This window comes from Isoptericola sp. NPDC055063 (assembly GCF_053608125.1).
Genome location: NZ_JBSGUW010000010.1, coordinates 1 through 56,711, shown reverse-complemented (window position 1 = coordinate 56,711; position 56,711 = coordinate 1). Strand labels below are relative to the sequence as shown.

49 protein-coding genes (1 of these 49 running past the window's edge) are annotated in these 56,711 nt (G+C 73.1%); 6 read left to right on the top strand and 43 right to left on the bottom strand.

Features of this window, described 5'->3' with window-relative positions; genetic code table 11:
- The 4 genes from ACWF41_RS13415 to ACWF41_RS13400 form a co-directional block, all read right to left on the bottom strand.
- Positions 1 to 805 carry the 5' portion of a carbohydrate ABC transporter permease gene (locus ACWF41_RS13415; protein ID WP_380324710.1) on the bottom strand. Its footprint begins 23 nt before the window's first position, so 805 of the gene's 828 nt are visible here — the first part of the coding sequence; it begins with the start codon at positions 803 to 805; its stop codon lies beyond the left edge, outside the window.
- A complete protein-coding gene (locus ACWF41_RS13410) occupies positions 802 to 1,773 on the bottom strand; it encodes a carbohydrate ABC transporter permease (RefSeq protein WP_452182678.1) in 972 nt (323 codons plus the stop codon). The genes ACWF41_RS13415 and ACWF41_RS13410 overlap by 4 nt, the downstream gene beginning before the upstream one ends.
- Before the next feature lie 3 nt (positions 1,774 to 1,776).
- On the bottom strand, positions 1,777 to 3,054 hold the full coding sequence (locus ACWF41_RS13405; RefSeq protein ID WP_452182676.1) for a sugar ABC transporter substrate-binding protein: 1,278 nt from the start codon (positions 3,052 to 3,054) through the stop codon (positions 1,777 to 1,779).
- 364 nt (positions 3,055 to 3,418) lie between these two features.
- Entirely contained in the window at positions 3,419 to 4,495 is a 1,077-nt protein-coding gene (locus tag ACWF41_RS13400) for a lipoyl protein ligase domain-containing protein (protein ID WP_380323661.1), read from the bottom strand.
- Between the two features lie 122 nt (positions 4,496 to 4,617).
- Between ACWF41_RS13400 and ACWF41_RS13395 the strand changes: the two genes are divergently transcribed.
- Positions 4,618 to 5,709 carry an N-acetylglucosamine kinase gene (locus tag ACWF41_RS13395; protein ID WP_380323658.1) on the top strand — a complete coding sequence of 364 codons (1,092 nt, stop codon included), beginning with the start codon at positions 4,618 to 4,620 and terminating at the stop codon, positions 5,707 to 5,709.
- Positions 5,706 to 6,587 (top strand): MurR/RpiR family transcriptional regulator, encoded by an 882-nt coding sequence (locus ACWF41_RS13390; RefSeq protein ID WP_380323655.1) that lies wholly within the window; start codon positions 5,706 to 5,708, stop codon positions 6,585 to 6,587. The genes ACWF41_RS13395 and ACWF41_RS13390 overlap by 4 nt, the downstream gene beginning before the upstream one ends.
- A 6-nt stretch (positions 6,588 to 6,593) precedes the next feature.
- On the opposite strand, the gene cimA is transcribed toward ACWF41_RS13390, so the two are convergent.
- From cimA to ACWF41_RS13365, 5 genes are all read right to left on the bottom strand, one after another.
- Entirely contained in the window at positions 6,594 to 8,243 is a 1,650-nt protein-coding gene (gene cimA, locus ACWF41_RS13385; protein WP_380323652.1) for a citramalate synthase, read from the bottom strand.
- Positions 8,244 to 8,452: 209 nt separating this feature from the next.
- Entirely contained in the window at positions 8,453 to 9,601 is a 1,149-nt protein-coding gene (locus ACWF41_RS13380) for a winged helix DNA-binding domain-containing protein (protein ID WP_380323649.1), read from the bottom strand.
- Between the two features lie 39 nt (positions 9,602 to 9,640).
- Entirely contained in the window at positions 9,641 to 10,813 is a 1,173-nt protein-coding gene (locus ACWF41_RS13375; RefSeq protein ID WP_380323646.1) for a branched-chain amino acid aminotransferase, read from the bottom strand.
- 220 nt (positions 10,814 to 11,033) lie between these two features.
- On the bottom strand, positions 11,034 to 12,077 hold the full coding sequence (locus ACWF41_RS13370; RefSeq protein WP_380323643.1) for a 3-isopropylmalate dehydrogenase: 1,044 nt from the start codon (positions 12,075 to 12,077) through the stop codon (positions 11,034 to 11,036).
- 493 nt (positions 12,078 to 12,570) lie between these two features.
- Positions 12,571 to 13,071 (bottom strand): GNAT family N-acetyltransferase, encoded by a 501-nt coding sequence (locus ACWF41_RS13365; RefSeq protein WP_380323640.1) that lies wholly within the window; start codon positions 13,069 to 13,071, stop codon positions 12,571 to 12,573.
- Between the two features lie 141 nt (positions 13,072 to 13,212).
- On the opposite strand from ACWF41_RS13365, the gene ACWF41_RS13360 reads away from it, so the two are divergent.
- Positions 13,213 to 15,099, top strand: coding sequence for an HNH endonuclease signature motif containing protein (locus ACWF41_RS13360; protein ID WP_380323637.1), 1,887 nt, complete (start codon positions 13,213 to 13,215; stop codon positions 15,097 to 15,099).
- A gap of 117 nt (positions 15,100 to 15,216) precedes the next feature.
- Here ACWF41_RS13360 and ACWF41_RS13355 read toward each other — a convergent pair whose 3' ends face one another.
- A complete protein-coding gene (locus tag ACWF41_RS13355; protein ID WP_380323634.1) occupies positions 15,217 to 15,747 on the bottom strand; it encodes an ASCH domain-containing protein in 531 nt (176 codons plus the stop codon).
- Between the two features lie 59 nt (positions 15,748 to 15,806).
- Between ACWF41_RS13355 and ACWF41_RS13350 the strand changes: the two genes are divergently transcribed.
- Positions 15,807 to 16,241 carry an NUDIX hydrolase gene (locus ACWF41_RS13350; protein ID WP_380323631.1) on the top strand — a complete coding sequence of 145 codons (435 nt, stop codon included), beginning with the start codon at positions 15,807 to 15,809 and terminating at the stop codon, positions 16,239 to 16,241.
- Positions 16,242 to 16,329: 88 nt separating this feature from the next.
- Here ACWF41_RS13350 and ilvC read toward each other — a convergent pair whose 3' ends face one another.
- From ilvC to ilvD (ACWF41_RS13280), 14 genes are all read right to left on the bottom strand, one after another.
- A complete protein-coding gene (gene ilvC, locus ACWF41_RS13345; protein WP_380322274.1) occupies positions 16,330 to 17,358 on the bottom strand; it encodes a ketol-acid reductoisomerase in 1,029 nt (342 codons plus the stop codon).
- A 63-nt stretch (positions 17,359 to 17,421) separates the two neighbouring features.
- Positions 17,422 to 17,943 (bottom strand): acetolactate synthase small subunit, encoded by a 522-nt coding sequence (gene ilvN / locus ACWF41_RS13340; RefSeq protein WP_380322271.1) that lies wholly within the window; start codon positions 17,941 to 17,943, stop codon positions 17,422 to 17,424.
- A gap of 5 nt (positions 17,944 to 17,948) precedes the next feature.
- Positions 17,949 to 19,772 (bottom strand): acetolactate synthase large subunit, encoded by a 1,824-nt coding sequence (locus ACWF41_RS13335; protein WP_380322268.1) that lies wholly within the window; start codon positions 19,770 to 19,772, stop codon positions 17,949 to 17,951.
- Between the two features lie 284 nt (positions 19,773 to 20,056).
- A complete protein-coding gene (locus ACWF41_RS13330) occupies positions 20,057 to 21,151 on the bottom strand; it encodes an ABC transporter permease subunit (RefSeq protein ID WP_380322266.1) in 1,095 nt (364 codons plus the stop codon).
- On the bottom strand, positions 21,148 to 22,134 hold the full coding sequence (locus ACWF41_RS13325) for an ABC transporter ATP-binding protein (protein ID WP_380322263.1): 987 nt from the start codon (positions 22,132 to 22,134) through the stop codon (positions 21,148 to 21,150). The genes ACWF41_RS13330 and ACWF41_RS13325 overlap by 4 nt, the downstream gene beginning before the upstream one ends.
- Positions 22,135 to 22,294: 160 nt before the next feature.
- Positions 22,295 to 23,614 (bottom strand): VOC family protein, encoded by a 1,320-nt coding sequence (locus tag ACWF41_RS13320; RefSeq protein ID WP_380322260.1) that lies wholly within the window; start codon positions 23,612 to 23,614, stop codon positions 22,295 to 22,297.
- Positions 23,611 to 23,940, bottom strand: coding sequence for a 4a-hydroxytetrahydrobiopterin dehydratase (locus tag ACWF41_RS13315; RefSeq protein WP_380322258.1), 330 nt, complete (start codon positions 23,938 to 23,940; stop codon positions 23,611 to 23,613). The genes ACWF41_RS13320 and ACWF41_RS13315 overlap by 4 nt, the downstream gene beginning before the upstream one ends.
- 32 nt (positions 23,941 to 23,972) lie before the next feature.
- Entirely contained in the window at positions 23,973 to 24,557 is a 585-nt protein-coding gene (locus ACWF41_RS13310; protein WP_380322255.1) for a pyridoxamine 5'-phosphate oxidase family protein, read from the bottom strand.
- Between the two features lie 32 nt (positions 24,558 to 24,589).
- Complete coding sequence (ilvD, locus tag ACWF41_RS13305; protein ID WP_380322252.1) at positions 24,590 to 26,278, bottom strand: dihydroxy-acid dehydratase; 1,689 nt, start codon at positions 26,276 to 26,278, stop codon at positions 24,590 to 24,592.
- A complete protein-coding gene (locus ACWF41_RS13300) occupies positions 26,275 to 27,111 on the bottom strand; it encodes a PaaX family transcriptional regulator (RefSeq protein WP_380322249.1) in 837 nt (278 codons plus the stop codon). Before ACWF41_RS13300 ends, ilvD (ACWF41_RS13305) begins: the two co-directional genes overlap by 4 nt.
- The gene (locus ACWF41_RS13295; RefSeq protein ID WP_380322246.1) at positions 27,108 to 28,370 is read right to left on the bottom strand and encodes a kynureninase; all 1,263 of its coding nucleotides are present in this window, start codon (positions 28,368 to 28,370) and stop codon (positions 27,108 to 27,110) included. The genes ACWF41_RS13300 and ACWF41_RS13295 overlap by 4 nt, the downstream gene beginning before the upstream one ends.
- Positions 28,367 to 29,425, bottom strand: coding sequence for a hypothetical protein (locus tag ACWF41_RS13290; protein ID WP_380322243.1), 1,059 nt, complete (start codon positions 29,423 to 29,425; stop codon positions 28,367 to 28,369). The genes ACWF41_RS13295 and ACWF41_RS13290 overlap by 4 nt, the downstream gene beginning before the upstream one ends.
- Positions 29,422 to 30,330 carry a tryptophan 2,3-dioxygenase gene (locus tag ACWF41_RS13285; protein ID WP_380322240.1) on the bottom strand — a complete coding sequence of 303 codons (909 nt, stop codon included), beginning with the start codon at positions 30,328 to 30,330 and terminating at the stop codon, positions 29,422 to 29,424. Before ACWF41_RS13285 ends, ACWF41_RS13290 begins: the two co-directional genes overlap by 4 nt.
- Positions 30,331 to 30,373: 43 nt before the next feature.
- Positions 30,374 to 32,236 carry a dihydroxy-acid dehydratase gene (ilvD, locus tag ACWF41_RS13280; RefSeq protein WP_380322237.1) on the bottom strand — a complete coding sequence of 621 codons (1,863 nt, stop codon included), beginning with the start codon at positions 32,234 to 32,236 and terminating at the stop codon, positions 30,374 to 30,376.
- Between the two features lie 241 nt (positions 32,237 to 32,477).
- Between ilvD (ACWF41_RS13280) and ACWF41_RS13275 the strand changes: the two genes are divergently transcribed.
- Positions 32,478 to 33,053, top strand: coding sequence for a DoxX family protein (locus ACWF41_RS13275; RefSeq protein ID WP_380322234.1), 576 nt, complete (start codon positions 32,478 to 32,480; stop codon positions 33,051 to 33,053).
- A 49-nt stretch (positions 33,054 to 33,102) separates the two neighbouring features.
- On the opposite strand, the gene ACWF41_RS13270 is transcribed toward ACWF41_RS13275, so the two are convergent.
- The 15 genes from ACWF41_RS13270 to ACWF41_RS13200 all read right to left on the bottom strand — a co-directional run bounded on the left by ACWF41_RS13270 (position 33,103) and on the right by ACWF41_RS13200 (position 51,169).
- On the bottom strand, positions 33,103 to 34,623 hold the full coding sequence (locus ACWF41_RS13270) for a peptide MFS transporter (RefSeq protein WP_380322231.1): 1,521 nt from the start codon (positions 34,621 to 34,623) through the stop codon (positions 33,103 to 33,105).
- A gap of 105 nt (positions 34,624 to 34,728) precedes the next feature.
- Positions 34,729 to 35,556: a bifunctional allantoicase/(S)-ureidoglycine aminohydrolase gene (locus ACWF41_RS13265; protein WP_380323974.1), complete on the bottom strand. Its 828-nt coding sequence runs from the start codon at positions 35,554 to 35,556 to the stop codon at positions 34,729 to 34,731.
- Positions 35,557 to 35,742: 186 nt separating this feature from the next.
- The gene (locus tag ACWF41_RS13260) at positions 35,743 to 36,324 is read right to left on the bottom strand and encodes a GNAT family N-acetyltransferase (protein ID WP_380323977.1); all 582 of its coding nucleotides are present in this window, start codon (positions 36,322 to 36,324) and stop codon (positions 35,743 to 35,745) included.
- Positions 36,324 to 37,829 (bottom strand): Asp-tRNA(Asn)/Glu-tRNA(Gln) amidotransferase subunit GatB, encoded by a 1,506-nt coding sequence (gene gatB / locus ACWF41_RS13255; RefSeq protein ID WP_380323980.1) that lies wholly within the window; start codon positions 37,827 to 37,829, stop codon positions 36,324 to 36,326. The genes ACWF41_RS13260 and gatB overlap by 1 nt, the downstream gene beginning before the upstream one ends.
- A 25-nt stretch (positions 37,830 to 37,854) precedes the next feature.
- Entirely contained in the window at positions 37,855 to 39,360 is a 1,506-nt protein-coding gene (gene gatA, locus ACWF41_RS13250) for an Asp-tRNA(Asn)/Glu-tRNA(Gln) amidotransferase subunit GatA (protein ID WP_380323983.1), read from the bottom strand.
- 1 nt (position 39,361) lies between these two features.
- A complete protein-coding gene (gene gatC / locus ACWF41_RS13245) occupies positions 39,362 to 39,658 on the bottom strand; it encodes an Asp-tRNA(Asn)/Glu-tRNA(Gln) amidotransferase subunit GatC (protein ID WP_380323985.1) in 297 nt (98 codons plus the stop codon).
- A 171-nt stretch (positions 39,659 to 39,829) separates the two neighbouring features.
- Positions 39,830 to 41,416: a malate synthase A gene (gene aceB, locus ACWF41_RS13240; protein WP_380323988.1), complete on the bottom strand. Its 1,587-nt coding sequence runs from the start codon at positions 41,414 to 41,416 to the stop codon at positions 39,830 to 39,832.
- Positions 41,417 to 41,533: 117 nt separating this feature from the next.
- Entirely contained in the window at positions 41,534 to 42,010 is a 477-nt protein-coding gene (gene bcp, locus ACWF41_RS13235) for a thioredoxin-dependent thiol peroxidase (RefSeq protein WP_380323991.1), read from the bottom strand.
- A 63-nt stretch (positions 42,011 to 42,073) separates the two neighbouring features.
- On the bottom strand, positions 42,074 to 43,414 hold the full coding sequence (gene allB / locus ACWF41_RS13230; RefSeq protein WP_380323994.1) for an allantoinase AllB: 1,341 nt from the start codon (positions 43,412 to 43,414) through the stop codon (positions 42,074 to 42,076).
- Positions 43,411 to 44,598: a glycerate kinase gene (locus ACWF41_RS13225; protein WP_380323997.1), complete on the bottom strand. Its 1,188-nt coding sequence runs from the start codon at positions 44,596 to 44,598 to the stop codon at positions 43,411 to 43,413. The genes allB and ACWF41_RS13225 overlap by 4 nt, the downstream gene beginning before the upstream one ends.
- A gap of 87 nt (positions 44,599 to 44,685) precedes the next feature.
- Positions 44,686 to 46,473, bottom strand: coding sequence for a glyoxylate carboligase (gene gcl / locus ACWF41_RS13220; RefSeq protein WP_380323999.1), 1,788 nt, complete (start codon positions 46,471 to 46,473; stop codon positions 44,686 to 44,688).
- A gap of 39 nt (positions 46,474 to 46,512) precedes the next feature.
- Positions 46,513 to 47,439: a 2-hydroxy-3-oxopropionate reductase gene (locus tag ACWF41_RS13215; RefSeq protein ID WP_380347067.1), complete on the bottom strand. Its 927-nt coding sequence runs from the start codon at positions 47,437 to 47,439 to the stop codon at positions 46,513 to 46,515.
- Positions 47,436 to 48,239, bottom strand: coding sequence for a hydroxypyruvate isomerase family protein (locus ACWF41_RS13210; RefSeq protein ID WP_380324005.1), 804 nt, complete (start codon positions 48,237 to 48,239; stop codon positions 47,436 to 47,438). Before ACWF41_RS13210 ends, ACWF41_RS13215 begins: the two co-directional genes overlap by 4 nt.
- A 201-nt stretch (positions 48,240 to 48,440) precedes the next feature.
- Positions 48,441 to 49,697, bottom strand: a complete 1,257-nt coding sequence (locus tag ACWF41_RS13205; RefSeq protein WP_380325628.1) for a DUF6986 family protein — start codon at positions 49,695 to 49,697, stop codon at positions 48,441 to 48,443.
- Positions 49,694 to 51,169 carry an NAD-dependent malic enzyme gene (locus ACWF41_RS13200; RefSeq protein ID WP_380325631.1) on the bottom strand — a complete coding sequence of 492 codons (1,476 nt, stop codon included), beginning with the start codon at positions 51,167 to 51,169 and terminating at the stop codon, positions 49,694 to 49,696. Before ACWF41_RS13200 ends, ACWF41_RS13205 begins: the two co-directional genes overlap by 4 nt.
- Before the next feature lie 124 nt (positions 51,170 to 51,293).
- Between ACWF41_RS13200 and ACWF41_RS13195 the strand changes: the two genes are divergently transcribed.
- Complete coding sequence (locus ACWF41_RS13195; protein WP_380325634.1) at positions 51,294 to 52,043, top strand: IclR family transcriptional regulator; 750 nt, start codon at positions 51,294 to 51,296, stop codon at positions 52,041 to 52,043.
- Between the two features lie 23 nt (positions 52,044 to 52,066).
- On the opposite strand, the gene ACWF41_RS13190 is transcribed toward ACWF41_RS13195, so the two are convergent.
- The 4 genes from ACWF41_RS13190 to uraD all read right to left on the bottom strand — a co-directional run bounded on the left by ACWF41_RS13190 (position 52,067) and on the right by uraD (position 55,717).
- Positions 52,067 to 53,743, bottom strand: a complete 1,677-nt coding sequence (locus ACWF41_RS13190; RefSeq protein ID WP_380325637.1) for a nucleobase:cation symporter-2 family protein — start codon at positions 53,741 to 53,743, stop codon at positions 52,067 to 52,069.
- Between the two features lie 55 nt (positions 53,744 to 53,798).
- Positions 53,799 to 54,749 (bottom strand): factor-independent urate hydroxylase, encoded by a 951-nt coding sequence (pucL, locus tag ACWF41_RS13185; protein ID WP_380325640.1) that lies wholly within the window; start codon positions 54,747 to 54,749, stop codon positions 53,799 to 53,801.
- 129 nt (positions 54,750 to 54,878) lie between these two features.
- Complete coding sequence (uraH, locus tag ACWF41_RS13180; protein ID WP_380325643.1) at positions 54,879 to 55,217, bottom strand: hydroxyisourate hydrolase; 339 nt, start codon at positions 55,215 to 55,217, stop codon at positions 54,879 to 54,881.
- The gene (gene uraD / locus ACWF41_RS13175) at positions 55,214 to 55,717 is read right to left on the bottom strand and encodes a 2-oxo-4-hydroxy-4-carboxy-5-ureidoimidazoline decarboxylase (protein ID WP_380325646.1); all 504 of its coding nucleotides are present in this window, start codon (positions 55,715 to 55,717) and stop codon (positions 55,214 to 55,216) included. The genes uraH and uraD overlap by 4 nt, the downstream gene beginning before the upstream one ends.
- Positions 55,718 to 56,711: the final 994 nt, after the last annotated feature.

Sequence of the window (56,711 nt, the reverse complement as noted above, 5' to 3'; positions counted from 1 at the left end):
TCAGGCCGGAGGCGAGCCGCCGCTGGACCAGGATGAAGAAGATCATCACGGGCACGGTGATGATGGTCGAGGCCGCCATGATCGAGCCCCAGTCGTTGGAGTGCTGCCCGAAGAACGACCGCAGCCCGATCGCCACCGTGTAGTTCTGGGTCTCGCCGCCGAGCAGCGTCATGGCGAAGACGAACTCGTTCCACGCCGTGATGAAGCTGAAGATGCTGGTGGCCACCAGCCCCGGCGCGACGAGCGGCAGCAGGATCGAGCGGAACATCCGACCCCAGGTGGCGCCGTCGAGGTAGGCGGCCTCCTCGAGCTCCACCGGCACGGCGGCGACGAAGCCGCGCAGCATCCAGATGCCGAACGGCAGCGCCAGCGCGACGTACACGACGACCAGGCCGGTGAGCGTGCCCAGCAGGTGCAGGTTGCGCACCTGCACGAACAGCGGGATGACGAGCGCCTCGAGCGGCACCATCTGGATCACGAGCACGAGCATGAGCACCTGCGTGCGCAGCCGGAACCGGAACCGCGCGACGGCGACCGACGCCAGCAGGGCGAGCAGCGACGACGCGAGCACCGTCAGGAGCGCGACGAGCAGCGAGTTGCGCAGGAAGACGTCGAAGCCGCCGTCGGTGAGCACGAACTCGAAGTGCTCGAGGGTGGGCTCCGCGGGCACGAACGACGAGCCGCGGCCCGCCTTGCCGTCGAAGGCGCTGACGAGCATCCAGTACGCCGGGAACAGCGTGAAGACGAGCAGCAGCGCGACGGCCACGCCCTTGCCCACCTGCGTGGCGGTCCTCGGCCGGCTCACAGCTCGTCCTCCTTCAGGATGGTGCGCACGTACGCGACGGTGATGCCGAGCAGCAGCAGGGTGAGCAGCACCGCGATCGCGGCGCCGAAGCCGTACCGGTTCTGCCCGAACGACTCGGTGTACGACCAGACGCCGAGATTGAGCACGTCGCGGTTGCTGCCCGCGCCGCCGGGCATGAGGTAGACCTGCGCGAAGACCTTGAAGTCCCAGATGGTCGACAGGATGATCACGACGGCGAAGATCTGCTTGAGCTGCGGCACGATCACCGAGAAGAAGCGGCGCCACGGCCCGGCCCCGTCGATCTGGGCGGCCTCCAGCAGCTCCTTCGGCACGCCGAGCAGGCCGGCGAGCACGGTGATCGCCACGAACGGGAAGCCGTGGTGCACCACGTTCAGCAGCACGATGGCGTAGAACGACCACCGGTCGGTGAACCAGTTCACGGGCGCGTCCTGCAGCCCGAGGCCCTGCAGCACGTGGTTGAACACGCCGCGGTCGGCGTCGAAGATCCAGATCCACACGTACGTGCCGGTGACGGCGGGCATCGCCCACGCCGCCATGATCGCGCTGGAGACGATGGTGCGCCAGACACGTCCCAGCGAGGCGAGCAGCACCGCCACCGCGGTGCCGAAGACCACCGTGCAGGACACCGACAGGACCGCGAACACCACGGTGTTCGGCAGCACCACGGCCCACAGCTGCTCCGAGGTGAAGACCTCGGTGAAGTTGTCGAGGCCGATCCAGTTCGGCTCGCCGGAGACGATCTCCTTGAGCCCGTAGTCCTGCAGGGAGAACAGCACGACGCGCACCAGCGGCCACAGGAGCAGCACGGCGAGCACGAGCAGCGCGGGCGTCAGGAGCATCCACGGCCGGGTGCGCGCCAGGAGCGACCGGCCGGGCGGGCGGCCCCCCCCGGGCCCGGGCTGCTGCCCGGGCCCGGCGGGGACCGCGACGGGAAGAGTGCTCGTCATCCGTCAGCTGCCGCCGTTGAGCAGCGACGTCATCTCCTTGGCCGCCTTCTCGGAGGCGGTCGGGACGTCCTCGCTCCCGGACAGGATCGACTGCATCATCGTGCTGGTCGTGAGCTTGGCCTGCACGGCGCCGAAGTTCGGCGACACCGGCACGGACGCGCCGCCCTCGACGAACTGCTTCGCGAACGGCGCCACCAGCGGGTCGGTGCTCTTCAGCGTCTCGTCGAGCAGCGACTTCTGGCCCGGGAAGTACCCGGCCTGCTCGCCCCACTTCGTGGCGAACTCGCCCGTGGTCATCATCTTGATGAACGCGAACGCGAGGTCCTGGTCGTCGGCCGTGGAGAACATGCTCAGGTGCGAGCCGCCGAGCACCGACGGCGACATGCCGCCGTCCTTGCCCGGGATCGGCACGGCGGCGAACTTGCCGTCCATGTCCTTGTTCGCCTCGACGATGGCGCCCGGGGTCCAGGAGCCCATGATCGCCATGCCGACGTCGCCCTGGGCGAACGCGTCGAGCACGTCGGTCTCGCGCCAGGTCGTGGCGCCCGCCGACGAGTAGCCGTCCTTGGCCAGGCCGGTCCAGAAGCTCAGGCCCTCCTGCGCCTCGGGGCTGTCGAGGCCCGAGGTCCAGGTGTCGCCGTCGAGCGTCGCGACCTCGCCGCCCGCGCCCCAGACCCACGGGTACACCGTGAACTCGGCGTCGCCGGGCACCGCGACCGCGGTCTTGTCCGGGAACTTCGCCTTGATCGCCTTCGCGGCCGACTCGATCTCCGCCCAGGTGGTGGGCGGCTCCACGCCGGCCTGCTCGAGGATGTCCTTGTTGTAGACGAGGGAGCGGACGCCGGCGTACCAGGGCATCCCGTACAGCTTCCCGTCGTACGTCCCGGCCTCGACGAGGCCGTCCACCAGGTCGTCGCCCAGCCCGGCGTCCGCGATGTAGTCGTCGAGCGGCGCGAGCGCCCCCGCGTCCGCGAACTCCGGCGTCCACGTGGTGCCCGTCTCCGCGACGTCCGGCGTCGTGCCGCCCGCGATCGCGGTGACGAACCGGTCGTGCGCGTCCGCCCACTCGACGAACTCGACGTTCAGCGTGGCCCCACCGGTCTCCTCGGTGAAGGCCTTGCCGACCTCGTCGAAGAACGCGTCGGCGCTGGGGTTGGTGCCCTGCATGATCCACACGTCGAGGGTCTTGCCCTCGCCGTCGACGGTGCCGTCCCCGTCGCCCGAGCCGCCGCCGCTGCTGCAGGCGCTGACACCGAGCGCCACGAGCGCCGCGGTCGCCACGGCCCCCAGCCTCGTGCGGGTCCACATGTCTCGACGCATCCCTGTTCCTCCCCTGGCGGCCCCGACGGGCCGTCTCCGTGGTGGGCAGCGCCGCCGTCCTCACGGTCGCGCGCCGCCCTCGCGGTCATGTCCTGCCGACGTCGTCGTCGTGCTGCGTGACGTCGTCGTCTCGCTCTCGTGCCGATCGCCGTGCTGATCGCAGTCGCGCGCGGCAGCACCCGGCCCCTGAAAGGAAGTTCCGAGGTGCTGCTCGTGAAGGAAGATTACTGACCGTTCGGGGATATGGAAAGCCACCGCACCAACCCGTGTCGCGTCGGTGGTCCCGACGGCGCGTCGCGGGTGGGTGCGGTGGCTCCCGGCGAGGTCAGGGGACCCGGTTGATCCAGGTCGGGTTGCCGAACTTGGTGCGCACCAGGTCCTGCGCGCGGGCGAGCTCGTCCGCGCGCAGCTCGGAGTCGACGGTGCGGTAGCGCGCCTTGAAGTGCGCCTCGAAGGCGTCGACGATCTCGTCGCGGGCCATGCCGGTCTGCGAGCGCAGCGGGTCCACCCGCTTGTTGGCGCTGGTCGTGCCCTTGTCGGAGAGCTTCTCGCGGCCGATGCGCAGCACCTCGAGCATCTTCGCGTTGTCGATGTCGTACGCCATCGTCATGTGGTGCAGCACGGCCCCGCCCGCGAGGCGCTTCTGTGCCGACCCCGCGAGCTTCCCGGCCGGCGACGAGACGTCGTTCATGCCGGAGAAGTAGGCCTCGACCCCGACGTCCTCCAGGGCGCCGAGCACCCAGGAGTCGAGGAAGGCGTACGACTGCTCGAAGGACATGCCGTCCACGAGCGAGGCGGGGACGACGAGGGAGAACGTCACGCAGTTGCCGGCCTCCATGAACATGGCGCCGCCGCCGGAGATGCGCCGCACCACGGTGACGTCGTGCTTGCGCACGCCCTCGGGGTCCACCTCGTTGCGCAGCGACTGGAACGACCCGATGAACACCGCGCGCTCGGTCCAGTCCCAGAACCGCAGCGTGGGCCCGCGCCGTCCCTCCGCCAGCTCCTCGGTGAGCACCTGGTCCAGCGCCGCGAGGGTGGCCGGCGCCAGCGGGCCCGGGCGCAGCACCTCGAAGGTGTGGTCGTCCCAGGTGGTGGCCAGCCCCAGCGCGCGGCGCACCGCGACGGCGACCGACCAGGCGTCGAAGCCGACCATCGTCACCTCACCCGCCACGCGGCCGTCCTGCTCGGCGCGCCGCAGCCCGTCGTCGACGGCGCGGGCCAGCTCGCTCGTGGACGCCTCGCGCGGCTGCCCCGTGAGGGCGGCGTCGATCGCCTCGAGCGCCTCGTCGGGCTCGAGGAAGAAGTCGCCGCTGAGCCTGACGTCGGCGAGCAGCCCGTCACGCACGTCGAGGTCGACCGTCACGAGCTTGCCACCGGGAACCTTGTACTCACCATGCACGTCACCACGGTAGCCGCGTGGCGCCCGGAAGGGGCGCGGCGTCGGTCACACCCCGCCCCGTGCCGGCGAGATTCGTTTCGTTAGCCGCCCTTCGCGAGAAAATGACTGCCACACTGTTCCCCGTGACCGGCACGGACGCCCCGCCCCCCACCCTCGAGCGCGTCGTCGCCGTCGACGTCGGCGGCAGCGGCGCGCGCCTGGTCGCCGTGCCGCCGTTCCTGGCGCCCGGCGCCTCGGGCGGCGCCGACGCCGGACCCATCACCCTCGCCGGGCGGCCCGTGCGCATCACGCCCGCCGGGAGCGACGCGGCCGACGTCGTCGCCGAGCTCGTCGCCGCCCTGCAGCGCCGCCTCCCCGGTGTGCGCATCGCCGCCGCCGCGGCGTCGGTGACCGGCCTGCCGTCCCTCGTGCCCGACCCGGGCGCCCTGCACGACGTGCTGCACGCGGCCGGCGCCCCCGCCACGGCGGTCGCCGCCGACGCGCTCGCCGCCCACCTCGGGGCCCTCGGCGGACGGCCGGGCGCCGTGGCCGCCGTCGGCACGGGAGCGATCGTGCTGGCCACCGACCTGCGCCACCGCTGGCACCGCGCGGACGGCTGGGGCCACCTGCTCGGCGACCTCGGCTCCGGGTCGTGGATCGGCGCGCACGGCCTGCGCGCCGCGGTCGCCACGCACGACGGCCGCCCCGGCCCGGCCTCCCCCACCCTGCTCGCGGCGGCGACCGAGCGCTTCGGCCCCGTCGAGGGCTGGCCGGCCGCGCTCTACGGCCGCGACGACCGCGCCCACCTGCTCGCGTCCTTCACGCCCGCGGTCGCCGACGCCGCCCGGGCCGGCGACCAGGTGGCCCAGCGCATCCTGCACGACGCCGGCACCCACCTCGCGGAGACGCTCGCCGCCGCGCTGCGGCCGGGCATCCCGCCCCTGGCCGCCGTGACCGGCGGCGTCCTGCAGGTCGGGGACGCCGTGACCACGCCGCTGCGGGCGCGCCTGTCCGCCCTGCGCCCCGACGTCCGGCTCGTCCCTGCGGACGGCAGCCCGCTCGACGGCGCGCTGCGCCTCGCCCGCTCCCTCGCCGACGACCGCGACGGCTCGCTCGTCGAGCCCACCGACCCCTGGCTCACCGTGCGCCGCACTCCGCGGGGCGCCGTGTCGCCCGCACCACCCCACCACCCGTCCGACGCCGGCTCCCGCCGGGAAGGAGAACCCCGCGCATGAACGGTGACGTCCTCGTCCGGCTCCGCCAGACGCTGCCCACGCTGCGCCCCGCCGAGGCGCGGATCGCGTCGGTCGTGCTCGACGACCCGCCCGGCGTCGTCGGCGCCACCATCACCGAGCTCGCTGCGCGCGCCGGCACGTCCCAGGCGACCGTCGTGCGGTTCTGCCGCGCCGTGGGGTACGCCGGCTACCCGGAGTTCCGGATCGACCTCGCGCAGGCCACGAGCCGCCGCGCCGTGGAGCTCGAGCGCTCCGGCATCGCGGAGGGCGAGATCAACCGGACCGACACCGCCACCGACGTCGTGTCCAAGATCGCGTTCCACGAGGCCCGGACCATCGAGGAGACGGCGCGGATGCTCGACCTGGACGCGCTCGAGCGCGCGGTCGACGCCGTGGCTGCCGCCCCCCGCGTCGACGTCTACGGGTCCGGCTCCAGCGGCCTCACCGGGCAGGACCTGTCGCAGAAGCTCTCGCGCATCGGCATCGTGTGCTTCGCGCCCGTGGACCTGCACGGCCAGCTCCAGTCCGCCGCCCTGCTCGGCGCAGGCTGCGTCGCCGTCGCCGTCTCGCACACGGGGACCACCGTGGAGACGATCCAGGCACTCACGCTCGCCCGGGAGGCCGGCGCCACGACCGTCGCCGTCACCAACTTCCCGTCGTCCCCGTTGGCCGAGCTCGCCGACGTCGTGCTCTCCACGACCGCCCGCGAGACGCAGTTCCGCTCCGGGGCGATGTCGAGCCGGATCGCGCAGCTCGCCATCGTGGACTTCCTGTTCGTGCGCGTCGCCCAGCGCCGCTACGACCAGACCACCGCCGCGCTCAAGGCCACCTACGAGGCCGTCCAGCCCCACCGCCTGCACGCCCGCTCGCAGAAGTAGCGCGGACTACCTCGGCTCGACGCCGGCGTGCAGCAGCCCGTAGACGTACGCGTCGATGAGCGACTCCCACGCCGCCTCGATGACGTTCGGCCCCACACCCACGGTGGACCACGAGTGCTGCCCATCCGTGGTCTCGACCAGCACACGCGTGGTGGCGTCGGTGCCCTGCTGGGCGTCGAGGATGCGCACCTTGAAGTCGATGAGCTCGAACTTCGCGATCTGCGGGTAGACGCGCGTGAGCGCGCTGCGCAGCGCCTGGTCGAGGGCGTTCACGGGGCCGTTGCCCTCACCGGTCGCGACGACGCGCTCGCCGCCGGCGTGCAGCTTCACGGTCGCCTCGGCGACGGCGTCCGCGTCCCGGCTCGCGGCGTCGTGCCCCGCCCCGCCCACGACGGTCTCGACGATCGTGCGCCAGCTCTCCACGCGGAAGTACGACTGCCGGGTGCCGGTGAGCTCCTCGCGCAGCAGCAGCTCGAACGACGCGTCGGCGGCGTCGAACGTGTATCCCTGCGCCTCGGTGTCCTTGACCCGGGTCGTGACGCGGGTGAGCAGCTCCCCCTGGCCGCTGAGGTCGTAGCCCAGCTCGCGCCCCTTGAGCTCGATCGACGCGCGCCCCGCCATGTCGGACACGAGCATGCGCATGTCGTTGCCGACGGCGGTGGGGTCGATGTGCTGGTAGAGGTCCGGGTCCACCTTGATGGCGCTGGCGTGCAAGCCGGCCTTGTGGGCGAACGCGCTGGCGCCCACGTACGGCTGGCGCGCGTACGGGGAGATGTTGGTGATCTCGGCGACGGCATGGGCGATGCGGGTCGACTCCTCCAGCCCGCCGCCGACGAGCGTGCGCAGGCCGTGCTTGAGCTCGAGGTTCGCGACGACGGTCACGAGGTCCACGTTGCCCGTGCGCTCGCCGTACCCGTTGACCGTGCCCTGCACGTGCCAGGCGCCCGCGGCGACCGCGGCCAGCGTGTTCGCGACGGCGCAGCCGGAGTCGTTGTGCGCGTGCATCCCCAGCACCGGGTCGCCCGCCGTGGCGTCGCGGCCGTGCGGCACGCCGAGCGACTCCCGCACCTCGGTCACGACGTCCGTCACCCAGTGGGGCAGCATGCCGCCGTTGGTGTCGCAGAGCGTGACGACCTCCGCGCCCGCGGCGAACGCCGCCTCGGCCGCGGCCTTCGCGTACGCGGCGTCGAAGCGGTAGCCGTCGAAGAAGTGCTCGGCGTCGACCACAACGCGGCGGCCCTCGCCGACGAGGAACGCCACCGTGTCGGTGATCATCGCCAGGCCCTCGTCCGGCGTGGTGCGCAGCGCGCGCTCCACGTGCCGCACGTCGAACTTGGACACGAGGGTGACCACGGGGGCGTCGGAGTCGAGCAGCGCGCGCACCTGGGGGTCGTCCCAGGCGCGGGTGCCCGCCTTGCGGGTGGAGCCGAACGCGGCGAGCACGGCGTTCTCCAGGCGCAGCTCCTTCGCTGCGCGGCGGAAGAACTCGGTGTCCTTGGGGATCGCCCCGGGCCAGCCGCCCTCGATGAATCCGACGCCCAGCTCGTCCAGCAGCGGCGCGATGGCCAGCTTGTCCGCCACGGAGAGGTTCATGCCCTCCTGCTGCGCGCCGTCGCGCAGGGTGGTGTCGTACACGTGGAACGGGGTGGCGGTCATGCGGGACTCCCCAACGTCGTGGAGCTCTGGGCGATCAGGTCAACAAAAAAGACCCTCCGGGGTACGGAAGGTCTGCGCGTCCGGCGGGTGTGCCGGACGCGCTACCGAATGATGAGGGAGCGACGCTGGTGCGCGAGGCGTGTCATGGGCCACATGGTGCCATACCCACACGCCGCCCCGACAGGGCGTCCACGCCCCGGGCGACCGGCTCAGGCGGGCAGCGACCACGCGACGGACCTCTCGGCGGCGTCGGGCTCGAGGTAGGCGAGGAGCGCCGCCGCCTCCGCCTCGGCCTCCTCCCGCACCGCGGGCGCGACCTGCTCCAGCTCGACGACGCGCAGCGTGGCCCGCTCGCCGTCGCGCTCGGTGGACCACGTGCCGGCCACCCGCCCGTCGACGAGCAGCGTCGGCAGCACGTCCGCGTTGCGGCGGTACACCTGCGGGGCCACCGCCGGCGGGACGAGGCGGTCGCGCACGTCGTGCGCCACGAGCAGCTGGTCCCACCGGGCCAGGAACCGCGGCGGGGCGGCGGCGTCCTCCGGGGCGAGGTCCGCCCCCGCGAGGTCGAGCAGCTCCCGCCCGTCCGGCGCCTCGTAGGCGCGCAGCTCCAGCAGCGCGAGCGCCCGCTTCAGCGCCCCGATCCCCCGGATCCCCACGCCGCGCGCGACGTCTCGGGCCGACGCCGGCCCGAAGGCGGCCAGGTAGCGCCCGACGACGCGGGCCCGGGCCTCGTCCGGCGCGACCTCCGGCAGCGGGTGCGGCAGCCGGTCGGCCAGCCAGCGGGCGCCGTCCTGGTAGCGCACCGCCACGTGGGACGCCCACAGCCCGCTCGGGGGCACGTGCACGAGGCCGCCGCCCGCGCTCGCGAGGCGCCACCACGCCCGGCTGACGCCGCCGGGGATCGCCGCGACGGCGTCCACCCCGGGGTACTGCTCGGCGGCGAACGCCTCCACCTCGTCGAGGGTGCGCGGCTCGGCGCAGTACGCCCGCACGGCCGCGTTGAGGCCGAGCAGGTCGACGCCCGCCCGCCGCGCGCTCGCGCGCCAGGCGGCGAGCCGCTGCTCCGCCGAGACGGCGTCGAGCAGGGGCCACTCGCCGGCGGGCACCAGGTGCAGGGTGGACCGCATGACGGTCGCCTTGACCACGGCGGCGTCGGTCAGGGCCTCCTCGAGCGCCCCGACCGTCTGCCCAGCACGCCGCGACCAGAGCGCCACGTACGGCATGTCAGCGTGCTGCGCCTGCAGGCCGCCCACCCGCCCGACGACGGCGGGGACGTCGTCGTCGGAGCGGGTGAGCAGCTGCTGGCGCGCGAGGGTGGTGCGGCTCAGCGCGCCCGCCGTGATCGGGGTGGTGGGCATCGCGCGGCGGACCTCCCGTGCTGGGTCAGGCGGGTCTGGTCAGGCGAGCCGGCGCATCCAGCCGTGCCGGTCCGCGGCCCGACCGTACTGGATGTCGGTGAGCTCCCCGCGGATCGCCATGGTGAGCTCGCCGGGTTCGCCGCCCGAGACCACCTCGTCGAACGAGTCGCCGGCCAGACGCCCGACCGGCGTGATGACGGCGGCCGTGCCGCACGCGAACACCTCGCGCACGGTGCCGTCGCGCAGCCCGGCGACGACCTCGGCGAGCGGGATGCGCCGCTCCACGGCCTCGTGCCCGCGGTCCGCCGCGAGCCGCAGGATGGACGAGCGCGTGACGCCCTCGAGGAAGGAGCCCGTGAGCTCGGGCGTGTGCACCGACCCGTCCGCCATGACGACGAAGACGTTCATCCCGCCGAGCTCCTCGAGGAAGGAGTTCGTGGGCGCGTCCAGGTAGCAGGCCTGGTCGAAGCCCTTCTCCGCCGCGAGCCGCTGCGGCAGCAGGCTGGCCGCGTAGTTGCCGCCGTACTTCGCGTCGCCGGTCCCGCCGGGGCCGGAGCGGTGATAGTGCTCCTCGATCCAGATCGAGACCGGCTTCACGCCGCCCGCGAAGTACGGGCCGACGGGCGAGGCGATGACGAGGTACTCCGCCTCGGCGGTGGGGCGCACGCCCAGGAACGCCTCGGACGCGAACATGAACGGGCGCAGGTAGAGGCTGAAGTCCTCTCCCGTCGGCACCCAGTCGATGTCGGTGCGCACCAGGGCGGCGATGGAGCCGAGGAAGTCGTCCACGCTCAGCGCGGGGAGCGCCAGCCGGTGCGCCGACCGCGCGAACCGGGCCGCGTTCGCGTCCGGCCGGAACGTCCAGACCGAGCCGTCGTCGTGACGGTAGGCCTTCATGCCCTCGAAGATCTCCTGCGCGTAGTGCAGGACGGCGGTCGCCGGGTCGAGCTGCAGCGGGCCGTACTTCTCGATGCGGCGGTCGAGCCAGCCGTCGCCCTCGCGCCAGCTGATGCGCGCCATGTGGTCGGAGAAGACGGTCCCGAACTTGGGCGCCTCGAGCGCGGCCTTGCGCTCGGCGTCGGGCGTCGGGCTGTCCGTCTCGCGCACGTCGAAGAGGGCGACGAGGTCCTCGAGCTCGGCCGGGAGGATGCCCGGCGCGCTGCTGCTCGAGGTGGTGCTGGCGGCGGACGGGGTGGTGCTGGATGTGGTCATGATCGGGGGCCCTTTCACCGGGTGACCCCTGTAGTTTTCCACGACCACGCACCCTGCGGGCACCCGCGTCGCTCCGACCACAGCGGCCACCCGGGCACGGAGGAGATGTCGGGTGATCGACAGGGGGATGACGGCCGGGGCGGGCGGTGGCTCGGACGACTCGTCCGACGGCGCGGCGCGGGTGGCGCCGCGCCGTCCGGTGACGACGGTGAGGCTGTCGTCAGCCGTTGACGCGAGCGGCGAGGTCGCGCCCGACCTCGGCCGTCGTGCGTACTCGGTCGCCGCGCTCCGCGAGGTCGGCGGCGACAGCCGCCTCCACGCGGGCGGCCTCCTCGGTGAGGCCGAGGTGGTCGAGCAGGAGCGACACGGACAGCACGGTGGCGGTCGGGTCGGCCTTGCCCTGCCCGGCGATGTCCGGGGCGGAGCCGTGCACCGGCTCGAACATCGAGGGCGCGGTGCGGTCCGGGTTGATGTTCGCCGACGCGGCGAGGCCGATGCCGCCGGTGATCGCGGCGGCCTGGTCCGTGAGGATGTCGCCGAACAGGTTGTCGGTGACGATCACGTCGAACCGCGACGGGTTGGTCGTGAGGAAGATCGTGGCGGCGTCGACGTGCAGGTAGTCCGTCGTGACGTCGGGGAACTCCGCGTTGACGGCCTCGACCGTGCGGCGCCACAGGTGCCCGGCGTGCACGAGCACGTTGTGCTTGTGCACCAGCGTCAGGTGCTTGCGGGGGCGGGCCTGGGCGCGGGCGAAGGCGTCGCGCACGACGCGCTCGACGCCGAACGCGGTGTTCACGGACACCTCGGTCGCGATCTCGTGCGGGGTGCCGACGCGCAGCGCGCCGCCGTTGCCCACGTAGGGGCCCTCGGTGCCCTCGCGCACGACGACGAAGTCCACCTCGCCGGGGTTCGCCAGCGGGCTGGTCACCCCCGGGTACAGCTTGCCGGGGCGCAGGTTCACGTAGTGGTCCAGCGAGAAGCGGAGCTTGAGCAGCAGACCGCGCTCGAGGACGCCCGACGGCACGCTCGGGTCGCCGATGGCGCCCAGCAGGATCGCGTCGTGGCCCTTGATGGCCTCGAGATCGGCGTCCGTCAGGGTCTCGCCGGTCGCGTGCCACCGGCGCGCGCCCAGGTCGAACTCAGTAGTGGAGACCTTGACGTCGGCCCCGGAGACCGCCGCCTCGAGGACCGCGAGGCCCTGCTCCACGACTTCGGTCCCGATGCCGTCGCCGGCCACCACTGCCAGGTCGATGCTCCGCGTCATGGGGCCGAGCCTAAGCCCGCCGAATCATGATGCGGACAGAAATCTCACTCCTCGGACGGTCGAGGTCGTGACCTCGCAGGTCACGAACGGCGGTCGACAAATCTCTTGGCCCGCACGCCCGAGCCGCCCACGATCGCCGCATGACCTCGGACGACGACCTCCGGCCGTACTTCGACGCGGCTGCCGCGAACGTGACGCGGGCGACCTCGACCGCGCGGGGGACCTTCGCCGACCTGCCGGGCCTGGCTGGGCTGGCGCGCGCCGCCACCGACGCCGGGTTCCGGGTGCTGCACGCCGCCACGTCCACCGTCGCGGAGTGGGCGACTTCGAGTCCGACTGGCGCGCCGGCATCGAACGCCTCCGCACGCCCGGCTCCCGCGCCTTCGCCGCCCCGCGGCGCGAGGAGCACCTGGGCGGCTACCGCGGCGTGGTCGGCTTCGCCTGGCTGATCCTCACCCCGGCGTCACCGTCCTCGCTCCCACGTGTGCGCCGGTCAGCGGACGTGCCGGACCTCGGCGAGACCCAGCCGCTCGTCGACGAACCGCGCGCCGTCGGGCACGAACCCGTTGCGTTCGTAGAACCGCCGCGCCCGCGGGTTCTGCTCCGCGACCCAGAGCTGCGCGGGCACCCCGGGCGGCACGACGGCGTCCAGCAGCGCCTGGCCGGCGCCCGTCCCGTGATGCTCGCCGAGGACGTAGAGCGACCACAGCTCGCGACCCCGGACGGGCTGGTGGGTTCCCACCTCTCTCGCGGCGCCCGCGATGGCGAACCCCACGACGCGCCCACCGGACTCCGCCACGGTCACGGGCATCTCGCCGATCCGTCGCGGCCAGGACGCCATCCGCCGTTCCAAGGTGTCGGCTTCCCAGTGCTCCGCCGGGAGCAGGCCGCTGTACGTCTCCACCCATGACGCGTGATGGACGAACGCGCACCCTGACGCGTCGCCGGGGGTGGCCTGGCGGAGGACGACGGGCGTCGGCGATGCGGCGGGCATCGCCCCATCCTGCCCCCTGGGCGGGCACCATTCTGCCGACCTGCCAGCACCAACCCGCTCGCGTCGTGTCGGCGGCCTCGGTTGTCCACAGATTGCAGGGAAGGTCTAGAACAGGTGTTCGAACGTCGCTAGGCTGAGGGCATGACGACGACGCTCCCCGACTCCGCGACCGGCACCTCCGCCGGCACGCCTGCGGGTCGTGCGAGCGAGCCGGTGGACCTGAACGCGGCGGCGGAGCGGCTCGCCGCGATGCCACGGTCGTGGACCCCGTCGATCAGCGAGCTACTCGAGGAAGAAGCACCACCCCAGCAAGCAACAGCGCCGTCGCACCACCCGACCCTGGCGGACCTGGACCGGGTGCTCGACCAGCTCGCCGAGAACGACGCCGAGATCGCGACCCTGCACGCCGAGCGCGCAGTCCTGCTCGCACAAGCCATGAGCCTGGCCGAGGCCCTGGAGTCCGACCTTCTGGACCCCGCCGACCCCACCGCCCGCCGGGCCCCCTCCGCCCGGCGGCTCGAGCTCGCCAGACGCGCCGTCACCACCGAGATCGCCACCACCCTGCACCAGGGAGAACACGCCACCGGCACGCTGGTCGACCACGCCGTGACCTTGACCGTCAAGGCCCCCGCGACCCTGACCGCCCTGCACCAGGGCCGCCTGTCCTGGGCGCACGCCACCGCCATCACCAAGCACGTCGCCGACCTCGATCCCAGTGCCGCCGCACACGTCGAGCACGCCGTCCTGACAGCCGTGATCAAGCCCGACGACGCCCCCGGCACCACCACGGGCACGGTCACCTGCACGCCCACCCAGGTCGCCCGCCGCGCCCGCCGAGCCCGCGAGACCGCCCACCCCACCCCGCTCGACGTCCGCCACCACGAGGCCGCCCAACACCGCACCGTCTTCCTCGACGACGACCACGACGGCATGTCCTGGCTCGTCGCCCACCTCCCCGCACCCCTCGCGCACGCCGCCTACGACCGCCTCACCCGCACCGCCCGCCACCTCATCACCAACAACGCCACCAGCAGCGACGCCGGCCGAGCCGGTGGCACAAGCGGCGCAGGCAGCACGGGCAGCGCACGCGGCATGGGCAGTGGCCGCACCCTCGCCCAAGCCCGCGCCGACACCCTCACCGCCCTCCTGCTGGACGACGGCACCCTCGAGACAAGCACCGTCAAGACCAGCACCTCCGCGACGTGCACCCCTGACACGCGCACCCCTGAGACGGGCAGCGCCGAGACGGGCACCGACGACGACCCGGACTCACAGGTCGCGCACGAGCACGAGCACGAGCGGGCCACGCTGGCGGCCCTGGCCCGCTCCATCCGCCCCCAGGTCACGGTCACCGTCCCGGTCCTGACGCTGCTCGGCATCACGGATGTTCCGGCCACGATGAACGGGCACATCCCCATCGACCCCGACACCGCCCAACACCTCACCGCCCTCGCCCCCACCCTGCGGCGGATCCTGACCCACCCCGAGACCGGCACCGTCCTGTCCGTCGGCCGCACCACCTACACCACCCCCGCCGACCTCAAGAACCTCGTCCGCCACCGCGACACCACCTGCCGCTTCCCCGGCTGCACCCACCCCGCCACCCAGTCCGACCTCGACCACACCACCCCCTGGGCCACCGGCGGCACCACCAACGCCACCAACCTCGCCGCACTCTGCCGCCGACACCACGTCCTGAAACATCAAACGACATGGCAGGTCAGACAGACCGATCCGGCCAAGCCCGTCGACGAAAGAACACGCCCAGAACCCACCGACTGGGGCGGCACCCTCGAATGGACCTCCCCCACCGGACGCCGCCACACCACCGCGCCCGAGCCCATCGACACCACACGACACCGGCGTACGCCCACGGGCCCGGTGATCCCCTGCCCGGAGATTCCCGGCCATGAGATTCCAGGCCATGAAGTTCCAGGCCACGGTGCACCGGCCAGCAAGGCACCGCGCAGGGACGGTCCCGGACACGAGACGCTCGACGACCCACCGAGGGGTGACCCGCCGTTCTGATGCCACGACCTGATGCCACGACGCGCCACCACCTCGCGGCGCCGCCCGGCACTCCGGCAGCTCCGTCAGTTTCGTCCTGTGCCGCTACCCGGCCGGTCGTCGGTGTCGGGCGTCGCGTCAGGCGCGGAACAGCACCTTGAACCGCTCGCACACCACTGGCATCGCCGGGTCGAACTCGCGCTCGATCTGCTCGAGCGTGCGGCGCCAGTAGCGCTCGTGCCCTGCCCGCCAGTCGGCGAGGGAACGGTCGCCCTCGCCCTCGGCTGCGGCGTGCTCGACGGTCACCTCGTCGAACGGCACCGTGTCGACCTGGGTGGTCTTGATGAGGAGGCGGGGTGCGCCCGTGCCGTCGAGCACGATCGACAGGTCGCCCTTGCGCGGCAGCGGCTCGTCCGCCGCCTCGTACTCCCACGCGGCCGCGGCGGTCCCGGTCTTCACCCCGTCGAGGACGAGCTGGAGCAGCTCGTCGGCCAGCTCGGGCGAGTCCCCGAACGACCAGGCCGGCGGCGGCACGACGTTCTCGGACCGCTCGCCCACCGCACCGCCGTGGCTGGTGCGGCCGGCGCTGGGCCGCGCGACGTCCCAGAACTGCGTGATGCGGTCAGCCTGCTCGGCGTCGGTCAGCGCCGGGTTCGCGTCGTCGGTCATGCCGGCCATCCTGCCAGGCCGCGGCGCCCTGGACCCCTGTGACATGGCACGATGCCCGGATGTTCACGCGCGTCGCCGCCTACGCCCTCGTCGTCGAGGACGACCGGATCCTGCTCCCCCACTGGTCCGCCGGTACCGGTTCAGGCTGGACGATGCCCGGCGGAGGCATCGACCCCGGCGAGCACCCGGAGGACGCGGTGGTGCGCGAGCTGCGCGAGGAGACGGGGTACGACGTCGCCCTCGACGGCCTGCTCGGCGTCGACAGCATCGTCATCCCCGCCGACCGCCGGATCGCGCTCGACGGCGTCACCCCCGCCGAGCCGATGCACGGCATCCGCATCGTGTACCGCGCGCACGTCGTCGGCGGCGAGCTCACCGTCGAGGCCGACGGCAGCACCGACGACGTCGCCTGGCACCGGCTGTCCGACGTCGACGCCCTCGACCGGGTGGGCCTCGTCGACGTCGTCCGCGGCTGGGCGGGCCTGCTCGACTGAGCCACAAGAAATTCTCCGGACGCACGTGCGGCCGCCGACCGGGGATCACCCGGGCGGCGGCCGCGCGCGTCGCTGCTGACGGTGTGGGTCAGCGAGCGGCGCTGCCCTCCGTGTAGTCGGAGTCAGCGGGCTTGATCCACGAGAACATCTTCCGGAGCTCGCGCCCGGTGGTCTCGATCGGGTGCGCCTCGCCCTTCTCGCGCAGCGCGGTGAACTCGGGCGCGCCCGCGTCCTGGTCCGCGATGAAGCGCTCGGCGAAGGCGCCGTTCTGGATGTCCGCGAGGACGGCCTTCATGTTCTCCTTGACGTGCGGGTCGATGACGCGCGGGCCGGAGACGTAGTCGCCGTACTCGGCCGTGTCGGAGACGGACCAGCGCTGCTTGGCGATGCCGCCCTCGACCATGAGGTCGACGATCAGCTTCAGCTCGTGCAGCACCTCGAAGTACGCGACCTCGGGCTGGTAGCCCGCCTCGGTCAGCGTCTCGAAGCCGTACTGGACCAGCTGCGAGGCGCCGCCGCACAGCACGGCCTGCTCGCCGAAGAGGTCGGTCTCGGTCTCCTCGGTGAACGTGGTCTTGATGCCGCCGGCGCGCAGGCCGCCGATGCCCTTCGCGTAGGACAGGGCGAGCGCCCAGGCGGAGCCGGACGCGTCCTGCTCGACGGCGACGATCACCGGCACGCCACGGCCGTCGACGTACTCGCGGCGCACGAGGTGGCCCGGGCCCTTGGGGGCGACCATGAGCACGTCGTGGCCGGCCTCGGGCTTGATGTAGCCGAAGCGGATGTTGAAGCCGTGCCCGAAGACGAGCGCCGCGCCCTCGGTGAGGTTCGGGGCGATCTCGTCGCGGTACACGTGCCGCTGGACCTGGTCCGGCGCGAGGATGACGACGACGTCCGCCTCCTTGACGGCGTCGGCGACGGTGAGCACGCGCAGGCCTTCGTCCTCGGCCTTCTTCGCGGAGGCGGAGCCCTCGCGCAGGCCGACGCGGACGTCGACGCCCGAGTCGCGCAGGTTCAGCGCGTGGGCGTGGCCCTGGCTGCCGTACCCGATGACGGCGACCTTGCGCTGCTGGATGATGGACAGGTCGGCGTCGTCGTCGTAGAACAGCTCAGCCACGGTGATGCTCCTCGGTTCTCGGTACTGCTGCGGTCTTCGGGGGTGAACGGTACGCGCTCGGCCTCAGGCCGTGCGCACCCGCTCCAGTGCTCGGTCGGTGATGGACCGTGGGCCGCGGCCCACGGCGAGCGTGCCGGACTTCACGATCTCGCGGACGCCGAACGGCTCGAGCGCGTTGAGCAGCGCAGACAGCTTCGCGGCGGTCCCCGTCGCCTCCACGACGACGGTGTCGGGCACCACGTCCACGACGTGGGCACGGAAGAGGTCCACGACCTCGAGCACGCCCGCTCGGGTGGCGGCGTCGGCCCGCACCTTGACGAGCAGGAGCTCGCGCTGCACGGACGACTCCGGGTCGAGCTCGACGATCTTGATGACGTTGACCAGCTTGTTGAGCTGCTTGGTCACGTGCTCGAGCGGGTGCTCCTCGACGTCGACGACCACGGTGATGCGCGAGATCTCCTCGTGCTCGGTGGGGCCGACGGCCAGGGAGTGGATGTTGAACGCGCGCCGCGCGAAGAGCGCGGTGACGCGGGTGAGGACGCCGGGCTTGTTCTCGACCAGCACGGACAGGGTGTGACGCGACATGGGTCTCAGTCCTCTCGGTCCCACGCCGGCGAGATGCCGCGCGCGTACTGGATGTCGTCGTTCGGCACGCCGGCGGCGACCATCGGCCACACCATGGCGTCGCGCGAGACCTGGAAGTCGATGACCACGGGGCGGTCGTCGATCTCCTGCGCCCGCTTGATCGCGGCGTCGACCTCGTCCTCGCGCTCCACGCGGATGCCCTCGCACCCGTACGCGTCGGCGAGCTTCACGAAGTCGGGGATGCGCGCGGTGCCGTGCCCGGTGTGCAGGTCGGTGTTGGAGTAGCGCTCGTCGTAGAAGAGCGTCTGCCACTGCCGGACCATGCCGAGCGAGCTGTTGTTGATCAGCGCCACCTTGATGGGGATGTCGTTGATCGCGCAGGTGGCCAGCTCCTGGTTGGTCATCTGGAAGCAGCCGTCGCCGTCGATGGCCCACACCTCGCGGTCGGGCTCGCCCACCTTGGCGCCCATCGCGGCGGGGACCGCGAAGCCCATGGTGCCGAGGCCCGCGGAGTTCAGCCAGGTGCGAGGGCGCTCGTAGCGGATGAACTGCGCCGCCCACATCTGGTGCTGGCCCACGCCGGCGGCGTAGATGGCGTCCGGCCCGGCCAGCTCGCCCAGGCGGGAGATCACGTGCTGCGGGGCCAGGTGGCCGTCGGCCGTGGGCGTGTAGCCCAGCGGGTAGGTCTCGCGCCACGTGTCGAGCTGGTGCCACCACGCCGCCAGGTCGGGCTTGCCCACCTTGGCGTGCTCGGCCTCGAGGGCGGGCACCAGGTCGGCGATCACCTCGCGCAGGTCGCCCACGATCGGCACGTCGACGGGGCGGTTCTTGCCGATCTCCGCGGGGTCGATGTCGGCGTGCACGACGGCGGCGCTCGGGGCGAAGCTCGACAGCCGGCCCGTGACGCGGTCGTCGAAGCGGGCGCCCAGAGCGACGACGAGGTCGGCCTTCTGCAGCGCCGCCACGGCGGGCACGGTGCCGTGCATGCCGGGCATGCCGAGGTGCTGCGGGTGGCTGTCGGGGACGGCGCCCCGCGCGGTGAGCGTCGTGACGACGGCCGCGCCCGAGACGTCGACGAGCCGGCGCAGCGCCTCCGACGCGCCCCCGCGGATGACGCCGCCGCCCACGTACAGCACCGGGCGGCGGGCGGTGGCGAGCAGCTTGGCGGCCTCGCGGATCTGCTTGGCGTGCGGCTTCGTCACGGGGTGGTAGCCGGGCAGCGACAGCTCCTGCGGCCAGGAGAACGTCGTCGAGGCGGTCATCGCGGACTTGGCGATGTCGACCAGCACCGGGCCGGGGCGGCCCGTCGACGCGATGTGGAACGCCTCCGCGATCGTGCGCGGGATCTCGGCCGGGTCGGTGACCAGGTAGGAGTGCTTCGTGATCGGCATCGTGATGCCGACGATGTCGGCCTCCTGGAAACCGTCCGTGCCGATGAGCGACTGCGCCACCTGTCCCGTGATCGCCACCAGCGGCACCGAGTCCATGTGCGCGTCGGCGAGGGGCGTCACCAGGTTCGTCGCGCCGGGGCCCGAGGTCGCCATCGTGACGCCGACCTTGCCGGTCGCGTGGGCATAGCCCTGCGCCGCGTGCCCGCCGCCCTGCTCGTGCCGCACCAGGACGTGGCGGATCTGCTGGGAGTCCATGAGCGGGTCGTAGAGCGGAAGGATCGCCCCGCCCGGGATGCCGAAGACGTTCTCGACGCCGACCGACTCGAGCGAGCGGACGATCGACTCGGCGCCGGTGACCTCCTCACCGGACACGGCTCGGTCGGCGGGGCGCGCGGTGCGCGCGGCCACCTGGGCGGGGGTCGGGTTCGGCTGGACCATCGGTCTCTCCTGCCGGTCGGTCTGGGCGAGGGGTCTGGCGAAGGGTGTCCGTGCAATAAAAAAGCCCCCGGTCCCGGGACTGCGGGACTGACGAGGGTGAGCGCGCTGACGAAGCCTGGTGCGTGGGCCTAGTCGGCGCGCCCGGGAAGAAGTACTACGAGGATCGTCTGCACGGATCGAACGTTACGCCCGCCACCTCGCGATGTCACGTCGTGAGCCCGGTGTCCCATCATGCGGACAGCATGCGGGACGCCGGGCTCACGACCAGGGGCGACGAGGGGCGGTCAGCTCACGTCACGGCGCCGGAACACGACCGCGGCGACGATCAGGGCCACGACGGTGAGAGCGAGCAGGTAGAGCCCGCCCTGCGCCTGGGAGACCACCTTCTCGACCCAGACGCAGTCGACGATGCCGGACTCCCCCGGCGCGCACTGCTGGGTGTTGTAGACGGCCCCGTCGTTCAGCCACGCGCCGAGGTTCACCACGGGGTTCCAGGCCTGGGCGACGTCGAAGGCGCCGGTCACGAGCGTCCCGACCCAGGCGAGGACGGCCGCCACGCCGATGGCGGCCGCCGCGTGCCGGAAGATCGCGCCGAGAGCCGCGCCGATCATCGCGAGCGCCGTCGCCTCCACGACGAGACGCCCGCCGAACCCGGCGATCTCCCCCCAGCGCTCCGCCGTGAGGTCGCCGACCGTGCCGAACGCCGCGTACACGGCGTAGACCGCGCCGATCAGCGCCACCGTGCCGAGCACCGTCAGCGGGATCGTCCCCGCCCCGGCGGCCACCGCCTTCGACCAGAACACCCGGCGACGGCGCGGCTCGAACGTCAGCCACAGGCCGAGGGCACCGGAGCTCGTCTCGGCGGTCACGAAGCTCACGCCCAGCACGAACGCGATCGCGACGACGGCGAGGGCGCTGGTCGCGATCCGCTGCGTGCCCGCCCCCCAGTCGCTCCACATCGAGGTGTTGATCGCGGCGGCCCGGGGGTCGACGTCGTCACCGTCGAGCCCGCGCTCCTCCGCGTAGGTGTCGAGGTCCGGGGCTTCGGCGGCCGGCGGCACGAAGTAGGGCTGCGGCGGCAGGAACCAGTCCAGCCGCGGCTCCATGTCGTCGCACCCGTAGTCCACGGCCGGGTCGGGGTCCGCCTCCTCGGACTCCTTGCACTCCGCGACCTGCTCGTCGCCGGACTCCTCCCAGCTCGCCAGCTCCTGCTGGTACATCTGCTCGGCTTCCGCGAGCTGCGTCTCCGTGGGAGGCCGGGCGCTCCCGTACGCGGAGAACGCCGTCATGGCCGCGACCGCGAGCACCCCGACCAGCGCCCACCAGGTGAGCCGGCGGGCCCACAGCCTCCGCAGCTCCACGCGCAGCAGGCGGTTCATGCGTCCACCTCCGTCGTCGCGCGGCTGGCACTGGTGTGGCCGCCGGGCGTCTCGTGCGCGGTGAGCCCGAGGAACACGGACTCCAGGTCGGCCTGCAGCGGCGCGAGCTCGTGCACCCAGACGCCCCGCTCGCCGAGCGCGCGGTTCACCTGGGCGGGGTCGGCGGCGCCGTCCACCACGAGCGCGTCGTGCTCGCGGCGCACCAGCAGCCCGCTGGTCTCCAGGACGCTCGTCGCGATCGTGAGGTCCTGCGGCGACACGCGCAGCCGCACGGACCCCGTGGCCGTGCCGGCGCCGATGAGGTCGGCCACCCGGCCCGACGCGACGAGGCGCCCGCGGGCCACGATCGAGACCGTGTCCGCGATGTGCTCCACCTCGGCGAGGATGTGGCTGGACACGAGCACGGTCTTGCCCTGGTCGGCCAGGCCGCGCATCGTCTGGCGGATCTCCCGGATGCCGGCCGGGTCGAGGCCGTTGGTGGGCTCGTCGAAGATCAGCAGGTCGGGGTCCTTGAGCAGCGTCGCCGCGATGGCGAGGCGCTGCTTCATCCCGAGCGAGTACGTGCGGTACTTGTCCCGCGCGCGGCCGGTGAGCCCGACCTCGTCGATGACGGCGTCCACGCGCCCCGCGGGCGCGCCGATCGCGTCGGCGAGCAGGCTCAGGTTGCGGCGGGCGCTGAACGCCGGGAAGAACTTGGGGCTCTCGACGATGGCGCCCACCCGGCCCACGACGTCGGGCAGCTGCTTCGGCACCTCGTGCCCGAAGATCGTGGCGGTGCCGCGGTCCGGCCGGACCAGCCCGAGGAGCATGCGGATCGTCGTCGTCTTCCCGGAGCCGTTGGGGCCGAGGAAGCCGTGCACCCCGCCCACCGGCACCCGCAGGTCGAGGCCCTCGACCCCGACCGACCTCCCCCGCACGCTCCGGTACGTCTTGCGCAGCCCTCGCGTCTCGATCGCGAGCTCTGTGCCGGCTGTCTCGGACACCGCCACCTCCTCGTGGCCGCGGAGTCACCGAGGCCCAGGTCGTCGCCCCGGGCGCTCCGGCGCGCGCCCCGGAGCATAGCGGCAGGTCGGGGTCCTCGGTGGCAGCGCACCGGGCCTGACCAGCGGGTTCTCAGATTTCACCCGGTCGGTCGCGCCGCGGTCAGTCGGCGCCCCGCGCCTCCGCGCGGCCAGGGATCACGGCGATGTCCACCTCGTTGCCCTCGGGGTCGGCCACGGTGCGCCAGAACGGCGACTCCGCGTCGCGCACGACGCGGCCGCCCGCCGCGACGGCCGCGGCGACCCGCGCGTCGGCGACGTCGGCCGGGACCATGACATCCACGTGGATCCGGTTGCGCTGCTCGCGCGGGGCGTCCAGCTGCTGCAGGTACACCGACGGGCCGCGCAGCAGCGGGTCGTACAGGTCGGTCCCGCCCCGCTCGCGGTAGCCGAGCGCCGCGGCCCAGAACGCCTGCACCGCCGCGACCTCCAGCGCGTCGAACGTGAGCTGCACGTCGCGCAGCTGCGCGGGCTCCGCGCGCAGGCCCAGGTCGCGGGCGGCGGCCTGCGCCTGCTGGGCGAGCCGCACCCGGGCGTCGTCGATCCAGCCGTCCTCCGGCGGCCCGACGCGCAGCGTCACCCCGGCGTACCGGACGTCGGCGAACAGGCTCACGCCCGCCTCCTCCGCGGCGCGGGCCGCCCGCGCGACGAGCTCGACGCCCGCGTCGAAGCCGCCCGTCACGTAGTGCGCGCTGGCACCCTGCAGCACCCGCCAGTCCTCGACGCCGCCGGCCGCTCGGAACTCCTCCGGGGTCAGCAGGCCGTCGGCCAGGTCCTCGTCGAAGCCCTCCCAGGCGACGACGTCGGCCTCGTTCCCCTCCACGTCCGCGAGCGTCCACCAGTGCGGCACGAACTCCTCGGTCGTGACCCGCCCGCCGGCCGCGAGCGCCGCGTCGACGCGCGCCTGCCGCACGTCGTGCGGGACGAAGACGTCCAGGTGCAGCCGGTTGCGCAGCGGCCGCGGCTCGGTCATCTCCTGGAACCAGATGCCGGGCCACCGCCCGTGCGGGTCCGCGAGGTCCTCGCCCGTGCGGCGGTGCCCGAGGACGGCGCCCCAGAAGGGCATGACCTGCTCGCGGTCGGCGGCGTCGATCGTCAGCTCGACCTCCTGCACCGCGCCCGGGTCCGCGACGAGCCCGAGGTCGGCGGCCGTCGCGGAGACCTCGCGCGCCAGCGCGACGTCCCGCTCGCTCAGCCCGCCGACGTCGTGGGAGACGACCCGCACGACGACGCCGTCCGGCCGCAGGTCCACGTCGGGGTGGTGGTTCGCCCCGTCCGCGAGCACCCGCACCCGCTCGAGGAGGACAGCGCCCTCCCCCAGGGCACGGGTGCGGAAGAGCGCGCTCGCGCCGGTGCCGAGGGCGCGCCAGTCGGCGGTGCCGGCCGCCGCCTCGAACCCTGCCGGCGTGATCTCGTCGCTCACCGCCGCCCGCCCGCGTGGTGGCGTGCCTCCACCGGGATCTCCAGCTCGCGGGCGGCGTCGCTGATCCGGCGGGCCAGGTCCACGTCGCGCGTGGTCAGGCCCCCGGAGTCGTGCGAGGACGTGCGTACGGTGAGCGTCGCGTACTGCAGGTCCACGTCGGGATGGTGGTTCACCGCGTCCGCGATCTCCGCGATCGCGTCGACGAAGCGCGCGCCGGCCGCGAACGACCCGCTCCGGAAGACCGCCCAGGCGGAGCCGTCGTCCGCCTGCCAGTCCGCGACGCCGTCGGCGTGGAGGAACTCTCGCGGCGTGATCGAGTCGCTCATGCCCCCAGCATCGCCCGGCGGCGTGGCGCTCGCTAGCCCGCGTGGCCGGTGGGAGCGGTGGGGAGGGGGTCGTCGTCGTACGCCGGCAGGCCGTCGATGCTGGTGCGGTTCTTCTGCCGCCGGTACTCGGCCTGGCCCTCGGTGCCCTTGCGGTCCATGAACGGGGGCAGCAGGTCGCGCTCCCCCACGTAGTCGAGCAGCGGCACCCCGTAGCCGCAGGAGTCCGACACCCGGTCGACGTCGACCACGATCACCGCCCGCGCCCCGCGCCTCTCGGGGAAGCGCGGCTCCCAGGCCGCGTACTCGTCGTCGTAGATCGTCACGACGCGGCCACGGCCGTGCATGCGCACGATGTTCGGTGGCCCGTCGAAGGCGCAGAACATCAGGGTGATGCGCCCGTTCTCGCGCAGGTGCGCGATGGTCTCCGCGCCGGACGCCGTGAGGTCGAGGTAGGCGACGGTGTGCTCGTCGACGACCACGAAGGACCCGTCGATCCCCTTCGGCGAGACGTTGACGTGCCCGTCGCCCGCCAGCGGCGCGGTCGCGACGAAGAAGACGTGCTGGGCCTCAAGGAAGCTCCGCAGCCGGCCGTCGATCCGCTCGTGCACCTTTCCCATGCAGCGATCCTGCCTGGTCAGAGCCGGTCGCGTCAGCCCAGGACCGCTCCTCGGGACGCCGACTGCACCAGTTTCGTGTACTTGGCGAGCACCCCGCGCGTGTACCCGTGGCTCAGGGGCGCCCAGCCGTCCCGGCGCGACGCGAGCTCGGCGTCGTCGACCAGCAGGTCGAGCGTCTTGCGCGCGACGTCGAGGCGGATGCGGTCGCCGTCGCGCACGAACGCGATCGGCCCGGCGTCGACGGACTCGGGGGCGATGTGCCCCACGCACAGGCCGGTGGTGCCGCCGGAGAACCGCCCGTCGGTGATGAGCAGCACGTCCTTGCCCAGCCCCGCGCCCTTGATCGCGCCTGTGATGGCGAGCATCTCGCGCATCCCCGGCCCGCCCTTGGGCCCCTCGTAGCGGATGACGACGACGTCACCGGCGGTGATCGTGCCGTCCTCGAGGGCGTCCAGGGCGGCGCGCTCCCGCTCGAAGACGCGGGCCGTGCCCTCGAAGACGTCGGAGTCGAAGCCGGCCGACTTCACGACCGCGCCCTCGGGGGCGAGCGACCCGTGCAGGATCGTGATGCCGCCCGTCGGGTGGATCGGCCGGTCCAGAGCGCGCAGGATCTTGCCGTCCGGGTCGGGCGGGGCGATGTCGGCCAGGTTCTCCGCGACGGTGCGCCCGGTGACGGTGAGGCAGTCGCCGTGCAGCAGGCCGGCGTCGAGCAGCGCCTTCATCACGACGGGGACCCCGCCGATGCGGTCGACGTCGTTCATGACGTAGCGGCCGAACGGCTTGAGGTCGCCGAGGTGCGGCACACGGTCGGCGACGCGGGAGAAGTCGTCGAGGGTGAGCTCCACCTCCGCCTCGTGCGCGATGGCGAGCAGGTGCAGCACCGCGTTGGTGGAGCCGCCGAACGCCATCACCACGGCGATCGCGTTCTCGAAGGCCTCCTTGGTGAGGATCTGGCGCGCGGTGATGCCGCGCCGCAGCAGCTCGACCACCGCCTCGCCGGAGGCCTGGGCGAAGGCGTCGCGACGGCGGTCCGCCGACGGCGGCGCGGCCGACCCCGGCAGCGACATGCCGAGCGCCTCCGCCGCCGACGCCATCGTGTTGGCCGTGTACATCCCGCCGCACGCGCCCTCGCCGGGGCAGATGGCGCGCTCGATGCGGCCGACGTCCTCCTCGCTCATCAGCCCCCGCGCGCACGCCCCGACGGCCTCGAACGCGTCGATGATCGTCACGTCCTTCTCCGTGCCGTCCGAGAGCTTCACCCAGCCGGGCATGATCGAGCCGGCGTAGAGGAACACGCTCGCGAGGTCCAGGCGGGCCGCGGCCATGAGCATCCCCGGCAGCGACTTGTCGCAGCCGGCGAGGAGCACCGAGCCGTCGAGCCGCTCGGCCTGCATCACCGTCTCCACCGAGTCCGCGATGACGTCGCGGGAGACGAGCGAGAAGTGCATCCCCTCGTGCCCCATGGAGATGCCGTCGGAGACGGAGATGGTGCCGAACTCGAGCGGGTAGCCCCCGCCCGCGTGCACGCCGTGCTTCACCGCCTGGGACAGCCTGTCCAGCGAGAGGTTGCACGGCGTGATCTCGTTCCACGAGCTCGCGACGCCGATCTGCGGCTTCGCGAAGTCGTCGTCGCCGAGCCCGACGGCGCGCAGCATGCCGCGCGCGGCCGTCGCCTCCAGGCCGTCGGTGACCTGGCGGGACCGGGGCTTGAGATCGCTCATGCCCCGAGCGTAGGGACGACGGCGCGCACGTGCGCGGCGGCCGGCCCCGCGAGCGCGGCGCGCAGCGCGGCGAACCGTGCGACACCCGCGGTGCCCGGCCAGTCCGCGGGCAGCACGGCGGCAGGCAGCCCGGGGTCGACGTACGGCAGCGGGCGCCAGTCGTCGACGGCGCGCACCCAGCGCGCGAAGGCGTCGGCCGGGTCCCTGCCCGCGGCGGCGGCCTCGGGGTCGGGGTGCGCCGCGAGGAAGGCGCGGTGCCGGGCGGCGAGATCGTCCAGGTCCCACCAGCGGGCGACCGCGTCCGCGAGCGCCCCGGCCACGCGGGGCGTGCCCGTGAGGAACACGGTGGCGGCGTCGCGCAGGCCGAGCCCGTCGAGGATGCCCTCGACCTCGTCGGTGAGGTGGCCGGGGCAGATCCACAACCCGTCCGCGACCGTGCCGCACCCGATGCCGGCCAGGTGCCGGCGCAGCTGGTGGCGCGCGTCGCGCCGCGCCTCGGGGATCGAGAACGACACGAGGCACCAGGGCTCCTCCGAGCCCTGCTGCCGGAAGCCGAAGATCCGCCGGTCGCCGCGCGCGAGCATCGCCTCCGCGCCCGGAGCGAGGCGGTACCCCGCCCGCCCGCCGGGCTCCTCGGCGTCGAGCAGGCCCCGGGCCTTCGCCCGCGAGACCGCCGACCGCGCGACCCCGGGAGCCACGCCTACCGTGCCGAGCAGCGCGACCAGGTCCGCGACGGCCAGGTGCCCGCCCAGGTCGCGGGCGTACAGGCCCACGACCGTGCGCAGCAGCGACGTCGCGCTGCCGGGGCGGGCGTCGAGGTCGTCGAGGATCACGCGGTGCCCGTGATGCCCGCGCCCGTCACCTCGACCAGCGCGTCGCGCACCGCCTCCACGCCGACGCGCACCTCGTCGAACGACGTGGACAGCGGCGAGAGGCCGAGGCGCAGGCCGTTCGGCCGGCGGAAGTCCGGGATCACGCCGCGCTCCCACAGCAGCGGCAGGGTGTCGGCGAACGCGTCGTGGTCGACGGTCACGTGGCTGCCGCGGCGGTCGTCGTCCCGCGGGGAGGCGACGCGCACGCCGAGCGGCACGAGCAGGTCGTCGACGAGCTCCAGCGCGAACCGGGTGAGCGCCACCGACTTGGCTCGGACGGCGTCGAGCCCGGCGTCGGCGACGAGGTCGAGCATGTCCTGCATCGCCAGCATCCCGACGATCGCCGGCGTGCCGGACAGGAACCGCCGCACACCGGCGTGCGGCGCGTACGCGGGGCCCATCTCGAAAGGCTGGTCGCTGCCCATCCAGCCCTGGATCGGCTGCACCAGCTCGTCCTGCAGGTCCGCGCGCACGTAGCCGAACGCGGGCGACCCCGGCCCGCCGCCCAGGTACTTGTACGTGCAGCCGGCGGCGAGGTCGGCGCCCCACGCGTCGAGCGCGACGGGCACCGCGCCCGCGGAGTGACACAGGTCCCACAGCACCAGTGCGCCGGCGTCGTGCGCGCGCCGGGTGATCTCCGCGGCGTCGCTCACGTACCCCGAGCGGTACGCCACGTGGCTCAGCACGACGAGCGCCGTCCGCTCGCCCAGCACCGCGGAGACCTGGTCCGGCGTGACGCCGCCGTCGTGGTCCGGCGCGATCCAGCGCAGCGTGGCGCCGTGCTCGCGGGCCACGCCCTCCAGCACGAAGCGGTCGGTCGGGAAGTTGCCGGAGTCGAGGACGATCTCGTCGCGCCCGGCCGCCCGCGGCGACGACAGCGCCGCGCGCACCAGCTTGTAGAGGATCACGGTGGTGGAGTCGCCGACGAACGTCTGGCCCGGCGCCGCGCCGAGCGCCACCGCGCCGATGCGGTCGCCGAGGCGCAGCGGCAGCTCGTACCACTCCTCGTCCCAGCCGCGGATGAGGCGGGCGCCCCAGACCTCCGGCGCGAAGCGGGCGAGCCGCTCGGCGGACGCCCTCGTGGGGCGGCCCAGCGAGTTCCCGTCGAGGTAGGCCGTCACCTCGTCGGAGGGGACGAACGCGGACGTGAACCGGGCCAGCGGGTCGGCGGCGTCCAGCGCGGCGGCGCGGTCGCGGCGGGTGGCGGCGGCGGTGGTCATGCGGCTCCTCCGGGTGCGGTGGGCTGGTCGGTGGGTGGGACGAAGGCGGGGTCGCTCAGGTCGGCGACGTCGAGGACGGTGGCGCGGGCGAGCCACGCGGCGTGCACGGCACCGTCGTCGGCCCGCGCGGGTGCCCGGCCCGGCACGAACGACACCAGGCCGGCGGGCGGGTCGTCGCCCACCAGCGCCTGGAGCAGGGAGCGTCTGCCGAGCCCGGCCGCCGCGAGCGCGGCCAGCTCGCGGGCGTTCAGCCCCACCGGCAGCGGGCCGTTGCCCAGGTCGGTGCCGTAGCGGACGCGGCCGCCCGCCGCGACGAACCGGCGGACGTTGTCGAGGGCGGTGTCGTAGGCGGCGGCCTCCTCGGGCGTCGGGTCGCCCCAGCCGTGGACGTCGAGGGTGCTGAGCCAGGTCGTCGGCCGGCCCGCGGCCCCGCCCGAGGCCATCGCCACGAGCAGCTCGTCGGGCAGGCGCTCGCTGAACGGGGCGTGCGCCAGCCGGTCGGCCCCCGCCGCGAACGCGCGCGCGGCCTGGCCCGGCCCCTCGGCGTGGGCGACGACGTCCCGCCCCCGGGCGTGCGCCCGGTCGACGACGGCGGCCAGCGTGGCGTCGTCGGGCGTCGGCCCGGCGCCCGCGTGCAGCGCGACCTTGACGAACGACGCCCCGGCGGCCACCTGCCGGTCCACGGCGGCGACGGCGGCCGCCGGGTCGGCGACCTCCTCGACCCAGGCGGCGGGTGCCCACGGCCGGTCGCCCGGGTACCCGCCCGGCGCGGTGAGGAACGCCCCCGCGTACGCGACGCGCGGCATCGCCGGGTCGCCGGCCGTCGCCGTCGCCAAGGCCGCAAGGTCGGCCGCGGTCCCGCCCAGGTCGTGCACGGCGGCGACGCCGCGCGACCTCAGCGGCGCCGGGTCCACGAGGCCCAGGTGCACGTGATGGTCGGTGAACGGCGGGAGCAGGGTGCCCGCCTCCTGCAGGCGGAGGCGGACCTCCGCCGGGACGGTGCCGGGGAGGGTGACCGGGGCGAGGCCCGGGGGCACCCGGAGCGGGCCGGTCACGACCGTGCGCCCGGACCCGCCGTCGCCCCGATCTCGGTGCGCACCGCGAACAGCTCGGGGAAGAACGTGAGGTCGAGCGCCCGCTGCAGGAAGCCGACGCCGCTGGAGCCGCCGGTACCGCGCTTGGTGCCGATGATGCGCAGCACCGTCTTCATGTGCCGGAAGCGCCAGAGCTGGAAGTTGTCCTCGAGGTCGACGAGCTCCTCGCAGGTCTCGTACGCCGACCAGTCGGACTCGGGGTCGGCGTAGATGCGGCGGAACACCTCGACGAGGTCCTCGTCGAGCGCGTGCGCGGTGGTGACGTCGCGGTCGAGCACCCGCTGCGGCACGTCGTGGCCGTGCCGGGCGAGGTAGCGCAGGAACTCGTCGTACACGCTGGGCTCGGCGAGCAGCCGGGCGAGCTCCGCGCGCGCCTCGGGCTCCGCGTCGAACACCGCGAGCATCCGGGCGTTCTTGTTGCCGAGCAGGAACTCGACCGCCCGGTACTGCCAGGACTGGAAGCCCGACGCGTTGCCGAGGAAGCCGCGGAACTGGGCGTACTCGCTGGGCGTGAGGGTCGCGAGGACCGACCACTGCTCGGTCAGCGTGCGCTGCACGTGCTTGACGCGCGCGATGCGCTTGAGCGCCGCCCCGAGCTCGTCGGCCGCGAGGAGGTCGCGGGCGGAGACGAGCTCGTGCCGCACCAGCTTGAGCCACAGCTCCGTGGTCTGGTGCTGCACGATGAACAGCATCTCGTCGTGGTGCGCGGGCGTGCTGATCGGCTCCTGGGCCGACAGCAGCCGGTCCAGGTGCAGGTACGAGCCGTAGGTCATCCGCTCGCGCAGGTCGGTGACGATCTCCGGCTCGAGCTCCCGCTCGTTGCGCGCGGCGGACGTCGGGGCAGGCTGCGGCGGCTGGTCGACCATGCCCGGAGCCTACGCCACGGCTATGACGCGAACGTGACGACCGTCAGCGTCGCGCGATGAGCGACACGTCGCGCACGGCGCCGCGGTCCGCGGACGTCGCCATCGCGGCGTACGCCTGCAGGGCCGGGGACACGTAGCGGTCGCGGTTCTCCGGCTGCCACGGGTTCTCCCGGGCCTCCATCTTGGCGCGACGCTCGGCGAGCACCTCGTCCGGCACGTTGAGGCGGATCAGCCGGGTGTCGACGTCGATCTCGATCTCGTCGCCGTCCTCGACCAGGCCGATCGTGCCGCCGGCCGCAGCCTCGGGCGACACGTGCCCCACGGAGATGCCGCTCGACCCGCCGGAGAACCGGCCGTCGGTGATCAGCGCGCAGACCTTGCCCAGGCCACGACCCTTGATGAACGACGTCGGGTAGAGCATCTCCTGCATGCCCGGGCCGCCGGACGGGCCCTCGTAGCGCACCACCACGACGTGGCCCGGCTGGACCTGCTTGGTGAGGATCTTCTCGACCGCGTCCTCCTGCGACTCGCAGACGAGGGCCTTCCCCACGAAGTGGAAGACGTCCGGGTCGACGCCCGCCGTCTTGAACACGGCGCCGTCGGTGGCCAGGTTGCCGCGCAGCACGGCCAGGCCACCCTCCACGGTGTACGCGTGCTCGAGGTCGCGGATGCAGCCGCCGGCGGCGTCCGTGTCAAGGCTCTCCCACACGTTCGACGTCGAGAAGGCCTGCGTGGTGCGCACGCCCCCGGGCGCCGCGTGGAACAGCTCGACCGCCTGCTGGGTGGCCTTGCCCCCGCGCACGTCCCAGTCGTCCAGCCAGCCCCGCAGGGTCGGCGAGTGCACGGACGTCACGTCGTGGTCGAGCAGGCCGGCGCGGTCCAGCTCGCCCAGCAGGGCGGGGATGCCGCCGGCGCGGTGCACGTCCTCCATGTGGTAGTCCGGGTGGTTCGGCGCCACCTTGCTCAGGCACGGCACCCGGCGGCTGATCGCCTCGATGTCGGACAGGTCGAAGTCGACCTCGCCCTCCTGCGCCGCGGCCAGGATGTGCAGCACCGTGTTGGTGGAGCCGCCCATCGCCACGTCGAGGGCCATCGCGTTGGAGAACGCCGCCTTGGTGGCGATCGACCGCGGCGCGGCCGAGTCGTCCTCGTCGTCGTAGTACCGCTTGGCCAGGTCGACGATCGTGCGGCCGGCCTCGAGGAAGAGCTCCTTGCGAGCGGCGTGCGTGGCCAGCGTCGAGCCGTTGCCCGGCAGCGACAGGCCCAGCGCCTCGGTGAGGCAGTTCATCGAGTTCGCGGTGAACATGCCCGAGCAGGAGCCGCAGGTGGGGCAGGCGTTCTCCTCGACCTGGGCGAGCGCGGCGTCGGACACGTTGTCGTCGGCCGAGTAGTTGATCGCGTTGATGAGGTTGAGCGGGGTCTTCGCCACTCCGTCGGCGACGACCGCCTTGCCGGCCTCCATCGGCCCGCCGGACACGAAGATCACCGGGATGTTGAGACGCAGCGCCGCGTTGAGCATGCCGGGCGTGATCTTGTCGCAGTTCGAGATGCAGACGAGGGCGTCCGCGCAGTGCGCGTTGACCATGTACTCGACCGAGTCGGCGATGAGGTCGCGGCTGGGCAGCGAGTAGAGCATCCCCGCGTGACCCATCGCGATGCCGTCGTCCACCGCGATGGTGTTGAACTCCTTGGACACGCCACCCGCCTCGCGGATCGCCGAGGCCACGAGGTCGCCCATGTCCTTGAGGTGGACATGGCCCGGCACGAACTGCGTGTAGGAGTTCGCGATCGCGACGATCGGCTTGCCGAAGTCCTCCGAGCCCATGCCGGTGGCGCGCCAGAGCGCGCGGGCACCGGACATGTTGCGGCCGTGGGTGGACGTCCGAGAGCGCAGGGGACGGCTCATGTCAGCTCCTTCGACGAGTGGTGCCGCGCCATCACGGACGGCGCGCACGGGAACGCTACGCCCGCCGTCCCGCATCCCGGGCATTCGTCCGTCCTTTGGTCGCTTTGCCGGTCGAAACGACACGAAGGTCACGAAATGGTTGCGACGCCGAGGCAACCTTGGCATCTTGACCCGAGTTCGGCAGCACTCCGTCCAAATCAGACCGGCACCACGCAGCGCACCACGATCAGGGAGCTCACTCATGACCGCGACCGCCGCAGGACACGACACGACCCGTACCACGACCACCGACCGCACCCGCGCGGACGACGACGCGCACGTCGTCACCCGCCCGGCCGCGCGCCGCGCGCTGGCCCTGTGTCGCCTCCTCCTGGCCGGGGTCTTCCTGTGGCCCGTGGCCGACAAGACGTTCGGCCTGGGCTACGCCACCCCCGCCGAGCGCGCGTGGGTGTCCGGCTCCTCCCCCACGGCCGGGTACCTGGGCTCGATCGAGAGCCCGCTCGCCGCCGGCTTCGCCACGCTCTCCGGCCCCGCCGTCGACTGGCTCTTCATGCTCGGCATGCTCGGCACGGGCCTGGCCCTGCTGCTCGGCATCGGGCTCCGCGTCGCCGCCGTGGCCGGCGGCCTGCTCATGCTGTCCCTGTGGGCCTCCGTCTGGCCGTTCGCCGCGGGCTCGCAGAACCCCGTCGTCGACCAGCACCTGCTCTACGCGGCCCTGCTCGTCGCGCTCGCCCTGACCCGCGCCGGCGACACCTGGGGGCTCGGCCGCGCCTGGGCCGCCTCGCCGGTCCCCGGCAGCGCGGGCTGGCTGCGCTGACGCGGCACCTCGCCGCCCCTGCACCACGCACCCCCGCGGCGCCGGCGCCTCACGCGCCGGCGCTGTGGGTGTGCTCCAGCTCGTCGGCGTGGCGGATGTGCCGCGTGACCCACGGCGCGAGCAGCAGCAGGATCCCCGCGAACACGAGCGCCACCACACCGATCCCGCCGAAGTACGCCGTGTCCGACACGCCCTCGGTCGCCTCGATCGTCTGGGCGGTGATCGCCTGCCCCGCGGCGGACGACAGGAACCACAGCGCCATCGCCTGCCCACGGAAGGCGCGCGGCGCCAGCAGCGTCGTGGCCGCGATGCCGACCGGCGACAGGCACAGCTCGCCGAGCGTCTGGATGACGTAGACGCCGATGAGCACCCAGGGCGGCGCCTTCGCGTCGGCGAAGACCTCGGACATCCCGGCGAGGAACAGGAACGACAGCGCCGCGAGCGTGAGCCCCATGACGAACTTGTAGGCGGTCGGAGGGCGGTCGCCCGTCTTGGTCCAGATCCACGCGAACACCGGCGCCAGGACGATGATCGACGCGGGGTTGATCGACTGGAAGAACGCCGGCGACAGCTCGATGCCGAAGAGGTTCAGGTCCGTGCGGTCCGCGGCGAACTGCGTCAGCGTCGTGGCCGCCTGCTCGAAGATCATCCAGAACAGCATCGCCGCGACGAACAGCGGCACGTAGGCCAGCACCCGCGGCCGCTCGGCATCCGTCACGCGCTTCGACCGGTACATCACGGTCAGCAGCACGACCGGGGTCGCCAGCGCGAGGTACGACACCGCGTCGATGAAGGTGTCCGTGCTCCAGCCCCCGGCCATCAGCACCGCGAGCACGGTCGCGACGGCGATGGCGCCCAGCACGATCAGGCCGAGACGGACCACGGCCGGCCGGTCCTCCGGCGTGATCGGGTTGGGCACGTCGGTGCCGGCCTTGCCGAGGTACTTGTACCCGGCGACGAAGAAGACGAGCGCGATGCCCATGCCGACGGCGGCGACCGAGAAGCCCGCGTGGTAACCCCACTGGCGCTGCACGAAGCCCACGACGAACGGCGAGAAGAACGACCCGAGGTTGATCCCCATGTAGAAGATCGAGAAGGCCGGGTCGCGACGCGGGTCGTCGCGGGAGTACAGCTCGCCGACCATCGAGGAGACGTTCGGCTTGAGCAGGCCGGTGCCGAAGGCGACCAGGCCGATGCCGAGCATCGAGAAGGCGTAGGTCGGCACCGTGAGGGAGACGTGCCCGGCGGCGATGATGATGCCGCCGTACAGCACGGACCGGCGCGCCCCGACCACGCGGTCGGCCAGCCAGCCGCCGACCACCGACAGCAGGTAGACGGACGTGCCGTAGATGGACACGAAGGCCGCGCCGGTGGTCGCGTCCATCCCGAGACCGCCGTTGAGCACGGTGTCGGTCAGGTAGAGGTACAGGATGGCGCGCATCCCGTAGTAGCTGAACCGCTCCCACAGCTCGGTGGTGGCGAGCGTCATCAGGCCCCGCGGATGCCCGAAGAACGCCCTGTCCCCCTCGTGCTCCGGGTGCTGCCCGGGCGGCGCCGCCTGGTCGGTCATACCTGAAACTGTGACACCGGCGGTGAACGACGGCGAACGGACGACGCAGGTCGCGTCGTCCGGTCGCCGGGGTGCTGCGGCAGGGTGTCGCCGCGGTGGCCGCGGTCAGCGGCGGTCCAGCTTCACCTGCCGGTTCACGTCCTTGTAGAGCAGGTAGCGGAAGGGCTTGGGGCCGCCGGCGTAGCAGGCCTGCGGGCAGAAGGCGCGCAGCCACATGAAGTCGCCCTCCTGCACCTCCACCCAGTCGCCGTTGAGGCGGTAGACCGCCTTGCCCTCGAGCACGTACAGGCCGTGCTCCATGATGTGCGTCTCCGCGAAGGGGATGGAGCCGCCGGGCTGGAACGTCACGATGTTGACGTGCATGTCGTGCGCGAGGTCGTCGGGGTCGACGAAGCGCGTCGTGGCCCAGGCGCCGTCGGTGTCGGGCATGGGGCGCGGCTCGACGTCCTGCTCGCGCGTGACGAAGGTCTTGGCCTCATGGCCGTCGATGCGCTCGTAGACCTTGCGGACCCACTGGAACGCGGCCTTGGCGTCCGAGCGGTTGTGCAGCGCCCAGGCGTCGCCGGCCGCGAGGTAGGCGTAGCCGCCCGGCTCGAGGACGTGCTCGGCGCCGCCGACGGTCAGCACCAGCGTGCCCTCGGTGACGAAGACGACCGACTGCACGGTCTCCTCGATCTCGCCGCGGTCGGTGCCGCCGCCCGGGGAGACCTCGACGACGTACTGCGCGAACGTCGTCGCGAAGCCCTCGACGGGGCGCGCGAGCACCCACAGGCGGGTCTTGTCCCAGCCGGGCAGGTTCGAGGTGACGATGTCGCGGAGCACGCCGCGCGGGATGACGGTGTACGCCTCGGTGACGATCGCTCGGTCCGTGAGCAGCTCCTCCTGCCCGGGCAGCCCGCCCTGCGGGGTGTAGTAGCGGGTGGTCTGGGTCATGGGTCTCGCTCCTCGCTCGCCGTCGATGCGACTCGTGTCCTTGCCTCGCAGTTCTTCCATGTAACGGAAAACTGTTTCTGCTATATGAATTTATGGGGTGCCGGCGGCGGTGTCAAGAATGGTCGGGAACGACGACGCCGGCCCCCGCGAAGTCGCGGGTGCCGGCGTCGTACGGCGGGCGGGCGCTCAGCCCTCGCCGGCCCCCGCGCGGAACTCGTCCTCGAGGATGCCCATGACGATGGCGTCGGCCCAGCCCTGCCCGTCGCGGAAGGCGTCGCGCAGGCGCCCCTCCTCGCGGAAGCCGAGCGAGTCGTACAGCGCGCGGGCCCGCGGGTTGATGCTCGTCACCGCGAGGCTGACCCGGTGCAGGCCGGGGCCCGCCGGGTCGAACGCGAACCGCAGCACCTCGCCGATGGCCTCGCGCCCGTACCCGCGGCCGCGGTAGTCCGGCATCATCCGCAGGCGCAGGTTGGCCGACATCAGCCGCAGGTCCACCTGGTCGAGGGAGATCTCGCCCAGGAGGTCGTCGCTGACGAGCTCCCCGTCCCGCACGGCCGCCGACGTGACCGCCCAGTCGTACCGGCCGGCCAGGTCCGCCGCGGTCGCCGCCCACGAGCCCACCTCGGCGCGGGACGAGGCACCGCTGGTGCCCATCCCCGAGAGCCGGCCGTTGTCGGGGTCGCGCAGCGACGCCCACAACCGGTCGGCGTCCCGCGCCTCGAGCGCGCGCAGGCGCACGAGCTCCCCGTGCAGGACGGGCGAGCGCATCAGCCGATCCTCTCCAGCACCAGCTCGCGCACGCGCTTGGCGTCCGCCTGACCCTTGGTGGCCTTCATGACGGAGCCGATGATGGCGCCCACGGGCCCCTGGTTGCCGGAGCGGACCTTCTCCACGATGTCCGGCTGCGCCGCGAGCGCCGCGTCGATCGCCTCGAGGAGCGGGCCGTCGTCGGAGACGACCTCCAGCCCGCGGGCCACCACGACCTCCTCCGGGCCGCCCTCGCCGGCGAGCACGCCGTCGAGCACCTGCCGGGCGATCTTGTCGTTGATGCGGCCGGAGTCGACGAGCTGCTGGAGCTCGCCGATCTGCGCGGGCGTGATCGCGAGGTCCGCGAGCTCGACCTCCTCCTGCTTGGCGCGGCGGGCCAGCTCGCCCATCCACCACTTGCGCGCGGCGGCCGGGCTCGCGCCCGCGGCCACCGTGGCCTCGACGAGGTCCAGGGCGCCCGCGTTGACGACGTCGCGCATCTCGGCGTCCGCGAAACCCCACTCGTCGTGCAGGCGGCGACGGCGGGCCTGCGGCAGCTCCGGCAGGGTGGCGCGGATCTCCTCGACCCACTCGCGCGACGGGGCCACCGGCACGAGGTCGGGCTCCGGGAAGTACCGGTAGTCCTCGGCGTCGGACTTCACGCGGCCGGGCGACGTCGAGCCGTCCTCCTCGTGGAAGTGGCGCGTCTCCTGGATCACGGTCTGCCCGGCGTCCAGGAGCGCGGCCTGCCGCGAGACCTCGTAGCGCACGGCCCGCTCCACGGACCGGAAGGAGTTGACGTTCTTCGTCTCCGTGCGCGTGCCCAGCGGCGACTCAGGCGTGGGGCGCAGCGAGAGGTTGACGTCGGCGCGGACGTTGCCGCGCTCCATGCGGGCCTCGGAGACGCCGAGCACCCGGAAGATGTCGCGCAGCGCCTGCACGTAGGCGCGGGCCACCTCGGGCGCCCGCTCCCCCGCGCCGGTGATCGGCTTGGTGACGATCTCCACCAGCGGGACGCCGGCGCGGTTGTAGTCGACCAGCGAGTACTCGGCGCCATGGATGCGGCCCGCGGAGCCGCCGACGTGCGTGTTCTTGCCGGCGTCCTCCTCCATGTGCGCGCGCTCGATCTCGACGCGGTGCACGGTGCCGTCCTCGAGCTCGACGTCGAGCCAGCCCTCGTAGGCGATCGGCTCGTCGTACTGCGAGGTCTGGAAGTTCTTCGGCACGTCCGGGTAGAAGTAGTTCTTCCGGGCGAAGCGGCAGGTCTCCGCGATCTGGCAGTTGAGCGCCAGGCCGATGCGGATCGCGTACTCGACGGCGGTGCCGTTGACGACGGGCAGCGCGCCCGGCAGGCCGAGCGAGACCGGCGTGGTCTGCGTGTTCGGCTCGGCGCCGAAGGACTGCTCCGCCGCGCAGAACATCTTGGTGCGGGTGCCGAGCTCGACGTGCACCTCGATGCCGAGCACCGGGTCGTACCGGCGCACGGCGTCGTCGTAGGCGACGAGAGCAGGGGTCGTGGTGGTCACAGTGGTGGTCTCCTGTTCTCCGCCGTCAGCCCAGCTCGGGCGCGCGCGACAGCAGCGGGGCGCCCCAGGTGGACTCGAGGGCCGACTCGAGCGCGGCGCCGACACGGTAGAGGCGGTCGTCCGCCTTCGCCGGCGCGAGGATCTGGAACCCGACGGGCAGGCCGTCGTCGGACAGGCCGTTGGGCACCGAGATGCCCGGCACGCCGGCGAGGTTGGCCGGGATGGTCGCGACGTCGTTGAGGTACATCGCCAGCGGGTCGTCCAGCTTCTCCCCCAGCTTGAACGCCGTGGTGGGCGCCGTGGGCGAGACCAGCACGTCGGCCTGCGAGAACGCCGAGTCGAAGTCGCGCTGGATGAGCGTACGGACCTTCTGCGCGCTGCCGTAGTAGGCGTCGTAGTAGCCGGCCGACAGGGCGTAGGTGCCCAGGATGACGCGGCGCTTGACCTCGTCGCCGAAGCCGGCGCCGCGGGTGGCGGCCATGACGCGCTCCGCGGTGACCGGGCCGTCGGTGGGCTCGACGCGCAGCCCGAAGCGCATGCCGTCGAACTTCGCGAGGTTGCTCGACGCCTCCGCGGGCATGATCAGGTAGTACGCGGCGAGCGCGTAGTCGAAGCTCGGGCAGGAGACCTCGACGACCTCGGCACCGGCCTTGGTGAGCAGCTCGAGCGACTCGTGGAACCGGGCCAGCACGCCCGGCTGGTAGCCCTCGCCCTGCAGCTGCGTCACGACACCCACGCGCAGGCCGGACAGGTCGCCCAGCGCGCCGGCGCGGGCGGCCTCGACCAGCGGCGGCAGCGCCTCGGGGATGGACGTGGAGTCGCGGGGGTCGTGCCCGCCGACGAGCTCGTGCAGGAGCGCGGAGTCCAGGACCGTGCGGGTGACGGGGCCGGCCTGGTCCAGCGACGACGCCATCGCGATGAGGCCGTAGCGGGACACGCTGCCGTAGGTGGGCTTGACGCCGACGGTGCCCGTGACGGCGCCCGGCTGGCGGATCGAGCCGCCGGTGTCGGTGCCGATCGCGAGCGGCGCCTCGAAGGCGGCCACGGCGGCCGCCGAGCCGCCGCCCGAGCCGCCGGGGATGCGGTCGAGGGCCCACGGGTTGTGGGTGTCGCCGAACGCGGAGTGCTCCGTGGAGGAGCCCATCGCGAACTCGTCCATGTTCGTCTTGCCGAGGATCGGCAGGCCCGCGGCCCGGATCTTCTCGACGAGCGTCGCGTCGTAGGGCGGGATCCAGCCCTCGAGGATCTTGGAGCCGGCGGTCGAGGGCATGCCCTTCGTGACCACGATGTCCTTGAGCGCGATCGGCACGCCGGCCAGCGGGTGCAGCTCCTCGCCGGCGGCGCGGCGGGCGTCGACGTCGGCGGCCGTGGCCAGCGCGTCCTCGTCGCTCACGTGCAGGAACGCGTGCACGTCGCCGTCGACGGCCGCGATGCGGTCCAGGTGCGCGCGCGTGGCCTCGACGCTCGAGGCCTCCTTGCGGGCCAGGACGTCGGCGAGCTCCGCCGCGCTGAGGCGGGTCAGGTCCGTCATCTCACTCCTCCCCGAGGATCTGCGGCACGGCGAAGCGCCCGTCCTGGGCGTCCGGCGCGGCGGCCAGCACGTCCGCGACGGGCAGCGCGGGCTGCGGCACGTCCTCGCGGAACACGTTGGTCATGGGCAGCGGGTGGCTCGTCGCGGGCACGTCGGGGGTGGCGACCTCGTTCACGCGGGCGATCGAGTCGACGATGACGTCGAGCTCGCCGGCGAGCCGGTCGACCTCGTCGTCGCGCAGGTCGATCCGGGCCAGGGCGGCGACGCGCGCGACCTCGTCTCGGGAGATGGTGGACATGGCCGCCAGTCTAGTGGGCGCCACGTGTCGGGGAGGTTGTCTCCGTGTGACGCCAGGGACGACGCCGGAGAGCACGAAACGGCCGGGACCACGTCACACAGAACATGGTCCCGGCCGTCACGCACCGGCGGTGCTCGGCGCCCCCGTCGCAGCCGAGCGGTGCCGGGTTCCTCAGTCCATCCGCTCGTAGGCGGCCGTCGTGAGGAAGTCGATGTACTCGTCGGCGACGGCGACCTCCATGAAGGTGGTCCGCGCCTCGTCGTAGTCGGCGGCGTCGCCCGGGAGCTTCGCCACCTCCTCCTCGACGACGCGGTCGACGAGCTCGCGGGTCACCTTCTCGCCCGAGTCGGCGAGGACGACGCCGTTGTGCAGCCACTGCCACACCTGCGACCGGGAGATCTCCGCGGTCGCGGCGTCCTCCATGAGGCCGAAGATGGCGACGGCGCCGAGGCCGCCCAGCCAGGCCTGGAGGTACTGGATGCCCACGGAGACGTTGTTGCGCAGGCCGACCTCGGTGACCGTGCCGGGCGTCTTGTCCACGGACAGCAGGTCCGCAGCGGTCACGCGCACGTCGTCGCGGGTGCGGTCGATCTGGTTCGGCCGCTCCCCCAGCACCTCGGTGAAGACCTCCTTGCAGGTGGCGACCATGCCCGGGTGCGCCACCCAGGAGCCGTCGAAGCCGTCGCCGGCCTCGCGGGCCTTGTCCGCGCGGACCTTCGCGTACGCCTGCTCGTTGGCCTCGGCGTCCTTGCTCGGGATGAAGGCGGCCATGCCGCCGATCGCGTGCGCGCCGCGCTTGTGGCACGTCGAGACCAGGAGCTCGGTGTAGGCCCGCATGAACGGCACCGTCATCGTGATCTGGTTGCGGTCGGGCAGCAGGAACTCCGCGCCGCGGGTGCGGAAGTTCTTCACCACGGAGAAGAGGTAGTCCCAGCGGCCGGCGTTGAGGCCGGCGGAGTGCTCGCGCAGCTCGTAGAGGATCTCCTCCATCTCGAACGCGGCCGGGATGGTCTCGATGAGCACCGTGGCGCGGATGGTGCCGCGCGGGATGCCGAGGGTGTCCTGGGCGAGGACGAACGCCTCGTTCCACAGGCGCGCCTCGAGGTGCGACTCCATCTTCGGCAGGTAGAAGTACGGCCCGAGGCCCTTCTCGATCTGCCGCAGGCCGGCCGTGGCGACGTAGAGCGCGAAGTCCACGAGCCCGCCCGACGTCTGCTCGCCGTCGACGAGGACGTGCTTCTCGTTCATGTGCCAGCCGCGGGGGCGCACGATGATCGTCGCGAGCTCCTCGTCGGGCTTGAGGGCGTAGGTCTTGCCGGCCTCGTTGGTGAAGTCGATCCGGCGCCCGATCGCGTCGAGCAGGTTGAGCTGGCCGCCCACCACGCTGCGCCACTGCGGCGTGTTGGCGTCCTCCTGGTCCGCGAGCCACGTCTTCGCGCCCGAGTTGAGCGCGTTGATCGTCATCTTGCGGTCGGTGGGGCCGGTGATCTCGACGCGGCGGTCGACCAGGCCGGGGGCCGGGGGCGCGACCTTCCAGGAGTCGTCGGCGCGGACGTGCGCCGTCTCGGGCAGGAAGTCGAGCGTGCCGCCGTCGGCGAGCGCCTCGCGGCGACGGGCCCGCGCGTCCAGCAGCTCGAGGCGGCGGGCGCCGAGCTGCCGGTGCAGGGTGACGATGAGGTCGAGCGCGGCCGGGGTGAGCACCTCGGTGTCGCGCTCACCGATCTCGGCGGTGATGGTCAGGCCGTCGGGGAGCTCCACGACAGTCCCTCCTTGTTCTCGTTCTACGGGGGTGTGCTGCAGCCGTGCGCTTGCACAGCGGAATTCGTATTACGCCTAGCGGAAACCTGCCAGCCGACCCTACCGGGTCGTGGGTGCTCAGGCACCCACCAGCTGCTGGCGGAGAGCGGCCACGTGGCCCGTCGCCTCGACGTCGTACTCCGCGCTGCGGAGCGTGCCGTCCGGGTCGACGACGAACGTGCAGCGGTGCACGCCGTCAAACGTCCGGTCGCCGATCGTCTTCGGGCCCCACGTGCCGTAGGCGTCGGCCACCGCGTGGTCCGCGTCGCTCAGCAGGGGGAAGGTCAGGTGCTCGGCCTCCACGAAGGCGCGGATGTCCTCGACCGGGTCCGCGGAGACCCCGACGACGGCGTACCCGGCCCCGGCGAGCGACGCGAGGTTGTCGCGGAAGTCGCACGCCTCGGTGGTACACCCCGGGGTGCCCGCCTTCGGGTAGAAGTACACGACGACGCCCTTGTCCGCCCCGGCGCGCACGTCCGCGAGGGACACGGCGGCGCCGGCGGAGTCGGTGAGGGTGAAGTCGGGGGCGGTGTCGCCCGGCTGGAGTCGCGTCATGTCAGTCGTCCTTCGTGGTCGTTCTCGTCGTCGTGCTCGTCGTCGGTCTCGTCAGGGCTCGGCTCAGGCCTCGCCGCGGCGCAGCAGGGTGCCGGTGGGCTCGTCACCCACGGCGCGCCCGCGCAGCAGCGTGCGGCGCACCACGCCCGTGAGGTCGCGACCGGCGTACGGCGTGACCGGGTTCTTGTGGTGCAGGCGCGTCGGGTCGACGACGAACGTCGCGTCGGGCGCGAAGACCGCGAGGTCCGCGTCCTTGCCGACGGCGATGCCGCCCTTGCGCTCCAGGCCGACCAGCGCGGCCGGGCCGGCGGACATCCAGCCCACGACCTCCGCCAGCGGGACGCCGCGGCGGCGCGCCTCGGTCCACACGACGGCCAGCCCGAGCTGGAGCGAGGCCACGCCGCCCCACGCCTCCGCGAAGTCGCCGGAGGCCGGCTGCTTGAGCTCGGCGGTGGCCGGCGAGTGGTCGGTCACGACGACGTCGATGAGGCCGTCGCGCAGCCCCTGCCAGAGGCGGTCCTGGTTGTCCTGCTCGCGGATCGGCGGGCAGCACTTGTACGCCGTCGCGCCGTCGGGCACGTGGTCGGCGTCCAGCGACAGGTAGTGCGGGCACGTCTCGACCGTGAGGCGCACGCCGTCGGCCCGCGCCGCGGCGATCATCGGCAGGGAGTCGGCGTCCGACAGGTGCAGGACGTGCGCGCGGGCGCCGGTGGCGCGCGCCGCGTCGATGAGCGCCGCGATCGCCGTCGACTCGGCCTTCGCGGGGCGCGAGGCGAGGAAGGTCTTGTAGTCGCGGCCCGGCTCCTGCGGGGCGTCCTCGAGCGTGCCCGGGTCCTCGGCGTGCACGATCATCATGCCGCCGAACGTGGTCAGCTCGGCCAGGTCGGCGCGCAGCTCGTCGGTCTCGAGGTGCCCGAACTCCGGTACCCCCGAGTCCGCGAGGAAGCACTTGAAGCCGAAGACGCCCGCGTCGTGCAGGGGGCGCAGGTCGGCCGTGTTGCCCGGCACCGCGCCGCCCCAGAAGCCCACGTCGACGAAGGCCTGGTCCACCGCGCGCTGCCTCTTGACCTCGAGGTTCGCGACCGAGGTCGTGGGCGGCAACGAGTTGAGCGGCATGTCGACGATGGTCGTGACGCCGCCGGCGGCCGCGGCGCGCGTCGCGGTGGCGAAGCCCTCCCACTCGGTGCGGCCGGGCTCGTTGACGTGCACGTGCGAGTCGACGAGGCCGGGCAGCAGCACCTCGTCCTCGGCGAGGTCCAGCACCTCGGCACCGGCGAGCCCGGTGCCGAGCGGGACGACCGCCGCGATCCGGCCGGCCGTCACGCCGACCTCGACGGCGCGCTCGCCGTCGGGGGTCAGCGCGCGGGCGGCGCGGACGACGAGGTCGTGGGGTGCGGTGGTCATGCGTTCTCCATCGTGATCGTCGCGGGGTCCGCTGCGGCGGGCACCGGGAGGTGGCCGGCGAGCCGCGCGGCGAGGGTCTCGAGCAGCGGGCCCGCCTCGGCGATGCAGCGGGCGACGTCCGGCTCGACGTCGGTGAGGGCGTGCACCGCGCGGAGGCCGGCGGCGGCGGCGCTCTCGGGGCTCAGGGTGGTACGGCCGCACACGGCGACCGTCGGCACGCCGGCCGCGGCCGCCGCGGCCGCGACGCCCACCGGCGTCTTGCCGTGCAGGGACTGGCGGTCGAGGCTGCCCTCGCCGGTGACGACGAGATCCACGCCGGCGAGGCGCTCGGTGAAGCCCGTGAGGGCGAGCACCTCCTCGACGCCGGGGCGCCGCTCGGCGCCGAGCAGTAGGCACGCGAAGCCCACTCCCCCGGCCGCGCCCGCGCCGGGCGCCGCCGCGTACCCGCGAGCGCCGGTGACGCCCACGGTCGCGAGGACGTCCACCCAGGTGACCAGGCCCAGCTCCAGCTCGGCGATCGTGCCGGCGTCGGCGCCCTTCTGCGGCCCGTAGACGGCGGCCGCGCCGTGCTCGCCGAGCAGCGGGTTGTCCACGTCGCTCGCGAGCACGATCTCGGTGTCCGCGAGCGCGGGGTGCAGCCCCGCGAGGTCCACGTCGGTCAGCTCGTGCAGGTGGCCGCCGCCGTCGGCGACGTCCCCGGCCCCCGACGCGAGCCGCGCGCCGAGCGCGGCGAGCATGCCCGCTCCGCCATCCGTGCTGGCCGAGCCGCCGACGCCGACGACGATCTCGCGCGCCCCCGCGTCGAGGGCGTGCGCGATCACCTCGCCGAGTCCGCGGGAGGTGGCGGCGAGCGCCGTGGCCGCCGTCGGGCGCACCATCGCGAGCCCGGTGACCGCGGCCATCTCGACGACGGCGGTGCCGCCGCGGCGGGCGTACCGGGTGGCCACCGGTTCCCCGAGGGGGCCGGTCGCCACCAGGTCCACCGCCGTGTACCCGGCGGCGAGGGCCGCCTCGAGGGTGCCCTCGCCGCCGTCGGCCACGGGGAGCTGGTCGACGACGACGCCGGGCACCGCGCGGCGCAGGCCGGCCGCCAGGTGGGCGGCGACCTCCCGCGCGGTCAGGGAGCCCTTGAACTTGTCCGGGGCGAGCAGCACGCGCGCCGTCGTCGGTCCCGTCGTCGTCACGGTCGCTCCACCTCCCCGTCCGTCGCTGCCCGTCCTCGTCATCGTCTCTCCCGTCGCCGTCGTCGGGTACCGCTCAGCCGCTCGCGCTCAGTCGAGCAGCGCGATGGCCGTGGGCGAGTCCTCGGCCGAGATGGCCAGGTCCTCGAACTCGTTCACCCCGTCGAGCTCGGCGCCCATCGCGATGTTGGTGACGCGCTCGAGGATGACCTCGACCACCACGGGGACGCGGAACTCCGCGGTCATGGCCTGCGCCTTGGCGAACGCCGCCGCCAGGTCCTCCGGGTCCTTGACCCGGATCGCCTTGCAGCCCAGCGCCTCGGCGACCTTGACGTGGTCCACGCCGTAGCCCTCGGGCTCCCCGCCGCCGCCCGACATGTTGATGTTGTCGAACGCGAGGGACACGTGGAAGTCCATGTCGAACGCGCGCTGCGACTGGCGGATCAGGCCGAGGTAGGCGTTGTTCACCACCACGTGCACGTAGGGCAGGTGGTGCTGCGCGCCCACCGCGAGCTCCTCCAGCATGAACTGGAAGTCGTAGTCGCCCGACAGCGCCACGACGTTGCCCTCGGGCAGCGCGCGGGACACGCCCAGCGCGGCCGGGCCGGTCCAGCCCAGCGGGCCCGCCTGGCCGGCGTTGATCCAGTGCCGCGGGTGGTACGTGTGCAGCAGCTGCGCGCCGGCGATCTGCGACAGGCCGATCGTGGTGACGTAGACCGTGTCGCGGCCGAACGCCTTGTTCATCTCCTCGTACACGCGCTGCGGCTTGATCGGCACCTCGGTGAAGTGCGTCTTGCGCTGCAGCTGCCCCTTGCGCTCCTGCGCGGACGCGGCCCACGCCGACCAGTCCGGCACCTGGCCGGCGGCCTTGCGCTCGGCGGCGACCTCGAGCGCGGTGCGCAGGAACGCGCCCGCGTCGGACACCACGCCGTAGTCGGGCGCGAACACGCGGCCGATCTGCGTGGGCTCGATGTCGACGTGCACGAAGGTGCGGCCCTCGGTGTACGTCTTCAGGCCGCCGGTGTGGCGGTTGGCCCACCGGTTGCCGACGCCGATGACGAAGTCCGACTCCAGGAACGTCGCGTTGCCGTAGCGGTGCGACGTCTGGATGCCGACCATGCCCGCGGTCAGCGGGTGGTCGTCGGGGATCGCGCCCCAGCCCATGAGGGTCGGCACCACCGGGACGCCGAGGGTCTCGGCGAGCTCGACGAGCTCGGCCTCCGCGCCGGCGTTGATGATGCCGCCGCCGGCCACGATCAGGGGACGCTCCGCGGCGAGCAGCATGTTCAGGGCCTTGGCGACCTGCTCGCGCGTGGCCTCGGGACGCTCGGGCGCCAGCGGCTCGTAGGTCTCCGGGTCGAACTCGATCTCCGTCATCTGCACGTCGATCGGCAGGTCGATGAGCACCGGGCCGGGGCGGCCGGAGCGCATCAGCTGGAACGCGCGCTGGAAGACGCCCGGCACCTGCGACGCCTCGAGGACCGTCTTGGCCAGCTTGGTGACCGGCGCGGCGATCGACGCGATGTCGACGGCCTGGAAGTCCTCCTTGTCGAGCTTGGCCACCGGGGCCTGGCCCGTGATGCACAGCATCGGGATCGAGTCGGCCCACGCGGCGTACAGGCCGGTGATCATGTCGGTGCCCGCGGGCCCCGACGTGCCGATGCAGATGCCGATGTTGCCGCGCTCGGCGCGCGAGTAGCCGTCGGCCATGTGCGACGCGCCCTCGACGTGCCGGGCGAGCACGTGGTGGATGCCGCCGTGCTGGCGCATGGCGTCGTAGAACGGGTTGATGGCGGCGCCGGGGAGGCCGAAGGCCTCGGTGGCACCCTCCTTCGCCAGGATGGCGACCGCGGCGTCGACCGCGCGCATGCGGGGCATGGTGCTCTCCTTCGAGTCTTCTGGGTCGTTTCGGGGCGGTCAGTCGCGACCGGACAGGCGCGCGATCGCGTTGAACAGGCCGGAGTGGTCCAGCGACCCGTCGCCCTCGGCGCGGGCCGCGGCCATGAGCTGCGCGACGACGGCGCCGACGGGGGCGACGACGCCCTGCTCGCGCGCGGCGGACGTGAAGATGCCCAGGTCCTTGTGGTGCAGGTCGATGCGGAACCCGGGGGCGAACTCGCGGCCCAGCATCTTCTCGGCCTTCTGGTTGAGCACCGCCGACCCGGCGAGCCCGCCGCCGAGGACCTTCACGGCCGCCTCGGTGTCGACGCCGAACGCCTCGAGGAAGATCACGGCCTCGGCCAGCAGCGCGATGTTGCCGGCGACGATGAGCTGGTTGGCGGCCTTGACCGTCTGGCCGGAGCCCGAGGGGCCCACGTGCACGACGGTCTTGCCGACCGCGTCGAACACCTCGGACGCCGCGGCGAAGTCCTCCGCCGAGCCGCCCACCATGATCGACAGCGCGGCGTTCTTGGCGCCCGCCTCGCCGCCGGAGACCGGCGCGTCGAGGTAGCGGAAGCCGGCGGCCGTCGCCTGCTCGGCGAGCGCGACCGTCACGTCCGGGCGGATCGACGAGAAGTCGATGATCAGGGTGCCCGGCTGGGCGTGGGCGAGGACGCCGTCGTCCCCGGTGAGGACGCCCTCGACGTCCGGCGAGTCCGGCACCATGATCGCGACGACGTCGGCCGCCTTGACGGCCTCGGCCACCGACGAGGCGGCGGTCCCGCCGGCCTCGACGAGGGGCTGCGCCTTGGCGGCGGTGCGGTTGTAGCCGATGACGGCGTGCCCGGCGTCCTGCAGGTGGACGGCCATCGGGCTGCCCATGATGCCGAGGCCGATGAAGGCGATGGTGCTCATTGGTCGGGTCCTTCCGGGGAGGTCGAGGGGGTCGCGGTGGGCGCTCAGCGCGCGGAGCGCTCGGCGCGGGGCAGCCAGGCGAACGGGTCGGCGTCGGCCGTCTTGTACTCGAGGCCGACGGGGCCGGCGTAGCCGGCGGCGCGCAGGTCGCCGATCCAGCGCTGGATCGGCAGGTCCCCGCTGCCCGGGGCGCCGCGGCCGGGGGCGTCGGCGACCTGGACGTGGGCGATGCGGTCGCCGTAGGTCTTGAGGTCCAGGTCGACGTCCGAGCCGTTGACCGACAGGTGGTAGACGTCGAAGAGCAGGCCCAGGTTGGTGGCCCCGTGCTCGTCGCGGACGCGGTCCAGGACGGCGACGGCGTCGGCCGACGTCTTCAGCGGGTACGCGGGGGTGCCGGAGACCGGCTCCACCAGCACGGTGCCGCCGATGCGCTCGACCGCCTTCGCGGCCAGCGCGAGGTTCTCGGCGCCGAGCTCGTCCTGGGCCGCCGGGTCCACGCCGTCGACCCGGTTGCCGTAGAGCGCGTTGAACGCGCGGCAGCCGGTGCGCTCGCCGATGCGGGCGACGACGTCGAGGTTGGCGCGCAGGTCCGCCGACCGCTCCGGCCAGGAGATCAGGCCGCGGTCGCCGCCGGGCATGTTGCCGGCGTCGAAGTTGAGGCCCGTCAGCTGCACGCCGGCGTCGGCCAGCGCGCCGACGAGGGCGTCGATCTCGTCCGCCGCGGGCGTCGGGGTGGCGAAGGGCCACCATAGCTCGACGCCGTCGAACCCGGCCGCCTTGGCGGCCGCCGGACGCTCCAGGAGCGGCAGGTCCGTGAGGAGGATCGAGCAGTTCACGGTGTAGGGGATCTGGTCCGTCATCGCTGACTCGCTTTCGCCAGATGGAAGTTTGGTTCCTTGTAGTGAAAACGCTACGCCGGGTCGGGCGGATAGGTCAACCCCGCAGGGGGCCCGTCCCGGCCTCCGGTCGTGATCCGGCGCACACGCCGACGGCCCGGCAGGACGTCGTCCTGCCGGGCCGTCGTGGCCGTGCGCTGCGGGAGCGCGAGATCAGCCGCCGAGGGGGCGTGTGACCATCGCCGTGAGCTCCGCCGGCTGCAGGCCGGTGCGCGTGACGATCTCGTCGGCGCCGAGGGCTCCGCAGTCGAGGCCGCGCTTGAGGTACCACGCGAGCGCCTTGGCGGTGGCGGGCTCGTCGAGCACCGCGCCCTCCACCTCGTTCACGTAGTTCGACAGCCGCTCGGCCGCGGGCTCGAAGCCCTCGCGGTAGAACGCGTACGTCGCGGCGAACCGGCTCGGCAGCTGGGCCGGGTGCAGGTCCCAGCCCTGGTAGAACCCGCGCTCCAGCGAGCGGCGCACGAGGCGCCCGTGGTTCGCCCACGCGGCGCGCACCTGCGCGTCGTCGCCGACCGGCAGCACGTTCGTCGACCCGTCGGACAGGCGCACGCCCGTCCCCGCGGCCGCGAGCTGCATGACCTCCTTGGCGAGGTCCGCCGCCGGGTGCTCCATCGACTGGTACGCCGCGGAGATCCCGAGCGACGCCGAGTAGTCGTAGGTGCCGTAGTGCAGGCCGCTGACGCGCCCGCCGCCCGCGTGGATCATCCGCGCGACCGTGGCCGTGCCCGCCGCGTCGAGGATCGACTGCGGCGTCTCCACCTGCACCTCGAACCGCAGCCGGCCCGCGGGGAGCCCGTTCGCCTCCTCGAGGCGCTCGCACACCGCGACCATCGCCTCGACCTGCGCGACGGCGGTCACCTTCGGCAGGGTCAGGACGAGCCCCTCGGGCAGGTCGCCCGACGACGCCAGCGTGCTGACGAAGACGTCCAGCGTGCGCAGCCCGCGCGCCCGCGTCGGCCGCTCGAAGCACTTGAAGCGGATGCCCACGAACGGCGTCGCGCCGCCCGCGTCCAGCTCGACGCGCAGGGCCGCGGCGGCCGCCGCGGCGACCTCGTCCTCGGCCGAGTCGGGGTGCGTCCCGTACCCGTCCTCGAGATCGATACGCAGGTCCTCGATCGGCTCGGTCGCGAGCTTGCGCTCCACCTGGGCGGCGACCGCGTCGCGGAGGTCGGCGCGCACGCCGACGGCGTCCAGGAGCGCGTCGGTCCCCTGCGCCTGGACGGCGGCCCAGGCCTGCGCGCCCCACTCCGCGGCGAGCCCCGCGGTGTAGCGGTGCGCCGGGACGTAGACGGTGTGCACCGGCTGGCGCGTGCCGTCGTCGCCCGGGTAGGCGCGCTCGAGGTGGGCGTCGTGCTCGGCGAGGCGGCGCTCGACGTCGCCGAGGGCGGCCTGGTCGAGGGAGACCTTCATCGCGCCACCGCCGTCTCCGGGTGCAGCGCCCGGCCCAGGTGCTGCGCCAGGTGCTCGGCGTCATCGGCGCGCTGGTCCGCCGGCGGGACCTCCTTGAGGCCCTCGGCCCGGACGGCGTCGGCGACCGCCTCGGCCACACGGCTGTCGAAGACGCCGGGGATGATGAACGCGGAGTTGAGCTCGTCCTCGCTCACCACCGAGGAGATCGCGACGGCCGCGACGCGCAGCATCTCGTCGGTGATCTGGGTGGCGCCCGCGTCGAGCAGGCCGCGGAACAGACCCGGGAACGCCAGCACGTTGTTGATCTGGTTCGGGTAGTCGCTGCGGCCCGTGGCGACGACGGCGGCCGTCTCGCCGGCGGCGATCGGGTCGACCTCGGGGGTCGGGTTCGCGAGGGCGAACACGATCGCGTCGTCGTTCATCCGCGCGACGTCGGCGCCCGTGAGGATGTTGCCGGCCGACACGCCGACGAACACGTCGGCGCCCGCGAGACCCTCCTTGAGCGTGCCGGTGAAGCCGGACGGGTTCGTGTTCTCCACGATCCACGCGCGGTTCTCGTCGCCGTGCGCCGACTCGGCGGTGAGCGCGCCGTGGCGGTCGAAGCCGATGATGTCGCGGGCGCCCTGGGCGAGCAGCAGGCGGATGATGGCGGAGCCGGCGGCGCCGACGCCGGAGACGGCGATGCGCACGTCCTCGATCTTCTTGCCCACGACCTTGAGGGCGTTGATCAGCGCCGCCAGCACCACGATGGCGGTGCCGTGCTGGTCGTCGTGGAACACGGGGATGTCCAGCTCCTCGCGCAGGCGCTTCTCGATCTCGAAGCAGCGCGGGGCGGAGATGTCCTCGAGGTTCACGCCGCCGAAGCCGGGCGCGATCGCCTTGACGGTCCGGATGATCTCCTCGGTGTCCGTCGTGTCGAGGGCGATGGGCCATGCGTCGACGTCGGCGAACTGCTTGAACAGTGCGGCCTTGCCCTCCATCACCGGCATGGCGGCCGCCGGCCCGATGTCGCCGAGGCCCAGGACGGCGGTGCCGTCGGTCACCACCGCGACGGTGTTGCGCTTGATGGTCAGGCGGCGCGCGTCCTCCGGGCGGTCGGCGATCGCGAGGCAGACGCGGGCGACGCCCGGCGTGTACGCGCGGGACAGGTCGCGCCGGGTCTTGAGCGGCACCTTCGGCGTCACGGAGATCTTCCCGCCGAGGTGCATGAGGAACGTCGAGTCCGACATCTTCAGCACGCGCACGCCGTCGAGGGCGTCGAGGGCCTCGACGATCCGCTCGCCGTGCTCGGCGTCCACGGTGTCGCAGGTGACGTCGGCGACGATCGTGTCGGTGTGCGACTGCGCGATGTCGACGCCCATCACCGAGCCGCCGGCCGTGGCGATCTCGTGGACGATCTCGCTCGTCGCGCGCTGGGACGCCGGCGCCTCGACGCGGAGGGTGATCGTGTAGCTGGGGCTGGGCATCGCCATGGCCAGGGTTTCCTTTCAGGGAGCTGATGACTCAGGGAGCTGATGACATGAAGTTTCGAGATGTGGAAGGATGGTTTCTAGAACCGGGAACGGTTCACACCACGTTGCGGAGGGGGACCTGACCATGGCGAACGGCACCGGAGTCCAGTCGGTGGACCGGGCGATCGACCTGCTCGAGATCATGACCGACCTGGGCGGCGACGCCGCGCTGAGCGAGCTGGCGGCCGCGGCCGGCCTCCCGCTCCCGACGATCCACCGGCTGATGCGGACCCTCGTCGGCCGCGGTTACGCCCGCCAGCTCCCGTCCCGCCGGTACACCCTCGGTCCGCGGCTGATCCGCCTCGGCGAGAGCGCCGGCCGCCAGCTCGGCGCCAGCGCCCGCCCCCACCTGGAGCGCCTGGCCCGCGAGCTCGGCGAGAGCGCCAACCTCGCGATGATCGACCGCGACATGGTGGTCTACGTGGCGCAGGCCTCGTCGTCGTACTCGATGCGGATGTTCACCGAGGTGGGCCGCCGCGTCTACACGCACTGCACCGGCGTCGGCAAGATGGTGCTCGCAGAGCTGCCTGACCAGACCATCCGCGACATCATGGGCCGCGTCGGGATGCCGCCGGCCACCGACCTGTCGATCACGGACCCGGACGACCTCCTCAAGGAGATCGGCACCATCCGCGAGCAGGGGTACGCCGTCGACGACGGCGAGCAGGAGATCGGCGTGCGGTGCTTCGCCGTCCCGGTCAAGGGAGCCCCCACGCCCACCGCCCTCTCGGTGTCCGGACCGGCGGCCCGCGTCACCTACGAGTTCGGCGAGGCCGCCCTCCCCCTGCTGCACGAGGTGGCCGAGACCATCTCCAAGGAGCTGCTCGCGGCCTGACGGCGCCCGGGGCCGCATCCGGCTCACCCCTCCCCCGGGTCGCCGGCGCCCGCGTGCACCAGCGGGCGCGCGTCGGCGTCGGGGCGGCGCTCCGCGACCGCGGCGCGGGCCCCCTCGCGGATCTGCAGGACGTCGGGCACCCCGTCGGCGTCGAGGTCGATCGCCGACACGCAGCCCGAGCGACGCCCGTGGCCGTGGCGCATCCGCGCCTGCACGTCCGCGTTGAGGCGGGCGCGGCGCGCAGCCCGGTGCTCGGCGTCGAGCCGCACAAAGTACTCCGCCCGGCGCTGCTCCTGCTCCTCGGTCACGACGAGCCGCGCGGAGGAGCCTGCCGTGAACACCGACGGGTCCTTGCTGCGTCGCCCCCACCGGATCTCGTTGAAGACGAGGTTCAGCAGCACCGACACCACCGCGGCGGCCGCGATGCCGGAGTGGAAGATCATGCCCACCCAGGTCGGGAACTGGTCGTAGAAGTCGGGAACGGCGATCGGGATGATGCCGAAGCCGAGCGCCACCGCCACGAGCGTGAGGTTGAGGTTGCCCTCGTACTCGACGCGCGACAGCGTGCGGATGCCGGACACGGCCACGGACCCGAACAGCACGATGCCGGCCCCACCGAGCACGGGGGCCGGGATGGCCGCGACCACGCGGCCGAGCACCGGGAACAGCCCCAGGACGCCCAGGACCGCGCCGCCCGCCGCGACGGCGAACCGCGAGCGGATGCCGGTGATCGCCACCAGGCCCACGTTCTGCGCGAACGCCGAAGCCGGGAACGAGTTCAGCAGCGGCGCCACCAGGGTGGCCGCCATGTCGGCCCGCAGCCCGTCGCCGACCCGCTTCGAGTCGACCTTGGTGTCCAGCACCTCGCCGATGGCGATGAGGTCGGCGGTGGTCTCCGTCATGATCACGAGGATCACGATCGTCATCGAGAGGATGGCGCCGAGCTCGAACACGGGCATGCCGAACGCGAACGGTGTCGGGAGCTCGAACACGGCCCCCTGCCCGACCTCCGAGAAGTCCGCGAGCCCCAGCGGCACCGCCACGACCGTGCCGATGACCAGCCCGAAGAGGATGGACAGCCGAGAGATCGTGCCCTGCAGGAACCGGCTGAGCACGAGGACCACGACCAGCGTGCCCAGCGCGAGCGCGATGTTCGGGACGGAGCCCCAGTCGGCGGCCTCCGCGTCGCCGCCCATCATCCAGCCGGCGGCGGTGGGCAGCAGCGACACCCCGATGATCGTGATGATCGTGCCCGTCACGACCGGCGGGAAGAACCGCACGACCTGGGCGAAGAACGGGGTGATCGCCAGGCCGATGGCGGCCGCCACGATGATCGCGCCGAAGACGGCGGGCAGCCCGCCGTCCCCGCTCGCCACCGCGACCATCGTGGACACGGTGGCGAACGAGATCCCCTGGACGAGCGGGAGCTGCGACCCGAAGAAGCGGATGCCCAGCGTCTGGAGCGCCGTGGCCAGGCCGCTGACGAGCAGCGCCGCCGAGACCAGCACGCCGATCTGCGCGCCGTCGAGGCCGGCCGCCTGCCCGACGATGATCGGCGGCGCGATCACTCCTCCGTACATCGTCATGATGTGCTGCAGGCCGTAGAGGAAGGTCTTGCCGAGCGGGTACCGCTCGTCCTCGGGCCGGCCGCCTGCCGGCTTCTCGACCGACATCGCCTGGTCGACCGTCGTCGTGCTCATCTCGATGCTCCTTCGAACCGAACGCGCCGTGCTTCGCTGATCAGCGGGACCGTGATCAGCAGAACCCCGTGACGGTGGCCCACGCGCGCGGCTCCGAGTCGGCGCCCTCCCGCTTCACCTCCGCCTCGATCTTCCCGTAGGGGCGGTCGGCGACGTAGAAGACCTCGTTCGGGTTCTCCAGGCCGAAGGGCTCGAAGTCGACGACGAAGTGGTGCAGGTTCGGCATCGAGAACTTGATCTCGCCGATCTCCGGGTGCGCCTCGAGCACCTTCTTGCCCATCTGGAACAGCGTCTGCTGCAGGGCGAGGGAGTGGACGTCCGCGAACGTCTCCAGCAGGATGCGGCGCACGTCGTCGTAGACGGCGTTGAAGTCGATGTCGAGCGAGGTGTAGCGCCAGCGGGCGGTCACCGACGTCGCGAGGATGCGGTCGGTGGTCTCCTGCAGCGTCGTGTAGCGGTCCTTTGGGAAGCCGTGGAACTCCGACCCCGTGGACTTGAGGACCTTGAGGTCCTCGAGGCCCGAGACGACGAAGACCTCGTCACCGTCGCGCTGCACCACCGTGGTGCGCGTCTCCGTGCCGCCCTTGACGAACGCGTGGTCGTGCTCGCCGTCGGTGACGTGGTTCTGCAGCGAGGAGGGGATGTGCTCCCAGGTGTACTCCTTGGCCTCCCAGCGGCCGCCCTCGATCCAGTCGAAGCTCGAGGTGAAGTGCTCGCCCAGGCGGAGCGCGAACTCCTCCGGCGAGGCGATGCCGTCCTTGGCGAGCGCGAACACCGTGTTCTTCTGCGTGTCCGTGGGGACGACGCGGCCCTGGTCGCCGTCGATGTGCGCGGCGGAGAAGTCGCCGCGCAGCTGCGAGGTCACCGAGAGCTCGGTGATGCGGTGGCGCGCCTGGTCGCGGTCGACCTTCATGACGCGGACCTCGGCCTTGCCGTACTGGTTGTCACCCAGCACGATCGTGCCGGTCGCGGCCTGTGCGGCGGTGTCGGTGGCGGTGGCGGTCATGGTGCTGACTCCTTCATCTGTTGTTGCGTTGCCCGGGACCGCCCACGATGGCGGCCCGGAACGTCTGCGATGACGCTGGCGCAGGTCTCGGCGGCTGTGCCGGGACCGGTGATGGCGGGCCTGGGCCCGTCAGCTCCCGCGGTACGTGGAGTACGCGAACGGGCTCAGCAGGCACGGCACGTGATAGTGGTCGCGCCCGGCCTCGACGGTGAAGTCGATGGTGATCGACGGGTAGAAGGTCGCGACGCCCTGCGCCGCGAAGTAGTCGCCCGTCGCGAAGGTCACGCGGTAGGTGCCGGGCTCGAGCGACTCCGGCCCGAGGTCCTTCACCCGGCCGTCGGCGTCTGTCGTCGCGTCCGCCAGCCGCTGGGCCACGTCATCGCCGACGCTCCACAGGGAGACGGCGACGCCCGCGGCCGGCAGGCCCGAGACCGCGTCGAGCACGTGGGTGGTGATGTGCGAGGTCATGAGAGCTCTCCTTCCAGCCGCAGCACGGCGATCTCCCGTAGCTGCTGGCCGGCGATCCGTCGCTCGGTGGCGGCGTCGTTCCCGAGGCGCTCCTCGAGCGAGCCGAGGATCTCCTCGGCGCTCCGACCCGCGGCACGGATGAGGAACACGTGGCCGAAGCGCTCCTCGTACGCACGGTTCCCCGCACGCAGGCGCTCCTGAACCGAGCCGGTGAGGTCGCCGAGCCCGGCCTGCTCCCGCCGGGAGTGCGCGGCGTCGGCGTCGTCCCCCGACGCCCGCTCGCCGATCCGGGGGTGGCGCGCGAGGGCCGAGTCGATCTCCTCCTCGGTCCAGGGGTCCGCCACGGTGCGCGCCGCGGCGAGGGCCGCCGCGGTGTCGGCGTAGGGGCGGCCGGCGACGACCGCGTCGGCCCACCGGGCCACGGCCGCGCAGGAGAGCACGCGCGCGCGGGCAACCTCCGCGTCCGCCGCGTTGAATGCCTCGAGACCCACACTCGTCATCGAGCGATCCTCCTTGGAGCGATTCCACCCACCGAAAGTGGGTTTCCGTTCAGTGAAGTCTCACTCGCTGCGGCACGACGTGTCAAGTGAGTCGTCGCTCACTGCGCCAGCCCGCGGATCGGCCAGCACGAGCCCTCTGCGGCGCGCACCCGTACTCCATGGTCAGCCCCGCGCCGAGCGCCCGCGACCAGTCGTGTGAAGGCGCTGCGAAGGTCGATCGCTGGTTCCGCGGAGCGCCTGCACAGCGCGTGTCGGCGCGGCGATCACGCCGCCCAGATCTCCAGCCATCAGCCCCGGGTCGCCCACCTGGGTGCCGTCGGAGCGCCGTGCGCGCGTCTTCCGCGACGGCCGCTCGACAAGGCGGCGGGCTGGCCCGCGGCTTGCTCGGCAGATGTTCGCCTTCACGATGCCCTGCGGACTATCGGCGGCAAGAAGACCTCGAGCCCGCGACGTACCGACGGCGCCTCCCCGCCAACAGCTTCTCGACCGCCCAGACGGCGACGTCGATGCACGGGTGCGAGCCGGGGTCGTGGTGTGGCGGGTGAACCGCGTCGCCGCGCACGTCCCGTGGCGCCGTCTTCGGCGCGGCTCTGTCTCCGCCGCGCACCCCTCGCGCACCCCGCGACGCAGCCGGCCGCCTCGGGGCGGCGGCCGGTCCGTCCGTGGCGCCGGAGCCCTGCACGCCCTGCACGCAGCATCACCCCGGCCGTTCCGCGCAGCGTGGTTCGCCGCACGGTGTCAGCCGACTCTCGCCGGGGCCCGGCCTCGCATGCTCCGGCCGCCGGGCCGGAGGGCGGTGTGCGGGTCGTGGCGACCGAGCGGGTGGTTGTGCGCGTCGTGGTCGCGCGGGCCGTGCGTCACTGCCTGGTCGGCGGTGGGGCCTGGGTGATCTCGGGTGTGCGGGGTGGGTTGGTGGTGGTGTGGGGGTATGCGAAAGGCCCACCCCGGTGCGGGGGTGGGCCTTTCGTGAATGGGTGTCCGGCGGCGTCCTACT

What these genes read in the sequence shown, in the direction of transcription:
- ACWF41_RS13410 (WP_452182678.1), bottom strand. Translation starts at nt 1,773, where the DNA reads ATGACGAGCACTCTTCCCGTCGCGGTCCCCGCCGGGCCCGGGCAGCAG.
- ACWF41_RS13390 (WP_380323655.1), top strand. Translation starts at nt 5,706, where the DNA reads ATGAACGGTGACGTCCTCGTCCGGCTCCGCCAGACGCTGCCCACGCTG.
- cimA (WP_380323652.1), bottom strand. Translation starts at nt 8,243, where the DNA reads ATGACCGCCACCCCGTTCCACGTGTACGACACCACCCTGCGCGACGGC.
- ACWF41_RS13380 (WP_380323649.1), bottom strand. Translation starts at nt 9,601, where the DNA reads ATGCCCACCACCCCGATCACGGCGGGCGCGCTGAGCCGCACCACCCTC.
- ACWF41_RS13375 (WP_380323646.1), bottom strand. Translation starts at nt 10,813, where the DNA reads ATGACCACATCCAGCACCACCCCGTCCGCCGCCAGCACCACCTCGAGC.
- ACWF41_RS13370 (WP_380323643.1), bottom strand. Translation starts at nt 12,077, where the DNA reads ATGACGCGGAGCATCGACCTGGCAGTGGTGGCCGGCGACGGCATCGGG.
- ACWF41_RS13365 (WP_380323640.1), bottom strand. Translation starts at nt 13,071, where the DNA reads ATGCCCGCCGCATCGCCGACGCCCGTCGTCCTCCGCCAGGCCACCCCC.
- ACWF41_RS13360 (WP_380323637.1), top strand. Translation starts at nt 13,213, where the DNA reads ATGACGACGACGCTCCCCGACTCCGCGACCGGCACCTCCGCCGGCACG.
- ACWF41_RS13355 (WP_380323634.1), bottom strand. Translation starts at nt 15,747, where the DNA reads ATGACCGACGACGCGAACCCGGCGCTGACCGACGCCGAGCAGGCTGAC.
- ACWF41_RS13350 (WP_380323631.1), top strand. Translation starts at nt 15,807, where the DNA reads ATGTTCACGCGCGTCGCCGCCTACGCCCTCGTCGTCGAGGACGACCGG.
- ilvN (WP_380322271.1), bottom strand. Translation starts at nt 17,943, where the DNA reads ATGTCGCGTCACACCCTGTCCGTGCTGGTCGAGAACAAGCCCGGCGTC.
- ACWF41_RS13335 (WP_380322268.1), bottom strand. Translation starts at nt 19,772, where the DNA reads ATGGTCCAGCCGAACCCGACCCCCGCCCAGGTGGCCGCGCGCACCGCG.
- ACWF41_RS13330 (WP_380322266.1), bottom strand. Translation starts at nt 21,151, where the DNA reads ATGAACCGCCTGCTGCGCGTGGAGCTGCGGAGGCTGTGGGCCCGCCGG.
- ACWF41_RS13315 (WP_380322258.1), bottom strand. Translation starts at nt 23,940, where the DNA reads ATGAGCGACTCGATCACGCCGCGAGAGTTCCTCCACGCCGACGGCGTC.
- ACWF41_RS13310 (WP_380322255.1), bottom strand. Translation starts at nt 24,557, where the DNA reads ATGGGAAAGGTGCACGAGCGGATCGACGGCCGGCTGCGGAGCTTCCTT.
- ilvD (WP_380322252.1), bottom strand. Translation starts at nt 26,278, where the DNA reads ATGAGCGATCTCAAGCCCCGGTCCCGCCAGGTCACCGACGGCCTGGAG.
- ACWF41_RS13295 (WP_380322246.1), bottom strand. Translation starts at nt 28,370, where the DNA reads ATGACCACCGCCGCCGCCACCCGCCGCGACCGCGCCGCCGCGCTGGAC.
- ACWF41_RS13285 (WP_380322240.1), bottom strand. Translation starts at nt 30,330, where the DNA reads ATGGTCGACCAGCCGCCGCAGCCTGCCCCGACGTCCGCCGCGCGCAAC.
- ilvD (WP_380322237.1), bottom strand. Translation starts at nt 32,236, where the DNA reads ATGAGCCGTCCCCTGCGCTCTCGGACGTCCACCCACGGCCGCAACATG.
- ACWF41_RS13275 (WP_380322234.1), top strand. Translation starts at nt 32,478, where the DNA reads ATGACCGCGACCGCCGCAGGACACGACACGACCCGTACCACGACCACC.
- ACWF41_RS13270 (WP_380322231.1), bottom strand. Translation starts at nt 34,623, where the DNA reads ATGACCGACCAGGCGGCGCCGCCCGGGCAGCACCCGGAGCACGAGGGG.
- ACWF41_RS13265 (WP_380323974.1), bottom strand. Translation starts at nt 35,556, where the DNA reads ATGACCCAGACCACCCGCTACTACACCCCGCAGGGCGGGCTGCCCGGG.
- ACWF41_RS13260 (WP_380323977.1), bottom strand. Translation starts at nt 36,324, where the DNA reads ATGCGCTCGCCCGTCCTGCACGGGGAGCTCGTGCGCCTGCGCGCGCTC.
- gatA (WP_380323983.1), bottom strand. Translation starts at nt 39,360, where the DNA reads ATGACGGACCTGACCCGCCTCAGCGCGGCGGAGCTCGCCGACGTCCTG.
- gatC (WP_380323985.1), bottom strand. Translation starts at nt 39,658, where the DNA reads ATGTCCACCATCTCCCGAGACGAGGTCGCGCGCGTCGCCGCCCTGGCC.
- bcp (WP_380323991.1), bottom strand. Translation starts at nt 42,010, where the DNA reads ATGACGCGACTCCAGCCGGGCGACACCGCCCCCGACTTCACCCTCACC.
- allB (WP_380323994.1), bottom strand. Translation starts at nt 43,414, where the DNA reads ATGACCACCGCACCCCACGACCTCGTCGTCCGCGCCGCCCGCGCGCTG.
- gcl (WP_380323999.1), bottom strand. Translation starts at nt 46,473, where the DNA reads ATGCCCCGCATGCGCGCGGTCGACGCCGCGGTCGCCATCCTGGCGAAG.
- ACWF41_RS13205 (WP_380325628.1), bottom strand. Translation starts at nt 49,697, where the DNA reads ATGAAGGTCTCCCTCGACCAGGCCGCCCTCGGCGACGTCGAGCGCCGC.
- ACWF41_RS13200 (WP_380325631.1), bottom strand. Translation starts at nt 51,169, where the DNA reads ATGGCGATGCCCAGCCCCAGCTACACGATCACCCTCCGCGTCGAGGCG.
- ACWF41_RS13195 (WP_380325634.1), top strand. Translation starts at nt 51,294, where the DNA reads ATGGCGAACGGCACCGGAGTCCAGTCGGTGGACCGGGCGATCGACCTG.
- ACWF41_RS13190 (WP_380325637.1), bottom strand. Translation starts at nt 53,743, where the DNA reads ATGAGCACGACGACGGTCGACCAGGCGATGTCGGTCGAGAAGCCGGCA.
- pucL (WP_380325640.1), bottom strand. Translation starts at nt 54,749, where the DNA reads ATGACCGCCACCGCCACCGACACCGCCGCACAGGCCGCGACCGGCACG.
- uraH (WP_380325643.1), bottom strand. Translation starts at nt 55,217, where the DNA reads ATGACCTCGCACATCACCACCCACGTGCTCGACGCGGTCTCGGGCCTG.
- uraD (WP_380325646.1), bottom strand. Translation starts at nt 55,717, where the DNA reads ATGACGAGTGTGGGTCTCGAGGCATTCAACGCGGCGGACGCGGAGGTT.